This window comes from Pseudorhizobium marinum, assembly GCF_000705355.1.
Classification (GTDB): Bacteria; Pseudomonadota; Alphaproteobacteria; order Rhizobiales; family Rhizobiaceae; genus Neorhizobium; species Neorhizobium pelagicum.
The window spans coordinates 168,484-224,638 of the sequence record NZ_JMQK01000006.1; the positions used below are offsets into that span (position 1 = coordinate 168,484).

Annotated in this window: 55 protein-coding genes and 1 tRNA gene (2 of these 56 running past the window's edge); 27 read left to right on the plus strand and 29 right to left on the minus strand. The window is 61.1% G+C overall.

The annotated features are described in order from the left end of the window. Positions 1-915: the 3' end of a sodium-translocating pyrophosphatase gene (locus EO99_RS0110155; RefSeq protein ID WP_029618532.1), read on the plus strand. 1,224 nt of this gene lie to the left of the window's left edge; the window shows 915 of its 2,139 coding nt (coding positions 1,225-2,139); the start codon falls outside the window, past its left edge; its stop codon occupies positions 913-915. A gap of 74 nt (positions 916-989) precedes the next feature. Here EO99_RS0110155 and EO99_RS0110160 read toward each other — a convergent pair whose 3' ends face one another. Further along, positions 990-1,478, minus strand: coding sequence for an outer membrane protein assembly factor BamE (locus EO99_RS0110160; RefSeq protein WP_029618533.1), 489 nt, complete (start codon positions 1,476-1,478; stop codon positions 990-992). A 226-nt stretch (positions 1,479-1,704) separates the two neighbouring features. Here EO99_RS0110160 and EO99_RS0110165 point away from each other — a divergent pair, with 226 nt between their 5' ends. The 8 genes from EO99_RS0110165 (at position 1,705) to EO99_RS0110200 (ending at position 6,956) form a co-directional block, all read left to right on the plus strand. After that, the gene (locus EO99_RS0110165; RefSeq protein ID WP_029618534.1) at positions 1,705-2,241 is read left to right on the plus strand and encodes a ubiquinol-cytochrome C chaperone family protein; all 537 of its coding nucleotides are present in this window, start codon (positions 1,705-1,707) and stop codon (positions 2,239-2,241) included. Between the two features lie 7 nt (positions 2,242-2,248). Further along, positions 2,249-2,818, plus strand: a complete 570-nt coding sequence (locus EO99_RS0110170) for a YceD family protein (protein ID WP_029618535.1) — start codon at positions 2,249-2,251, stop codon at positions 2,816-2,818. A 93-nt stretch (positions 2,819-2,911) separates the two neighbouring features. Next, complete coding sequence (gene plsX / locus EO99_RS0110175) at positions 2,912-3,958, plus strand: phosphate acyltransferase PlsX (RefSeq protein ID WP_029618536.1); 1,047 nt, start codon at positions 2,912-2,914, stop codon at positions 3,956-3,958. 18 nt (positions 3,959-3,976) lie between these two features. Further along, complete coding sequence (locus tag EO99_RS0110180; protein WP_029618537.1) at positions 3,977-4,948, plus strand: beta-ketoacyl-ACP synthase III; 972 nt, start codon at positions 3,977-3,979, stop codon at positions 4,946-4,948. Positions 4,949-5,082: 134 nt separating this feature from the next. Then, complete coding sequence (locus EO99_RS0110185) at positions 5,083-5,421, plus strand: integration host factor subunit alpha (RefSeq protein WP_029618538.1); 339 nt, start codon at positions 5,083-5,085, stop codon at positions 5,419-5,421. Between the two features lie 140 nt (positions 5,422-5,561). After that, positions 5,562-6,098, plus strand: coding sequence for a MerR family transcriptional regulator (locus EO99_RS0110190; protein ID WP_029618539.1), 537 nt, complete (start codon positions 5,562-5,564; stop codon positions 6,096-6,098). A gap of 93 nt (positions 6,099-6,191) precedes the next feature. Then, positions 6,192-6,596, plus strand: coding sequence for a BA14K family protein (locus tag EO99_RS0110195; RefSeq protein WP_029618540.1), 405 nt, complete (start codon positions 6,192-6,194; stop codon positions 6,594-6,596). Between the two features lie 159 nt (positions 6,597-6,755). After that, the gene (locus EO99_RS0110200; protein WP_156034708.1) at positions 6,756-6,956 is read left to right on the plus strand and encodes a hypothetical protein; all 201 of its coding nucleotides are present in this window, start codon (positions 6,756-6,758) and stop codon (positions 6,954-6,956) included. A gap of 22 nt (positions 6,957-6,978) precedes the next feature. Here the strand turns inward: EO99_RS0110200 and EO99_RS0110205 are convergent, their stop codons facing one another. Then, complete coding sequence (locus EO99_RS0110205) at positions 6,979-7,293, minus strand: hypothetical protein (protein WP_029618542.1); 315 nt, start codon at positions 7,291-7,293, stop codon at positions 6,979-6,981. 183 nt (positions 7,294-7,476) lie between these two features. Continuing rightward, positions 7,477-7,710: a hypothetical protein gene (locus tag EO99_RS0110210; RefSeq protein ID WP_029618543.1), complete on the minus strand. Its 234-nt coding sequence runs from the start codon at positions 7,708-7,710 to the stop codon at positions 7,477-7,479. 241 nt (positions 7,711-7,951) lie between these two features. Between EO99_RS0110210 and EO99_RS27370 the strand changes: the two genes are divergently transcribed. From EO99_RS27370 to EO99_RS0110225, 3 genes are all read left to right on the plus strand, one after another. Next, positions 7,952-8,116, plus strand: a complete 165-nt coding sequence (locus tag EO99_RS27370; RefSeq protein WP_156034709.1) for a hypothetical protein — start codon at positions 7,952-7,954, stop codon at positions 8,114-8,116. A gap of 288 nt (positions 8,117-8,404) precedes the next feature. Further along, a tRNA-Pro gene (locus EO99_RS0110220) sits at positions 8,405-8,478 on the plus strand. A 289-nt stretch (positions 8,479-8,767) separates the two neighbouring features. Further along, positions 8,768-9,367 carry a hypothetical protein gene (locus tag EO99_RS0110225; RefSeq protein ID WP_029618544.1) on the plus strand — a complete coding sequence of 200 codons (600 nt, stop codon included), beginning with the start codon at positions 8,768-8,770 and terminating at the stop codon, positions 9,365-9,367. 684 nt (positions 9,368-10,051) lie between these two features. On the opposite strand, the gene EO99_RS0110230 is transcribed toward EO99_RS0110225, so the two are convergent. Both EO99_RS0110230 and EO99_RS0110235 read right to left on the minus strand, forming a co-directional pair. Next, complete coding sequence (locus EO99_RS0110230; RefSeq protein WP_029618545.1) at positions 10,052-11,356, minus strand: McrC family protein; 1,305 nt, start codon at positions 11,354-11,356, stop codon at positions 10,052-10,054. Beyond that, positions 11,353-13,461 carry an AAA family ATPase gene (locus EO99_RS0110235; RefSeq protein WP_029618546.1) on the minus strand — a complete coding sequence of 703 codons (2,109 nt, stop codon included), beginning with the start codon at positions 13,459-13,461 and terminating at the stop codon, positions 11,353-11,355. Before EO99_RS0110235 ends, EO99_RS0110230 begins: the two co-directional genes overlap by 4 nt. Before the next feature lie 215 nt (positions 13,462-13,676). Between EO99_RS0110235 and EO99_RS0110240 the strand changes: the two genes are divergently transcribed. The 3 genes from EO99_RS0110240 (at position 13,677) to EO99_RS0110255 (ending at position 18,033) form a co-directional block, all read left to right on the plus strand. Beyond that, positions 13,677-14,321, plus strand: coding sequence for a hypothetical protein (locus tag EO99_RS0110240; protein ID WP_029618547.1), 645 nt, complete (start codon positions 13,677-13,679; stop codon positions 14,319-14,321). Further along, the gene (locus EO99_RS0110245) at positions 14,318-15,319 is read left to right on the plus strand and encodes a site-specific integrase (RefSeq protein WP_081852022.1); all 1,002 of its coding nucleotides are present in this window, start codon (positions 14,318-14,320) and stop codon (positions 15,317-15,319) included. The genes EO99_RS0110240 and EO99_RS0110245 overlap by 4 nt, the downstream gene beginning before the upstream one ends. 104 nt (positions 15,320-15,423) lie before the next feature. Beyond that, complete coding sequence (locus tag EO99_RS0110255) at positions 15,424-18,033, plus strand: RNA-binding domain-containing protein (RefSeq protein WP_077067060.1); 2,610 nt, start codon at positions 15,424-15,426, stop codon at positions 18,031-18,033. Positions 18,034-18,330: 297 nt separating this feature from the next. Here the strand turns inward: EO99_RS0110255 and EO99_RS27380 are convergent, their stop codons facing one another. The 5 genes from EO99_RS27380 to EO99_RS28075 form a co-directional block, all read right to left on the minus strand. Beyond that, a complete protein-coding gene (locus tag EO99_RS27380) occupies positions 18,331-18,879 on the minus strand; it encodes a hypothetical protein (protein ID WP_156034711.1) in 549 nt (182 codons plus the stop codon). Positions 18,880-19,004: 125 nt separating this feature from the next. Then, positions 19,005-21,647 (minus strand): DEAD/DEAH box helicase, encoded by a 2,643-nt coding sequence (locus tag EO99_RS0110265; RefSeq protein WP_029618551.1) that lies wholly within the window; start codon positions 21,645-21,647, stop codon positions 19,005-19,007. Further along, entirely contained in the window at positions 21,647-23,215 is a 1,569-nt protein-coding gene (locus tag EO99_RS0110270) for a site-specific DNA-methyltransferase (RefSeq protein ID WP_029618552.1), read from the minus strand. The genes EO99_RS0110265 and EO99_RS0110270 overlap by 1 nt, the downstream gene beginning before the upstream one ends. A 95-nt stretch (positions 23,216-23,310) precedes the next feature. Beyond that, positions 23,311-23,646, minus strand: a complete 336-nt coding sequence (locus EO99_RS28645; RefSeq protein ID WP_029618553.1) for a helix-turn-helix domain-containing protein — start codon at positions 23,644-23,646, stop codon at positions 23,311-23,313. 737 nt (positions 23,647-24,383) lie between these two features. Next, positions 24,384-24,698 (minus strand): hypothetical protein, encoded by a 315-nt coding sequence (locus EO99_RS28075; RefSeq protein WP_210165076.1) that lies wholly within the window; start codon positions 24,696-24,698, stop codon positions 24,384-24,386. Positions 24,699-24,788: 90 nt separating this feature from the next. Here EO99_RS28075 and EO99_RS27390 point away from each other — a divergent pair, with 90 nt between their 5' ends. The 4 genes from EO99_RS27390 to EO99_RS0110300 all read left to right on the plus strand — a co-directional run bounded on the left by EO99_RS27390 (position 24,789) and on the right by EO99_RS0110300 (position 27,550). Then, entirely contained in the window at positions 24,789-24,977 is a 189-nt protein-coding gene (locus EO99_RS27390) for a hypothetical protein (protein WP_156034713.1), read from the plus strand. Positions 24,978-25,183: 206 nt separating this feature from the next. Then, the gene (locus tag EO99_RS0110290; RefSeq protein WP_029618556.1) at positions 25,184-26,305 is read left to right on the plus strand and encodes a tyrosine-type recombinase/integrase; all 1,122 of its coding nucleotides are present in this window, start codon (positions 25,184-25,186) and stop codon (positions 26,303-26,305) included. 289 nt (positions 26,306-26,594) lie between these two features. Further along, a complete protein-coding gene (locus EO99_RS0110295; RefSeq protein WP_202807180.1) occupies positions 26,595-27,044 on the plus strand; it encodes a DUF305 domain-containing protein in 450 nt (149 codons plus the stop codon). After that, the gene (locus EO99_RS0110300) at positions 27,044-27,550 is read left to right on the plus strand and encodes a hypothetical protein (protein WP_139015097.1); all 507 of its coding nucleotides are present in this window, start codon (positions 27,044-27,046) and stop codon (positions 27,548-27,550) included. Before EO99_RS0110295 ends, EO99_RS0110300 begins: the two co-directional genes overlap by 1 nt. 95 nt (positions 27,551-27,645) lie before the next feature. Here the strand turns inward: EO99_RS0110300 and EO99_RS0110305 are convergent, their stop codons facing one another. The 8 genes from EO99_RS0110305 to EO99_RS0110340 all read right to left on the minus strand — a co-directional run bounded on the left by EO99_RS0110305 (position 27,646) and on the right by EO99_RS0110340 (position 35,849). Then, positions 27,646-29,931 (minus strand): FdhF/YdeP family oxidoreductase, encoded by a 2,286-nt coding sequence (locus EO99_RS0110305; RefSeq protein WP_029618559.1) that lies wholly within the window; start codon positions 29,929-29,931, stop codon positions 27,646-27,648. Positions 29,932-30,105: 174 nt separating this feature from the next. After that, a complete protein-coding gene (locus EO99_RS0110310; protein WP_029618560.1) occupies positions 30,106-30,441 on the minus strand; it encodes a hypothetical protein in 336 nt (111 codons plus the stop codon). Positions 30,442-30,631: 190 nt separating this feature from the next. Further along, a complete protein-coding gene (locus EO99_RS0110315) occupies positions 30,632-30,820 on the minus strand; it encodes a hypothetical protein (protein WP_029618561.1) in 189 nt (62 codons plus the stop codon). 98 nt (positions 30,821-30,918) lie between these two features. Continuing rightward, positions 30,919-31,209 (minus strand): helix-turn-helix domain-containing protein, encoded by a 291-nt coding sequence (locus EO99_RS0110320; protein ID WP_029618562.1) that lies wholly within the window; start codon positions 31,207-31,209, stop codon positions 30,919-30,921. 30 nt (positions 31,210-31,239) lie between these two features. After that, positions 31,240-32,493 (minus strand): O-antigen ligase family protein, encoded by a 1,254-nt coding sequence (locus EO99_RS0110325; protein ID WP_029618563.1) that lies wholly within the window; start codon positions 32,491-32,493, stop codon positions 31,240-31,242. Then, complete coding sequence (locus EO99_RS0110330) at positions 32,490-34,034, minus strand: undecaprenyl-phosphate glucose phosphotransferase (RefSeq protein WP_029618564.1); 1,545 nt, start codon at positions 34,032-34,034, stop codon at positions 32,490-32,492. Before EO99_RS0110330 ends, EO99_RS0110325 begins: the two co-directional genes overlap by 4 nt. A gap of 89 nt (positions 34,035-34,123) precedes the next feature. Continuing rightward, on the minus strand, positions 34,124-35,269 hold the full coding sequence (locus EO99_RS0110335) for a glycosyltransferase family 4 protein (RefSeq protein ID WP_029618565.1): 1,146 nt from the start codon (positions 35,267-35,269) through the stop codon (positions 34,124-34,126). A 4-nt stretch (positions 35,270-35,273) separates the two neighbouring features. After that, entirely contained in the window at positions 35,274-35,849 is a 576-nt protein-coding gene (locus EO99_RS0110340; protein ID WP_029618566.1) for a polysaccharide biosynthesis/export family protein, read from the minus strand. A 167-nt stretch (positions 35,850-36,016) separates the two neighbouring features. On the opposite strand from EO99_RS0110340, the gene EO99_RS0110345 reads away from it, so the two are divergent. Further along, the gene (locus tag EO99_RS0110345; protein ID WP_029618567.1) at positions 36,017-38,164 is read left to right on the plus strand and encodes a GumC family protein; all 2,148 of its coding nucleotides are present in this window, start codon (positions 36,017-36,019) and stop codon (positions 38,162-38,164) included. An 8-nt stretch (positions 38,165-38,172) separates the two neighbouring features. Here the strand turns inward: EO99_RS0110345 and EO99_RS0110350 are convergent, their stop codons facing one another. After that, positions 38,173-39,384, minus strand: coding sequence for a GNAT family N-acetyltransferase (locus tag EO99_RS0110350; protein WP_156034715.1), 1,212 nt, complete (start codon positions 39,382-39,384; stop codon positions 38,173-38,175). A 119-nt stretch (positions 39,385-39,503) separates the two neighbouring features. Next, positions 39,504-39,716: a DUF2842 domain-containing protein gene (locus EO99_RS0110355; protein ID WP_029618569.1), complete on the minus strand. Its 213-nt coding sequence runs from the start codon at positions 39,714-39,716 to the stop codon at positions 39,504-39,506. A 172-nt stretch (positions 39,717-39,888) separates the two neighbouring features. Between EO99_RS0110355 and EO99_RS0110360 the strand changes: the two genes are divergently transcribed. After that, the gene (locus EO99_RS0110360) at positions 39,889-40,989 is read left to right on the plus strand and encodes a COX15/CtaA family protein (RefSeq protein ID WP_029618570.1); all 1,101 of its coding nucleotides are present in this window, start codon (positions 39,889-39,891) and stop codon (positions 40,987-40,989) included. A 256-nt stretch (positions 40,990-41,245) separates the two neighbouring features. Here EO99_RS0110360 and argC read toward each other — a convergent pair whose 3' ends face one another. From argC to EO99_RS0110385, 5 genes are all read right to left on the minus strand, one after another. Further along, positions 41,246-42,175: an N-acetyl-gamma-glutamyl-phosphate reductase gene (gene argC / locus EO99_RS0110365; RefSeq protein ID WP_029618571.1), complete on the minus strand. Its 930-nt coding sequence runs from the start codon at positions 42,173-42,175 to the stop codon at positions 41,246-41,248. 70 nt (positions 42,176-42,245) lie between these two features. After that, complete coding sequence (gene speB / locus EO99_RS0110370; RefSeq protein WP_029618572.1) at positions 42,246-43,199, minus strand: agmatinase; 954 nt, start codon at positions 43,197-43,199, stop codon at positions 42,246-42,248. A gap of 117 nt (positions 43,200-43,316) precedes the next feature. Beyond that, the gene (rpsI, locus tag EO99_RS0110375; protein ID WP_029618573.1) at positions 43,317-43,784 is read right to left on the minus strand and encodes a 30S ribosomal protein S9; all 468 of its coding nucleotides are present in this window, start codon (positions 43,782-43,784) and stop codon (positions 43,317-43,319) included. A gap of 2 nt (positions 43,785-43,786) precedes the next feature. Further along, positions 43,787-44,251, minus strand: a complete 465-nt coding sequence (gene rplM, locus EO99_RS0110380) for a 50S ribosomal protein L13 (RefSeq protein WP_029618574.1) — start codon at positions 44,249-44,251, stop codon at positions 43,787-43,789. A 237-nt stretch (positions 44,252-44,488) separates the two neighbouring features. Then, the gene (locus tag EO99_RS0110385) at positions 44,489-44,920 is read right to left on the minus strand and encodes a PaaI family thioesterase (protein ID WP_029618575.1); all 432 of its coding nucleotides are present in this window, start codon (positions 44,918-44,920) and stop codon (positions 44,489-44,491) included. Between the two features lie 140 nt (positions 44,921-45,060). On the opposite strand from EO99_RS0110385, the gene EO99_RS0110390 reads away from it, so the two are divergent. Further along, positions 45,061-45,489 (plus strand): CoA-binding protein, encoded by a 429-nt coding sequence (locus EO99_RS0110390; RefSeq protein WP_029618576.1) that lies wholly within the window; start codon positions 45,061-45,063, stop codon positions 45,487-45,489. Between the two features lie 3 nt (positions 45,490-45,492). Here the strand turns inward: EO99_RS0110390 and EO99_RS0110395 are convergent, their stop codons facing one another. Further along, positions 45,493-45,921 (minus strand): DUF6455 family protein, encoded by a 429-nt coding sequence (locus EO99_RS0110395; RefSeq protein ID WP_037111573.1) that lies wholly within the window; start codon positions 45,919-45,921, stop codon positions 45,493-45,495. Between the two features lie 117 nt (positions 45,922-46,038). On the opposite strand from EO99_RS0110395, the gene EO99_RS0110400 reads away from it, so the two are divergent. Together EO99_RS0110400 and EO99_RS0110405 are read left to right on the plus strand one after the other, a co-directional pair. Next, positions 46,039-47,322 (plus strand): O-acetylhomoserine aminocarboxypropyltransferase, encoded by a 1,284-nt coding sequence (locus EO99_RS0110400; RefSeq protein ID WP_029618578.1) that lies wholly within the window; start codon positions 46,039-46,041, stop codon positions 47,320-47,322. 7 nt (positions 47,323-47,329) lie between these two features. Then, on the plus strand, positions 47,330-47,674 hold the full coding sequence (locus EO99_RS0110405; RefSeq protein WP_029618579.1) for a cupin domain-containing protein: 345 nt from the start codon (positions 47,330-47,332) through the stop codon (positions 47,672-47,674). 33 nt (positions 47,675-47,707) lie between these two features. Here the strand turns inward: EO99_RS0110405 and EO99_RS0110410 are convergent, their stop codons facing one another. From EO99_RS0110410 to EO99_RS0110420, 3 genes are all read right to left on the minus strand, one after another. Continuing rightward, entirely contained in the window at positions 47,708-48,955 is a 1,248-nt protein-coding gene (locus tag EO99_RS0110410) for a cytochrome P450 (protein WP_029618580.1), read from the minus strand. Between the two features lie 55 nt (positions 48,956-49,010). Beyond that, the gene (gene ggt / locus EO99_RS0110415; RefSeq protein WP_235776803.1) at positions 49,011-50,726 is read right to left on the minus strand and encodes a gamma-glutamyltransferase; all 1,716 of its coding nucleotides are present in this window, start codon (positions 50,724-50,726) and stop codon (positions 49,011-49,013) included. A 170-nt stretch (positions 50,727-50,896) separates the two neighbouring features. Then, positions 50,897-52,150, minus strand: a complete 1,254-nt coding sequence (locus EO99_RS0110420) for a GGDEF domain-containing protein (RefSeq protein WP_029618582.1) — start codon at positions 52,148-52,150, stop codon at positions 50,897-50,899. A gap of 343 nt (positions 52,151-52,493) precedes the next feature. Here EO99_RS0110420 and clpP point away from each other — a divergent pair, with 343 nt between their 5' ends. The 3 genes from clpP to lon all read left to right on the plus strand — a co-directional run. Continuing rightward, positions 52,494-53,126 carry an ATP-dependent Clp endopeptidase proteolytic subunit ClpP gene (gene clpP / locus EO99_RS0110425; RefSeq protein WP_029618583.1) on the plus strand — a complete coding sequence of 211 codons (633 nt, stop codon included), beginning with the start codon at positions 52,494-52,496 and terminating at the stop codon, positions 53,124-53,126. Between the two features lie 279 nt (positions 53,127-53,405). Further along, positions 53,406-54,683, plus strand: a complete 1,278-nt coding sequence (clpX, locus tag EO99_RS0110430) for an ATP-dependent Clp protease ATP-binding subunit ClpX (protein WP_029618584.1) — start codon at positions 53,406-53,408, stop codon at positions 54,681-54,683. Positions 54,684-55,047: 364 nt separating this feature from the next. Beyond that, positions 55,048-56,155 carry the beginning of an endopeptidase La gene (gene lon, locus EO99_RS0110435; RefSeq protein ID WP_029618585.1) on the plus strand. The gene runs 1,313 nt beyond the window's last position, so the window shows 1,108 of its 2,421 coding nt (coding positions 1-1,108); the start codon lies at positions 55,048-55,050; its stop codon lies beyond the right edge, outside the window.

Sequence of the window (56,155 nt, forward strand, 5' to 3'; positions counted from 1 at the left end):
CTGTTCGGCACCGGCATCGCCGTCACCGCCATGATCGGCATCGCCGGCATGATCGTCGCGCTCGACGCCTTCGGCCCCGTCACCGACAATGCCGGCGGCATCGCCGAAATGGCAGGCCTTCCCTCGGACGTGCGCAAGTCCACCGATGCGCTCGACGCGGTCGGCAACACCACCAAGGCCGTGACCAAGGGCTATGCCATCGGCTCCGCCGGCCTCGGCGCGCTGGTGCTGTTTGCCGCCTATTCCAACGATCTGGCCTATTTCGCCGCCAATGCGGACCGCTATCCGTATTTCGCAGGGATCGGTGACATCTCCTTCAGCCTCTCCAACCCCTATGTCGTCGCCGGCCTGATCTTCGGCGGTCTCATCCCCTACCTCTTCGGTGGCATCGCCATGACGGCCGTCGGCCGTGCCGCGGGTTCGATCGTCGAGGAGGTGCGCAAGCAGTTCCGGGAAAACCCGGGCATCATGCTGGGCACGGTGAAGCCGGACTACGGCCGAGCCGTCGACATCCTGACCAAGGCTGCGATCCGCGAGATGATCGTGCCCTCGCTCCTGCCGGTGCTCGCCCCGATCGTCGTCTACTTCGGCGTGCTGCTGATCTCCGGCTCCAAGGCCTCGGCCTTTGCGGCCCTCGGTGCCTCGCTGCTCGGCGTCATCGTCAACGGCCTCTTCGTGGCCATCTCCATGACCTCGGGCGGCGGCGCCTGGGACAACGCCAAGAAGAGCTTCGAGGACGGCTTCGTCGACAAGGACGGCACCCGTCACATGAAGGGCTCGGACGCCCACAAGGCCTCCGTCACCGGCGACACCGTCGGCGATCCCTACAAGGACACCGCAGGCCCCGCGGTCAATCCGGCGATCAAGATCACCAACATCGTCGCGCTGCTGCTGCTGGCGGTGCTGGCCGGCTGAACCGGAAGCGCGCAAGAAAAATCCCCGCGAGGCCTGCGCTTCGCGGGGATTTTTTTAGAGAACCGGCAGAGCGATCAGTTGCTGCCCATGTTCTGGAACATGTTTCTCGCCGCATTGGCATTGCCGGCCGAACCGGCGCCCGAGAGCAACTGCTGCAGGAAGGTCAGGTCACGTCCACCGGTCGGCGTTGTGCGCGAGATGCTGTCGAACACCTTGCCGTCCTGGAGCGTGTAGTTCGCCTTGCGGGACACGACACCCTCTTCGTCGAAATAGATGGCGAGCACGGTCTGCTCCACGAGCCTCGGCTTCATGAAGGCGACCGGGCGCTCGCGCTTCTGCGAGATGTAGTAGAGGACTTCGGAATCGAAGGTGGCGGTCGTCGACGGCGTGCCCATGGTGAGCAGGACCTGCTCGCGGCTGGAGCCGACCGGGATCAGCGCCAGCGACTCCTCGTCCAGCACATAGCCGTTGTACATCGTCTGGCCGATGTCCATGGAGGTGCAGCCGGTGAGGGATGCCGTTGCGATGATGGCCGCTACTGCGGTGCTGCTCAAGAACTTCATTTCAGACCTTAACACCTGCCTCGTTGAGGCTTTCCCGAAACTTCCGATTGCGGCCTTCGCCGCCACCCTGCTGCCCATATCATTGTGGCTATTCCGGGGAAGGGCAGATGCCGACGTTCCGGCGGCCCCGGTGTGATATGCGGTAACGACGTTGCAATTCGTGCCTGCTTCGGTAAACCAGCTTGCGCCTCCATGCAACACGTGGCGGCTAACTGTGGGAATTCTTATGATCTTCGGTCTGTTCCGTAAGAAAAATCAAAACCAGCCGATCGTCGATCGTCAATACGCCTCCTTGACATCGGCAGCCCGAGTCCCTTTTTTCTTCAGCGATCTTGGTGTTCCCGACACTGTCATGGGACGCTTTGAAATGTTGTCGATCGTCATGATCCTGTTCTTTCGCCGCACGGCGAAGTCGGGTGTCAGCGGCAAGGAACTCGCCCAGGAGATCATCGATATCTTCTTTCAGGACATCGACCATTCGATCCGTGAGCTCGGGATCGGGGATCAGGGCGTACCGAAGCGGATGAAGAAACTGGCGGGCATGTTCTACGGACGGCTGGAAAGCTATGCGTCGGCTCTCGACGCCAGGGATGCCGACGCTCTCGCGGCGGCCTTGTCGCGCAACATCCATCCGAAGGTGGAGCCGGCCCAGCCGATGCGCGGTCTTGCCGACTGGATGCTGTCGGCGGAGACCCAGCTGTCGACGATCAGCGAAGACGAGATAGCGCGCGGCGCCATTGTGCTGCCGACGCCAGGAAATTGAGGTATCCATGAAACCCACTCACCAAGGCAGTGAAAAGTCTCCCTTGTCCTACCGCGTGCGGGTCGGACATGTTTCGGTCAATCCGATCACCGTCCAGATCGAGGCCGCACCCGCCGAGCTGGAACGGCTGGCGGAGACATGGAAGGTGCTGGCGGTCCGCTCTCTGGCCTCGGAGATCCAGATCACCCGCTGGAAGAAGGACGGCGTGCGGATCAAGGGGCACGTCAAGGCCGAGGTCGAGCAGGCCTGCGTCGTGACGCTGGAGCCGGTCGCGTCGAAGATCGACGAGACCTTCGAGCAGATCTTCGTGCCCGAGGGCTCCAAGCTCGCCCGCGTCATGCTCAGCGACACGGCCGAGATGGTGCTGGATCCGGAAGGCCCGGACGCGCCCGAGGTCTTCGTGGGAGACACGATCGACGCCGGTGAGGTGATCGCGGAGGCCGTCGCGCTCGCGATCGATCCATACCCGCGCAAGAAGGACGTCGAGTTTGAGGGCCATATTGAGGACGATGCCTCGGGGCCAGATGCGCGGCCTTCACCTTTCGCGGCCCTCAAGGACTGGAAAAAGCAAGACTAGCGTAGAAATCGCCGCTATTGCGTTGTAAGCACCGCGGGAGCCACTACTTTGGCCAGGGTTACGCCCCGTGGCGAGCAAAAGGATCAGGGACGCGTGATCAGAATTTCTCTCGATGTCATGGGCGGCGATTTCGGTCCTGAAATCGTCATCCCCGGTGCTGCAAAGGCGCTGGAACGACATCCGGACATTACCTTCTTGCTGTTCGGCCTGCAGGCCGAATGCGAGCCCTATCTCGCCAAGCATCCGAAGCTCCGCGAGCGGTCGGTCTTCCACGACTGTGAGCTTGCCGTCGGGATGGACGAGAAGCCGAGTGCTGCCTTGCGCCGGGGGCGCTACGTCTCCACCATGTGGCGGTCCATCGAGGCCGTGAAGCTCGGCGAAGCCGACGTCGTCGTCTCCGCCGGCAATACCGGCGCTTTGATGGCCATGTCGAAATTCTGCCTTCGCACGCTGGCGCACATCGAACGTCCGGCCATCGCCGGCATCTGGCCGACATTGAAGGGGGAGAGCATCGTGCTCGACATCGGTGCGACGATCGGTGCCGACGCCCATCAGCTGATGGACTTCGCCCTGATGGGCGGCGCCATGGCGCGCGCCCTCTTCGAGGCGCAGCGGCCGACCGTCGGCCTCCTCAACGTCGGCGTCGAGGAAGTGAAGGGGCAGGAAGAGGTCAAGGAAGCGGGCCGGCTGATCCGCGAGGCCAATCTCCCGACGATTTCCTATCACGGCTTCGTGGAAGGCGACGACATCGGCAAGGGGACGGTCGACGTGGTGGTCACCGAAGGCTTCACCGGCAACATCGCGCTGAAGACGGCGGAGGGCACGGCCCGCCAGATCGCCGAATTGCTCCGGGAGGCGATGTCTCGCACCTGGCTTTCCAAACTCGGTTATCTTCTCGCCAAGGGCGCCTTCGACCGCCTGCGCGAGAAGATGGACCCCCGCAAGGTCAATGGCGGTGTCTTCCTCGGATTGAACGGCATCGTCATCAAGAGCCATGGCGGCACCGATGCCGAAGGCTTCGCCGCGGCGATCGATGTCGGCTACGACATGGCCCGCAATGGCCTGACCGAGAAGATCGTTGAAGACCTCGAAACTTACCATGCCCGCCGCCAGCCACCGGCTGGCCCTGAAGCGGCCTGACGACAGGATAGAAATAGCATGATCCGTTCAGTGGTACGCGGTTACGGGGCTGCATTGCCCAAGCGCGTCGTCCCCAACCGCGAGTTGGAGGGCATGGTCGCGACGTCGGACGAATGGATCGTCCAGCGCACGGGCATCCGCCAGCGCTACATCGCGGGCGAGGGCGAGACCACCGCCTCGCTTGGCGAGCAGGCAGCCCGGGCGGCGCTCGATCGCGCCGGCCTGACGCCCGACGACATCGATCTTGTCCTGGTCGCCACCTCGACCCCGGACAACACCTTTCCGGCCACCGCCGTCAACATCCAGCAGCGGCTGGGCATGACCCATGGTTTCGCCTTCGACATCCAGGCCGTCTGTTCCGGCTTCGTCTATGCCATGGCGACGGCGGACCTCTATATCCGCGGCGGCATGGCCAGGCGCGTGCTGGTGATCGGCGCCGAGACCTTCTCGCGCATCCTCGACTGGAACGATCGCACCACCTGCGTGCTCTTCGGCGACGGCGCCGGTGCGCTGGTGCTGGAAGCTGCCGAGGGGGAGGGGACAGTTGCCGACCGCGGTATCCTGACCGCGCACCTGCGCTCCGACGGCAGCCACAAGGACAAGCTCTATGTCGACGGCGGCCCCTCGACCACCGGCACGGTCGGCCACCTGCGCATGGAAGGCCGTGAAGTCTTCAAGCACGCCGTCGGCATGATCACCGACGTCATCGAGGCTGCCTTCGAGGCGACCGGCACCACGGCCGACGATCTCGACTGGCTGGTGCCGCACCAGGCCAACCGCCGGATCATCGACGGCTCGGCCAAGAAGCTCGGTATTCCCACCGACAAGGTGGTGGTCACGGTCGATCTGCACGGCAACACCTCGGCGGCCTCCATCCCGCTGGCGCTGTCGGTTGCGCTCGATGACGGCCGCATCAAGCAGGGCGATCTTGTGATGCTGGAGGCCATGGGCGGCGGATTCACCTGGGGGGCAATTCTCGTTCGCTGGTAGCGGCACCCCCGCCGAGGCTGTATCAAGCTAAGACAGCGGGCGAACCTGCTGATTTTACAGTAGAGCTTGACCCTGGCCTGCAACCAAAATACTCTTGCCCGGCGTACAGAGCGGTAAAGAACTGGGCGGGGATCATGGCCGGAAAAACAGTGACACGGGCGGATCTGGCGGAATCGGTATTCCGCAAGGTGGGTCTCTCCCGAACTGAATCGGCCGAACTGGTCGAAACCATCATCGACGAGATCTGCAATGCGATCGTCCGCGGGGAAATCGTCAAGCTTTCGTCTTTCGCCACGTTTCAGGTGCGCTCCAAGAACGAGCGCATCGGCCGCAATCCGAAGACCGGCGAGGAAGTGCCGATCTCGCCGCGCCGCGTGATGACCTTCAAGGCGTCGAACGTGCTGAAGCAGCGGATCCTGAGGGCGCACAATACCCGAAAGCTGAAGCAGAAGACGGCCGTTCCGGCAGCCTGAGTCATTAGTCTGTTCACTGCCTTTCTTCCCACTTGAATCGCAGCGCTTAGAGCGCTGAAATGACCCACGATTCGTACATGGCACTTCGTGCCGGCGCGACTCGCTTGCAGGCATGTTCAAGCTTGCCGTTGGAGACTGAGTTGGACAAAGGCCCGGACGCTTTCCGCACCATCAGCGAGGTTGCCGAAGATCTCGATCTGCCCCAGCACGTCCTGCGTTTCTGGGAGACGCGGTTTCTGCAGATCAAGCCGATGAAGCGTGGCGGCGGTCGGCGGTACTATCGCCCCGAAGACGTCGATCTCCTGAAGGGCATCCGCCATCTCCTCTACGACCATGGCTACACGATCAAGGGCGTCCAGAAGCTCCTGAAGACCAATGGTAACAAGTTCGTGTCCGCCATCGCCTCCGGCGACCTGGCGACCATGGATGCGATCGTTGCCGCCAGCGGCGACAAGCAGGCCGAGCCGAAGATCGGTGGCGGCGAGGAGGACCAGCTTGTCGGGCGCCCGAAGGCAAAACCGAGCGGCCGGTTCTTCGGCTTCGGCCCGAGCACCGAGGACGAGGCTCTTGAGGTGTCGATCGGCAAGTCCGGCATCGGCAAGGAGGACCGCGCCCTTCTGCAGGAAGCGCTCTTCGACCTCCTGGAATGCAAGCGGCTCCTCGACCAGGTGCGCTGAGCCAGGCCTTCAAAAACGTCACCGTTCACCTCTGGTTCAGGCGCAAGCCCTGACTATCTGCTTCAGAAGACGCAGAAAAAGAGGTGAGGAAACATGAAAAAGCTCGCAGTCATCCTGATTTCGATGGTCACGGCCTTCACGGGCGTTGCCCCGGCACAGGCATTCCCCTCGGTCTCCGTGCCGAAGGTCGAAGCGACCAGGATCCAGGAAGTGGGGCACCGCGGCCATGGTTGGCGCGGCCATCGCGGCTACCGCCAGCGCCACTACGGCCATCGCCGCTACCGCCATCATCGCGGCAATGCGGGTGCCATCATCGGCGGCCTGGCCGCTGGCGCCATCATCGGCGGCGCGATCGCCGCACAGCAGCAGCCGCGCTACTATCGCGGTGGCAATGCGCACGTGAACTGGTGCCACTCGCGCTACCGCTCCTACCGCGCCTACGACAACACCTTCCAGCCCTACCACGGCCCACGGCGCCAGTGCCGTTCGCCCTACTGAGTGAATGTGAAAAGCCGGTCCTTCGAGACCGGCTTTTTCGTTTGACGGTCGTCTCTCGCGGCGGCTGATGCAAACGTCGTTAAAACTTCATGAAAACGATCGGATCCGACCGGAACCCGGGGCGCCGGTGCCGCGTTCTTTGCGCGGACGGAGGGTCACGTGATGATTGTTTGGATGATGCAGAAGACGGCCAATGGATCGGAACCGGAGATGGCCACCGGCACCTATGCCGACGGGCTCTTTCCGTTGACGCTTAAATATCCCGAGAGCCGGGCCGAACGCAGTTTTCGCGATTCCTATGCGCGCGACACGCGCCTGGCGCACAAGGGACCACCCGTGGCCGACATGGCCCCCGGTTGAAAGACCCTGTCGCGGACGTGGCTCACGCGGGCGACATCATTCGGGACGGAAACAGCGACCGAAATGCCCGCCACCAGAATGCACCCTTCTCCGGTGAGCGCAGGGTGGTGATCCGGCTGCAGGTCGAGGGGAACATCTCGTTCTGGTGAAGAACGGTAAAGTTGTCCTCGGCGCCCAGATCCCGGACCAGCTTCCGCGCCGACCGCTCCAGCCCGTGCGGGACGCGGAGGTAACAGTAAACCGACTGATGCTTAGATTTCTCCGCAATGGACTCGGCATACTGCACGATATCCGGCCAGCTGGACTCGGACCCGTCCACCCCCTCGACATCTGACATCAATAATCTCCTCAACCCAGAGATGTCTTTGCACGGCTAAGGATCGAGGTCAACTTGGTCTCTGGTCGGGGGGAGCCCAGATCCGGTGTGGCGGAAGGGGATGCACGGGCACAGGCACGGCCGCGCCGCGGCGACGGGCCAAAGGCCTGCCCGTCGGATCTGCGTCTGAAACATGCTTGGGCGTCAGTCCTGAAGCGGCGGAACGTCCCCGAAGGCGATGATCAGATTGGGGGATGTCATGTCGCCCGTCTCGGTGTCGACGATCACTGAATAGGCCGCGACGCCGGGATGGCGCTCGGACATGGCCGTGGCGATCCGCTCGGCTGAAGCCGCATTGCTCGCCTGCCGGAGCTCGCCCGGCACAAGCCCGCCCCTGCCTTTTTTGTAGGGGATGATGATGAATTTTTCCGAGGACATGGCGCGCTCCTTGCTCGACAGGGCATGCCGCCATCGCCTGGAGATAGCAAGCGGTAAATCGCCCGGCAGCCCCTCGGTGGTCGACCTTGCCCGAACGGCTCTCCTGCTCGTGAAGGGCCGACGACGCGGGCGCCGATGTTCCGGCCACGCTTGGCCTGGGGGCCTGTCCGGAGACTTCATGGCCCGGCGCATCTTTTTCCGCTCTCCGCAGTTAGGCAGTCGGAAGCCAAGGAGAGCGACGATGGCAGAGAAGACTGCAAACGAAGCCGACAAGAACATCAACGAGAAGGACGGGCACAGGCGCTTTACCGAAAGCGTCGACGTCACCAGGACGCCCGAGGAGGAGCTGAAGGACGCTCGGCGGCGTCCCGGCAGCGAAGGCAGGCCAGGCGCGATCATCAAGTAGGCTGCGTCGAGGATCCCACCTCCCTCGTTCGGGGATTCGGGGCTTTGCGCTGACGGGAGAACGCTGGGTCGTTCTGATCGAACCGTCACGGCGAAGCACGCCGGGGTGGAGTGACGCATCTGACACGGCATTTTCTTCCACCAAACGTGACCGGGCGGCGGAGCGAAGCTTTCCGCTCCGAAGCGCGCTTGCTGGCCCCCTTCCGTTCCCTTTTTCGTCCATGGTCCAATTTTCCCCTTGCGCCGGAATGGTCGAAAGACTACGGAAATCCTGCTCGCAAGAGCTTGTCGGAATGTAGCGCAGCCCGGTAGCGCACTTGACTGGGGGTCAAGGGGTCGTCGGTTCAAATCCGGCCATTCCGAGGTATCAAACCCTGCCATTGTTGGGGTTTCCGCTTTCTTCCCCTGTAGCGCTTAATGCCTACAGGGGAACGAAAGGGAGCCAAAGGCTCCTTAGGGGGTTCCAAAGCCCACGACTTTCCCCACGACTTCGATTGTCGAGCGCTCCGTTCTCTTCACCCTATGACTGTTTCGATACTTCTTGAGGTGCTGCGATTAGGCCCTCAGCCCTGATGTGGCTGAGGGTTTAACTCGCTGCCGTGGTCGTGGGACCGCGACATGCGACATTGCAATTGATTGCGCGGAAGCAACCATGAAAATTATTGATCAAACGCCTCTGGGCATCAAGCCGATTAAAGTTAGTGACGCCACCAACAATTCTGTTCACGCCATAATAGCCTCAGCGCCAAAGAAGCCAGCAAAGACCATCAAAGAGTTCCATGTTAGACCAGGATCGCTGGCTGTATGTGAAAGGATTATTGGAGACCCGGTTGCCGCCCGTCTTTGCCACGCCTTTCTAGAGCTCCGCGTTGATACTACCAAGCTCATTAATCGGAAGAGGGACGGGAAAGTTCATGGTTGGCTTTTTCTCTCATCGGAGGAACTAGTCACCCTCTCAGGACTATCACGGAAGCAAATCTACGACCGGGCCATTCCTACACTCAAGAAGACTTCATATTTTATCATCTACACGGGGCGAGTGCGCACCAATGACACCAACAAGTACCAGATCGCGTTCGACCATAATGCGTTCTGGTTTGAGGTAGCAGCAATTCTAGACCCGACTGTCAAAATCAAACACAAGGAGGGAGATAAGGTGTTTGTAGAGGACGTCGTGGATCGGAAGCAATTGCCATACATCTTCAAGCGGCTTTTTGATCTTGCAGCGAATGAACCGAAGTTCCCGAATTAAGGAGCCTCTCTATGTGCGCAAGAACTTCCTCAAATCAGGGAGCCTTCGAGAGCCTCCGTTATCGAGGAAGCTTCCCCGAGAAGTTCTTTGTACCGGGCAGTTCTCTGAAGAATGGTTCATAAGCAAATGTCCCATAAACATCTGATTGGGAATATTGATATTAACATATCAATGCGCGCTTTCGGCGATGCCTCAATTGCGCAACGGTGGAAACACCTTCGGCGAAGTATCCTCGCTTCGCTCAGATGTGCTCTCTCTCCGAGATCGCACGACCCATCCCCCATAGCCCCCTTCCCATGCTGCGCGCTGGTGATGGGGCGGCGCATGGTACGTGTCGGCGTCTGTCTGCGGCTAGGTACTCGGGAGGATAAAGGACAGTTATTTCGACAATGGGAAGTGAGGCTCGATTGCTGCCCCAAAGGACTTCTGGCTGTTGCTGACCGATGGGTAAAAGCATCTCTTCTAAAATACGCATGGTGTGCGGATCGGCGCCTGTGACATTCACGTGGGTCGCCTGACCCCAAACGACTTTCACGAGACAGGGAGGTCCCCGAGAAGTTTCCGCGAAGAACTCCGGAGCAGGTCGGCGACCCTGCTCTTCGAATGCGCAGCGCTGCTGGTCCAGCAAAGATCGTTTGCATAGCTAGCCTCCCAAGCAGCGGCTGCTTTAGGTGATGGTCAGCGTCACGTTCGAGGCTTTGCGAGATGAGTATCAATTACCAGGGCTTTCAAGCGGTCCGTCAACTGGTCGTCAGTGGCGATATCTAGAGTACGAACCTCCAGGAAGTGGTTTCCTCCGCGCACTCGGAACGTGGAATGCACTCCGTCAGGCGGGGAAAGACCCCAATGATGAGGGTATAGGAGCGTCAACCGGGGGCACTTGTAGAGCTGCCCATATGCCATCATTTGGTAAACATCGCCTTGGGATACGCCCTGCTTAGGATCGTCAGCAGCGTTCACGATCCTCTTCCACTTCGTGTCTATAATCTGCACTACATGATCGCCACGCTGGATCAGGATATCGGGCCGGGTGCGGAAGAGCCGTTTGTTATCTTCATCCTCTAGGCAGTGGAGCTGCCCCCCTTGCGAAACCACTCGAAGGTCCGTGTCCCGCAATGCCTGCTTAAGCTTGCGAGCGACGTACTGCTCGAAAAGGGAATTCATTTCGAACAGCAGTGAGTATCCGCCTCCCGTGCCTTGGGAGGTCGTCTGGAAACGCTGACCCAGAAGCATCTTTGCCAGTCTTAAGAGTTCGGCCCAGCGATTATTTGTCCGGTCCAGAACGATCTCGTCCCAGCGCAGGGCGGAGATTGGTACGCCTTTAACTTCCAAGTAGAGAAACCCAAGCTCTCGGAGACGTTGCTGATTTGCCACCGTACGTGCAACACCAGCCAAGCTTTGAACTGCAGCTTTCATTATCTGGTTGAGAGCAATATCCCTTGTGAGCGCGTCGAAGCGGCACGCAAGCAAAGAAGGATTAGCTGCGAGAGTGGTGAATTGTCGTGCTAGGTCCAACCTTCCGCGCACTGAAGGCAAATCCTCCTCGCACTCCACGTAGCGTCGAGGCATTCCTTGTCTGAGCACGTCCGTTAGTTTCTGGGTGAAGACGCCGATTAATATTTCAAGAAGCGAATTTCGCTGCCAATCGAGTTGGGTTAGAGCACCGACTTCAAGCTTCAGGTCGAGCACAGCCGCAAGCATGTGAACGAGCCTTTTTCGTACAGTTCCGACTGGTTCCGTCTCGTTGCCTTTATCGTGATCTATCTTCGGCAGTATCTCCAGAGCGCAGTCGCTTGCGGCGATTATCCCGACGACGCCTTGGGCGCGTAGTGCTCGCCTACCATGTTCAAGAACTCGGATGCCGCTACGCCCAGCGAGCAAAGAGGATTTGGCGACGGCAGCAAGCTTATCCGCCGCATAGGAGGGGATTTCGTTATCGGCATCGCCGTATGAAATAGAGCCCCATTCGTGGATCGTTCTCCGGATCATGCCGCCATGAAGTCCTGGTACGAGAACTCGTCTCGTACGCTCCATCGGTAGCGGTGAGGAAGGTCCTCATCATTGGCGGAAACGCCCTTTGGAACCTTCAGTCGCTGCCTGTCCAAAAAATTACCCTGGCGATCTCCTTCGCGATTGTCGGCGTCGCCAAGGACGATAGCGACCTTCTGCAAGTCGCCGTAGAAATATTCGGACAGAAGCGGAATGATTTTGTGGCGCATGACCTCGTCTAGTTGAGACTTCGACCTGCAGTTTATGAAATAAGCATGGCCAATTTGATGTTCCCGGTCGAAAAGATACTCTATCCGTTCGTTCAGCGTGGTGAGCAGCGCTGAGAGATTAATTCCCTCCACGTTGGCGAGCTTCGAAGGGTCCGGCATGAGCTCACGGAAACGGAAGCGTCTTCTTAACGCGGTGTCGAGCAGCGCAATTGATCTATCTGCAGTGTTCATTGTTCCCAACACGTGGAGGTTTGCTGGAACTCCGAATGGCTCTTTAGAGTAAGGCAGCCTAACTTTTAGTTCGTTCAGTTGGCCGAGGCGCTTGTCGGGCTCTAGCAGAGTGATCAGTTCCCCAAACACCTTTGAGATGTTTGCTCGGTTTATCTCGTCGATTATCAGCACGAAGGGTTCTGGCGCGCCGCGGCCCGCGTCCTGTTGGCTAGCAGCATATCGTTCGAGGGCAGCGATGTTGAGTTCAGATTGGGTGAGGAGATAAATGCATTTTTGCGTAAAGGCGCGTGTATAAAGTTCCGTAACTGGCACACCCGCCCGATCTACCCACAGCCATTTAACTGCACGACGGTGCCCGTAGTCCCCGCCTTCCCGGGGAGCGAACTGGTAGTCACCGGTCACTTCGCCGATAGCTCGGAAAAGGCTGTTCCCCTTAGAGACAATTATCATGTCACCTTTCTTCATATTGTTGCGGAAGATGAAGGGAAACTGGACCCGACCGCTGAAGGCCGTAGGCTTATCAGTAGAGGTCACGCCGGAGACCCTAACTGCTTCAATAATTTTTTCGCGGCTTGAAAAGCGCTCATCCGACCAATCGATATCTTCATAGCCTAAGAGTGTGTAGCCCCCCGCAATAGCCTCTTCGAATAGATGGGCGTCCACGGGATCGTCAGCAGCCCCAATGGACATCTTGAAAATCTGCCGTCCAGCGAGCGAATAGGTAACGTCGCCGGGGCCGGTGCTTGTTTCGGCTCGCCTTGCGATCCGCCGAAAGACACCTGGTTCTGCTTTTAATTCGAAACCCACGGATGCATCCTCAGCCCCTTTAGAAGGGCGGAGCCCCTCAACAAAATCTTCGTAGGACAGTGACTGATGAAACGTGACAAATTCGATCCGTCCCGCATGGAGTAGCTGATGGTAGGTTGTCATCAATTCCTGTCGATCAGATGAAACGTGTTCGCCACAAAGCCGCACGGCCTCGACCGCCGTTTCGAACGTCTTGCCAGTTCCAGGGGGACCGTAAAGGATGAGGTTTGTTGGCTCGCTGGCTAGCAGCGGTGCTGCTCCGTCGAACCCAAACCGAAAGACGGTGGCTGGACTGACTGGAGCACCAATGCGTTCCGGAGGCGAGACGTCAGCGAACTCTTGAAAATTTGGGCCTGCCAAGACCTGACAGATATTCGGCCATCCGTCGTTTAATCCGAGCGCCGAGTTCACATCACGAACCAGTACATCCACGCTCTGGGCGTTTTGTTCTCTAGCGGGTTCGATATAGCGCTCTAGTACATACTGCCTGATCCGATCCGCGTCGCGAGGAGCTCGAACTTCGCCGCTTAAAAACCGCCCGTACTGCCCCAGCCAGGAGCGCCAGCTTGACAACCGACCAAGAGGGTTCTCGGACTGCGGCATCAAGATGCGGAAGTCGCCGCGGGAAATCGCCTCATCGCTGCGCATTTCTTTGAGACGCTGGCGCAACTGGGCGAATTGATCGTCTTGATACGCGCTCTCCAGGTCGTTGTGAGGCGACCCTAGTGCCTTCAAATTCTTCTCGATTGTCCTAACAGCGAATGCGCGAGTATTCCCTGCATTGACCGCGTCTGCGCCACCGTCCTGCAGCCATTGCTTAAATTCATCTTCGCGCATCCGACACTCCCACTCGTCCAATTACCGGAGAAAGTTCTGGTAGTACCATTGAAGCTCTAAATTTTCTCTCGCCCCGGCTGCCGGCCCGCAGCCACAGCTGCTAGCGGATAATCGAGCTGAATAAGATGGAAACTCTTGCTCTGAGGTGAGGGCACTCTATCGTTCGTTGTGGGTCGCCTGAACCTGGATGACCTCCTGAAATCAAGGAGGTCCACATGACACTACCAAACGTAACGCTCCATGGAGGAGGTCCAAAGGTTCTCGATCAGGGGGACCCTCAGGGTCTGATGGAACTGCTAGCGGCTGCTGGTTCGCACGCTGCCTTATGCGATGCGACGTTAGTTGCAGCCAAACTAACCCGGGAACCCATTGTTTTGATGGTCCCGTTGCTCTCTGCGGTTCTATACGAGCGACGCAAGCTACTTGAACTGGTAAAGGAGACCCCTCCAGAGCCAAAGTTCCCCCGCGGCGTCCCTACATACACCTTCGACAAGCACACTCGCGTCGGAAAGGCGGCCATTCGAGAGCTTCTTCGGGTAAATTGGGACGTCAGGCAACGTCTCGCAGAATATGTGCCGGAGTTTCGAGCGCATGATGTGGCCGCGATGGCCAGCTTCTACGTCGATGCAGTGCCTTTGCTTCTTCGAGCCGCATGGAGCCAATCCGACCAGTTGTACGCGCTCGGTCTGCAAACAGATATGGGGAAGGTTGGCACCCCTGATGAAGGCATCATGCCAATCCTGTCAACGATACGTGAACATCGACACCATCTCGATGAAATCCGGTGCCGCCTTTATGATCGGGGAGGTCAGCCACAAAGGCAAGCCGAGCTTCCTCTTTTTAGGGAGAGCCGCCGATGAGCAGCTTTACCTCCGATAACTCTTATTATCAGGATCAAAATTTTCCTTCAAAAGCGAGCGCTCCTTATTTGCAATCAATTGCACAAGGCAGTGCTTTGGTTGGATCGCTACCGGATCATGTGAGGGAGTACCTGGAGCAAAGCATTGGGGCCAACAGCCGTCGGGCCTACGCCAGTGACCTGAAGCGGTTCAGGAAGTGGGGTGGCAAACTCCCTTCTGATGCTACTGTATTAGCTACTTATTTTGCTGATCATGCAGAAACGCACTCAATCTCTACCCTACGACGTTGGGCCGCATCACTGTCACGAGCGCATACAGCCCTGGGATTTGTCGACCCAACAAAGCAAGAGCCGGCCAGATCAACATTGCGAGGGATTAGCAGGCATCGAGGAGCGGCTAAAAGATGCGCGGAGCCGCTGCTTCGGGATGATCTGTTCTTGGCACTGGACAGGTTGGGAAGCTCTGTTCGCGATGTCAGGGATCGCGCTTTGCTATTGGTGGGCTTTGCCGCAGGCTTCAGAAGAAGTGAGCTTGCAGCGCTCGACTTTAACGACGTGGCATTCGTGCGACATGGGGTCATTATCACATTGCGGCGCTCGAAGACTGATCAGGACGGGTTCGGACGCGACATCGCAATCCCCTTCGGCAAGACGCGACATTGTCCGGTCGCCGCGCTCGAAGCTTGGCTAAGCTGCGCGTCCATACTTGCAGGACCGATCTTCCGGTCAGTTAGCAAAGGCGGCATTCCACAAGCCCGGTGTCTTTCGGCGGAGGCTGTCTCGAACATAGTCAAACAGCGAGTGGCGATGATTGGTCTTGACCCCTCAAAGTTCTCTGGTCACAGCCTTCGGGCTGGCTTCGCGACGACCGCCGCACAGGCGGGTGTGCCTAGCTGGAAAATCCGGCAACAGACAGGTCACGCCAGCGACGCCATGCTGTCTCGGTACATCCGCAGCGGTGAGCTGTTTATTGAGAATGCGGCGGCCGCCATCCTGTAGACGTTCGCTGCCTGATGAAGGCATCAGGTTTCTGTTGATTACCGTGCTGCGGCCGTTGCGAGTGAGCGCTCTCGTTCTACAGTTGGAGAAATGGGAGAGAAAACGTGGCGAAGCTTTCTACCGCAGCAGTAACAAGTCGTCTTCGGGTGTTAGTCGACGATCTAGTGCTCACTTCAGAAGTGCTGACGTTGTTGCTGCCCGATGGTAAGCCGCATGACGCTGAGAACCAGCTGTGGGACTACAAAGAAAACCTGCCGGCGCTTCCGACAGACGGTGGAGATAATCCGCGCAAAGTGTTCGACGCCCAGTTGGGCGACATCGTCAAAGATGCTGTCGCATTCCACAATGCCTATGGCGGCTATATTGTCTTTGGCGTTACCGACAAGGGAAAGGCACGGGTAAAAGGCGTCGAAGGCGACTTCGACTGCACTGACTTTAATCGGAGGCTCAACGCATATGTGGGTGATAATCCCATAGAATGCGATTTTCAGAAATTTCAGATCGAAACAGCAGGTCAGACCATCCAAATCGGTGTCCTCATGATCCCACGGCGCGCACCTGGGAAATTGCCGGTCCGCTTCATCAAAGATGGCCCCATCAAACCCAATGGGAATAAGTGCTTCAACAGGGAAACCTATGTACGCATTCGGGATGAGTGTCGCCCCGCTGCTAATGTGAGCTCAGACTGGGCGTTCCTTCATTCGGACCGCGCACCGCCGGAACGCGAGGGAAAAAGGCGCGAAAAACTACCGTCAACACTTCCCGCTCGCGATCCTGACCTTATCGAATTTCTGGGTCGCGCCGAGCCCTTATCCGAGTTACGCGAGTGGATTGGTGATCCGCGTAGTCCCATCCGCCTCATATCGGGGATCGGAGGATTAGGTAAAACTACTCTTGCCTATCGCTTTGCTGAAGAGGTTAGCGATCTGGGAGCAGGGGCAGTAGAGCAAGTGATTTGGTTGGCGGCCAAAGTTCGAACGTTCTCTGCCCTTAGAGGCGAAATGGTTGCCGTTGGGAGGGTCGATTTTGACGATCTCGCGAGCCTCCACAAAGCGATACTTGCGGCGATGTCGTACAGGGTTGACGCCGATGAAGACGACCTAGCGCCTGAGGATTTTGAAGAAAGCATCATTGAAGCTCTCTGCATCGTGCCCGCTTTGATCATTATAGATGATATCGACAGTCTTCAGCCGGAAGAACAGCGGCGGGTGGTGAACTCGATGAATACTATTGCTCTGCGGACAGTGGGACGGGAGCTTCCGAGCAGCAAGATTTTGATGACATCACGCATTGATCAAGGTCTTCCCCAGACCGGGGTCCTTAAGTTGGAGGGTCTGGAGCGCGAGGCCTTCGGTGACTTCATCAAGAACGTCGCTCACGCGTTTGGCATCCCACCTATCTACGGCGATGTTATCGATGATTTGTTTAGAAGCTCATCAGGTTCTCCTCTATTTGCAGCGTCAATACTTCGCCTAGTCAAGCTGGGTGAGAATATCGTTCATGCCCTTGAGACATGGAAGGGGCAAGACGGCGAAGATGTTCGCGCATTCGCGTTCGAACGAGAAATCCGGAGATTAAGTACCGCTGAGGCCCGTCTTCTTCTGGCTGTGATCCTGCTGGGGGAAACCAGCGTACAGGATTTGGCTGCGGTTCTTGATCTGACGACCAAGGTAGTTCGTGAGCGTATAGGTCATCTACAGAGCTACCATCTGCTTGCCACGACGGTTAGGGGTAGCAGCGACACAATAATATTCGTGCCGAGTGATCTTGTCGCAGTGAGGGAAATACTCGTTCGACATCTCGGGAGCCAAGCTCTGAGTGTGGAGGAGGCATGTGCGCGCGCAGAAGAAAGGAGCCGTAGCAACACGAAATCCATTGGTTTGGCAATCAGGACAATTATTGCACTATGGAAGGGAGGACGTACGGGCGAAGCCGTCATCTCCGCCAGAAGACTGCAATCACAGCATCCGACGAATGGCGACGTAGCGTGCATCTACGGCGCGTCGCTCTTGAAGGCTCAGCCGCCGCAACCGAAGGAGGCTGATATAGCCTTTCACAATGCGCGTCGGTACAACTGCTCACGCCCCGAACTCCCTTCTTACATAATACAAACCAAAAAGGAGTTGGAGGATTGGCAGGGGCTGTACATCCTGACCAAATCTCTGTCCTCTAATGAAGCTCATCGCGATATCTGGCTCGATGGTTTTATCAATGCATGCAGCGGGCTCATTGGAACCGCTAAGGTTCGAGGTGACTGGAGACGCGTCGCGGAGTTGTCCTTAGAAGTGGTCGAGAGAATTTCGTTCAAACTGCATCGCCAGGTGGTTACCTCGGGTTATTTCCAAACGCTGATAGGAAGGCGATTTGATTTCGCACGAGAGCTTGTTGATGCGACGGCACGCGAAGCCGTAGCGCCAGCTGGACAGCTAGCCGTGTTCGAAGCTGTTATCCGCCTAGCGGAGCATGATGTGCTTCTAACCGACCTCATAAGGCGGGGCGTTCATGCATTGGAAACGTGGTGGGGCGCTGTCGAAGACCGGCCGGTGGTAGACGAAGCCGCACGAGGTTTATTGTCAAAGCAATTGCGGCGACTGGGCAGTCTAGAAAAGCAGGTTTCCAAGCTAGGCAAGCCGCAACCTGAAATACTGACTTTAGTAAGTGGCGCAAACCATGATTTGGCCTTTCGAGGTGCCAAGTATGGCAGGGCTGCTTGAGGGATACCCGCGCGCATGTCGAGCTGCTGTGCCTGACGCCTCAAAATGATCTAGAAAAATCATAGCATGGTTCGAGAGGGGCGACTTGTTTCTACGAATGACCCCACTTTCCTGGAGTTTGCCAAAGATGTAACTTTTGCAAGCCCAAGCGCTGCTGCGGCGGTGAGAACCGCAAGACAACCGGTCGGACGTCATAGAAGCTGACCATCAACGGTCAGACGCTTAAAGATTGGCAGGATGCAGCTGTCAGCTGTCAACGACGACTTCGGATGATCCCTCTGCAACGTTCGCTGACGATCAGCTAGCTCGTATGAGCGACAAGGAAGCCTGGCGCTCAACGGCAGCTCGTTGGGCCGCTGTGAACTGCAGATCGTCCAGCAACGCGTCCAGCAAAAAGTGCGGCTCCGGTAGCGGATTGAAAGCTCGTTTGCTACCCCACGCGAACATTCCGTCAGGGGCTATGGCCTGTACAGCTGTTTCGAGCTGAGATAGGTTGTGCCAAAGCGACGAGGGAACTTGGACATAGGTGGCACGACAATACCGTCTGACGAAGGCGGTTCGAAGATGCTTTGCCAGTTGTGCATCCGAACTGTTGTCACGCTTCTCTCGCCACATTCGACCCGTATTGTATGCGTGCGAAAACTTGTGGCTTCGTCCTTCAGACCCGCTCACATGTCGGCTGTAAATCCGGCCGTAGAACCCGTACTTGTCACCTTTGGTGATCCCGATATAGCGGATATTCCCCTCATGATCATGAAGGGAATAGATGCCGTGATCACGTGGAAGTGCATCAAGGCACGAGGGCTCCTGGCTGATCAGTTGCTTTAGAACCTCGCTCGCCTTCACTGGTTAGCATCCTCTAGTCGGTCAAAAGTACAGTGTGTTGCTGGAGCCTTTGGACGAATGTTGCTAAGGCTGTGAAGTGGTAGAAAGCGGTGCCGCGGCGTGTACCAAAACGGGCGTGCAGCATGCTAGATCGCGATCTTCTGCCTCATCTGCTCGCGGATATCTTTTCCGTCCACCCGCTTCTCGGCCATGAGGAATAGCCCCTTGCCGCCGCTGGTCTTCTCCCAGAGCGCTCCGATGGAGCGTTTCTCGTCGGTGTCGGCGGCATCGGTCAAATGCGCGCCCTTGTATTCCACCACCAGAATTCGGCCATCGGTTAGTTCGGCCACGAAATCGGGATAGAACTTGCCGGAGGCCGTGGGGAGCCAGAACGCGCAGGGGTGACGAGGCACGTTCCGCACCCAGTGCTTTACCTCGGCTAGACTGTCGAGCATCTTAGCGCAGGCCAGTTCCTCGCCATCGTCGGCACCATCGAAGGCAGCAATCCGGTCCCATCCAGTAAAGTGTTTCGAGAACCGATAGGAGCCGCGATAGGTGCGGGCACCTGCGAACATGTCGTCAGCGAACACGAAGCCGTTGGCGAAGGAGATTTCGGGTTTGGCCTCCGGGGCGAACAGCGAACGTTGATAGATGCTCTCGCGCTCCTTGGTTCGGATGTCGGCGATACGTTCCTTGACCTTGCGAGCGAGTGGATACTTGCACTGCATCAGTGCCGACAACGGGATGTTGCGCGGGCCGGTAAGGTAGTTCGCTAGGTCGGTCAGCCAGCGAACGAGTTCACCCTGTCCGATAAATTTGTCCCGCACTTGCCGGTCAAGAAACAGCACGAGCGTCTGTTCGCTCCACCCTTCGACAGGGATGTCTAGCAGGAGTTGGGCGCTCTGGTCAGCGTGCTTCACGAACAGCCGCTGCTGATCGATATCAATCTCGAATGTGTCCGCCGTTGCCTGTATGGAGAAGTCTTTGGCCTCCAGCTTCGGCGAGTGGTCGGCGAGGGACCAGTCGTGATACTCCATAAGGATGTCGGTATCAGCAAGTTCAAGCTCGTCCTGCACCCAAGTCATCAGAGCCGGGACGGTGAAGGTCTCGCCCCGCTCGGCAGGCGAGGCATGGTGCAGATGCTCGGCCTCGTAGCTGGCGACCTGATCGGAGAAATTGCTGACTTCCGCGTCAGGTAGTGCGGCAACCAGCTTCTCCTTCTCGGCGGGGCTGAGGAAGCCCGTGATCTTAACCACGGCTTTTCCGTCGTCCCCGGTTGTCACCCTAACCTTGCTCGGCGCGACAGCTTCCAGTTCCTTGACGGCAGCAGGGTTGGCATCGAGAGACACCGTGACGCTCGGCTGCCACCGGCGGGCATGGCCGAACAACCCATTGTTCAGATCAAGCTGCTCGGGCAGGATGTTGTCTTCGGCCTCGCCTTCTTCGAAGCCCATGGCAACAAGCCGGTCTCTCAGGGCATAGGCAGCTTCCGAGAAGGATTTCGAAGTTAGGGCGGCATAGGCGCGGTTGAGCGACGGGATCGTGCGCCTCTTGGCGTAGGGCATGCGCAGCACGCGCCCGAGTAGCTGTTCGGCATCGGTGGCGCTGTGGATGTTTGCAACCGAACAGAACACATAGGCGAAGGAGCAGTCCCAGCCCTCTTTTAACGCTTCGACCGTGATGATGAAGTCTATCTCGCAGGCGGGATCGAACAGGTCGATGCCATCAAGGTCACGCTGATCGCCAGTGGCAACCGCGATGCGATTGGGATCAATACCCTCAACGTCGATCAGGTGCTGCCTGAGCACTGCGACGGTTACTTCCTCGTCCTTGTTCTGGGCCTGAAACAGGACGATGGGGCGGATGTAGTCACGCTCCCGACGGGCATCCTCGGCAAGCTCGGCACGTTTGGAAATCGCCCCGGTCACGGCAGACTGCCAGGTCTGATGCTCGGAGAGCATGACCGGCAGCTTGATCATTTGCTCGTCTTTCAGTTCCTGAGCCGAGACCGAGTGCAAGATGTTGGAGTTTGTTCGCGGCGTCGCGGTGAACTCGATGACCGCCGTCGGGTTCACGCGGGTCTGCATATCCCGCGACAGCCCGGTGACGGCCTTATGCGCCTCGTCGACGATCATCAGCGGGCGATGAAGGTGCATCAGGTTGGCAAATGAAAACTTGATTGTGCCAGCACCCTTGCCGTCCTCAATTACCTCCAGTCCTGGCATTCTGTCGGGTACGCTGGTGAAATGGGGCTCAAGCATTTCGTGGTGGGAATAGACCTTCCGACCTTCGGTGTCCTTGACGCGTAGTGTCTGGATCGTAGCGACGACGACGCAGCAGTTTGAACGCAGGTCATGCGGCAGGAGTTGGGTGAAATCGCCAATGTCGAAGACGCGGACGCGACCAGCAAAAGCATCGTCTAGCGCGGCACGATAAGGGTGACGCGGGTTCTTGAGCGCGTCCACAGTCTGTTTGCGGATTGTCGTCGTTGGCACCAGCCATAGTACCAACGGGAAATCGTGCTCGATCCACGTCTCCTTGGCAATGTTGACGGCGTGAGCGGCAAGCACGGTTTTGCCGCCCCCGGTGGGCAGCCGCAGGCAGACATAAGGCGTCTGGCTCAGACCGTTCAGAGCCTTGTATGAGCCGGCGAAGCCTTTCAGCCGCTTTGCCATTTCGGGTTCCGCGACGATGGTCTCATAGGCCGAGCTCGGGCCTTCCACGCGAGCTTTGGTGAGGAATTCGCGCAGAGTTTCGAGCGTCTGGGTCTGATAGGCCTTGAGTTCCATCACGCACGAGCCTTCACGTCATACGGGGTTTGCTTAAAAGCGATCTGCTCGCGTACCAGCGAGCCGTCCGACAAGGCCGAGCGTTCGCCATAGACGGCAATGGGACCGGAGAAGTCGGCAGGGAGAGCGGCGCGGATTACGTCGACCGTCTTCCGGGTCAGCACGTTGCCGCCGTTGGTCGACTTATCGCCGAGAATGCCGTTGTAGAGTAGAGCATAGGCGCGGCCATCGTGAACGCCGAGCACCGGCGACAGCGTGGTGGGCCTCGACCATGGCGACCGGACTTCCGAGAACCACACATGCGCGGCGAGCACCGGGAACTCGATGTCAGGGCGTATCTGCCCGGTCTCGTCGAACACCGACGCGCCGAGCCGGTAGTAACGGAAACCGCCACCACCCTCCCAATCTATCGTCTCGGAGATGCCGCCCTGTTCGCCGTCTACGACCTTGCGCAGGCGAAGCTGACAATGGGTCTGGGCATGATCGCCCATTTCGATGCCGATATAGCGACGCCCCATCTTCTCAGCCACGGCTGCCGTCGTCCCCGAGCCGAGGAAGCTGTCGAGGACAATGTCGCCCGGATTGGTAGCTATGTCGAAAATCCTCTGGATCAGCTCCTCAGGTTTGATGGTTTCGAACTGCTCGATACCGGGAAAGAGTGTGGTAGCATGAGCCTTTGCCTGTCGGCTTGTCTTCACATCGAGGAGGATGGTCTGGTGGGGACGGGTCGGTAGGTCTGGTGCAAATTCTCTGGCGTATGGTACCCAAACCACTTCGCCATTCTTGCTCCTCTGCTTCCAGATGAGCCGGCCCTCCCGGCGTAGCTGCCGGACACCCTTGCAACTAAACGCCCACCGCGCCTCGCGCCCGTCATCATGAATGGGGAATACCTTCGTCATGTCGGGCGCACGAAGGCGGAAATACATCGAAGGCCGATCTCTCCTGAGCGAGTTTTTTCCATTCTTCTTGAGAAGTCGGTCCCGATGTAGGCGAGGCTCCTCCACCGTCTGTTTATAGGATTTTAGAATACTCTCATCGAGTTTCTTCCGGAACTTCGTCCGCTTCTGATCAGCCGCATAACACAACACAAACTCATGATCGGGCGTGATCGGGGGCTTGTTGTCGTTTGGACTATCGACCTTCTGCCAGATGAACGTCGTTACGAAATTTGACCGCCCGAAAACCTCGTCCAGCACCACCTTGAGGTAGTGCCCCTCGCGGTCATCAATGCTGACCCAGATCGAGCCATCCTCGGAAAGAAGTTCTCGTAGCAGTTCGAGGCGCGGCCACATCATGGCCAGCCACTGCGAGTGCTCCAGATTGTCGTCGTAGTGGGCGAAGTTTGCGGACTTAGTGTTGTAGGGCGGGTCAATGTAGATGCACTTCACTTGACCCGCATAGAACGGCAGCAGCGCCTTCAAGGCATCGAGATTATCGCCTTGAATGAGCATGTTGCCGGTGTCGCGGTCGCCATGACCAAGTTCGGGGACTTCCTCCAGAAGACGATAGGGCACGTCCGCGGCAGCCTTAACGTCATCATCCCTTGTCAACCATCGCAGTGTCGGCATCTATTCCAGTCATCCTTGTATCTGGAAACGATCCCTACCTGATTTCTGATCTTGGTCCAACAGTATGAACGGGTAGAAAGCCCTCACGAAGTCCGCTATCGGCGGCGAGGCCTTAGCGCCACATCGAGTAGAGCCTTTACCCAATGCAAGTCATCCTCTGAAAGAGTTGCTAACTCTCGCACAATCTCATGGAGGCTCTTGCTAAACCTCTGGTCTTGGGGATTGACCCCGAAAAGGGCAGACGGTTCGATACTCATGGCCTTAGCCAGAAGTTCGATTGTGGCGAAGCTTGCGCCGCTTGAGCCACCTTCAATTTTAGCGACCATATCCAGGGAGAGCCCTGCCCGTTCGGCTAGAGCTTCTTGAGTGAGGTTGAGGCGTCGCCTGTGCGCTTTAACGCTTTGTCCAAAGATTGTTCGAAGTTCCGCCATGACACCTCCACGGAGAGGTGTAGGCGGCAAAAGGCCACTGTCCCACGGAAGGAGATTACAGGTTTGCAATTAATTGCAATTTGCGTCCTGGCTGCTACGCTATTGAAAATCTTTATCGAGGCCAACAATGTCTACTGATCAGAAGCCAAACCAGCCGTCCATCAAGCCGCCATCATCGGGTCGTTGGACAGACCGCCTGAGAAATGAAGTCTTAGATCGGGCGGAGGATGGCCGTGCGCGTTCAGGTAGGTCGGGTATAAATGGCCGCGACTGGAAGCATGAGCCAATGACGGTGCGGGAAAGTCTGCGCCGGGTAGGCATTGCCAGTATAGGGCTGTTATTCGTCTTAGGCTGTTTTATCTTAGTTCTCGGCCCACCTATCCAAAGTGGTGGTGCATTAGGAACAAAGAATTCATTCGGCGCAAGCCAAGGCAGTAAGCGGGTGGCTGGGGACCAAGCGCGAGGCAAATGCTTAGACTACTATTACGGCGCCCTTCCCGAGCTGCAAAACGCCGTCAGGGACCAGCTCCGCGATCCGGACAGCTACGAACATCTCTCCACCGGTGTCGGAGAGGTTCTGCCGGATGGAACTCAGAAGATCGATATGAAGTACAGAGCCCGCAACGGGTACGGTGGGATGAACGTCGAGCACGTGCGGGGGTGGTTCGACAACGAGAGCTGTAGGCTGCTAAGCTGGAAACAGACCAGCTATCTCCCCTGAGACTTTCCCTGCGAGCTCAGATTTTTGGCGCAAGACCGACCTGGTCTCGTACCTCGTCTATTTCGCCCTGAAGCTTTTTGATTGCTTCTAAAAGCTCCCATTTTTCGGTGCGCAATCGCTTGTCTAGTTCTTCGGAAATCCCGGTAGAGGATACTGATGGGCTGAGTTCTTCTTGCTGCGCTACACTATTCTCCAGCCGGAAAATGATCTCAGCGGTCAATGTGCGCCCATTAAGGGCGGCTTCGCGCTTGAGCACCTCTCGCAACCCAGAGCCTTCGCTGAACCTTAAAAGAAGCTGCGCACCTTCTCGCTTCCGCTTTTCGTTGGCCATGAGTATATCCCATATATCCAAGTGATATTGATATCCTGATATCTATGGGATATATACGCGACTATAGCCTCATCTGAAAGGAGCCCTAACATGGTAGCCCGCAATTATTCGTCTCCCTTACTTCTCAAGCTCCCGCCGGAACTCAAGGCATGGCTGAATGAGTACGCACAGAAGAACTCACGGAACATGACAGGGCAATTGATTGAGATGATCAAAGCCGAACGCCGCCGCCTGCAACACGGACCAGAAGTCCATAACGAAGATCAAGAAAAAGGGTGAGGTGCAATGTCTTCAGAACCCCTCCATACCCCTAAAGAGACAGCCAGCATTCTTGGTATTTCTACGAAGCTACTGCGGGAACATGTGAACCTCGGTCGGATCAGATCGATCCTCATGGGCGCAGGGAAGGTCCGGAAGCACCGCAGGTTCACGGACAAGAACATAGCGTCGTTCATTCAAGCTCAAAAGGTCCGTGAGGTGCCGAGTTGCCAGTCCACAAGCCCAAAGGCCTCCCTTTTTATTACGCCGAATTCCAGCTCCACGGTCATCGCGTTCACAAGTCTACAAAAGCCAAAAGCAAAAAAGAAGCTGAGCTGATTGAACGGCAATGGAAGGCGCAGCTTGAGGAGGATATAAAGCAGGCGAGGGTTACGGGGACCGCTCCTGTTACACTCGACGTCGCAGCCGGTCATTTCTGGAACGACAAGGGCCAGTACCATGTCAACTCAGACAATACCTGGACCGACATCCAGCGGCTGATCAGCTACCTTGGCAAAGATAAGCGCCTTGACCAGCTCGCCGACGCGGACGTGGCGGCACTTGTCACTCGACGCCGGAACGAGACGCGCCACGGCAGGAAGGAGACGAAGGGCGGCAAAACTGTCCCAACCCTCTCCAACGCTACCGTCAACCGATCCTGCACAATCCTCCTCAAGGCTATATTCAACCACTCGGCTATGCGCGGGAACTCCTTCCCGAAGCCCCCGCAGTGGAAGACCCACATGCTGAAAGAGCCGAAGGAACGGGTTCGGGAACTCGACACTCACGAAGCCGTAGCGTTGGATAGCTCCGTTCGGGACGACTATGCCCTTTGGTTTGAATTTGCCCGTCTCACCGGCCTACGGCGGCAGGAAACCCTCATCAAATGGTCAGCGGTGAACATCTTTGCCAAGCGTATCACGGCCATCGGGAAGCAGAGTAGGGAGGTGCATACGCCGATCACCCCAGCTGTGGCAGCGATCTTGAAGAAGTGCGAGGGACACCATCCCGAATACGTCTTCACCTTCGTCTGCAAGCGCCCGCGGGAAGGGCAGGTGAAGGGTGAGCGCTACCCGATCACCCCGGAGGGTGCAAAGACGCAATGGCGACGGCTGCGGAAGCGTTCCGGGGTCGAGAACTTCCGGTTCCATGACATCCGGCACGATGTGGGTACGAAGCTCCTGCGGCAGACGGGGAACCTCAAGATCGTACAGAGGGCGTTGAACCACTCGGACATCAAGACGACGGTGAAATATGCCCACGTCCATGACCATGAGGTGGCGGAAGCTCTAGCCTTGCTCTCAAATCCCACCAAAAAACCCACAACAGATGAGAAGGTGCCCGCTTAGATGATGATACCTAATGCATTTTCGACCGATGCGCACTTAACTGGGGGTCAAGGGGTCGTGGGTTCGAATCCCGCCATTCCGAGATTTAGAGCGGCATCGTTGAATGCCGCGACGGATGAAGGCCAGCTGGTGATCGCCAGCTGGCCTTTCTGTTTTCGGCCGGAGCCTAGCGGTTGCCGCTACTCCCCGACCCCTTGGAACATTTGCCGCCCCCAGCCTTTTTATCCTCAAGACATACGGCGGCCGGGAGTGCCGGTGCCGCCAGAAAAGGGGATTGCAGACGATGGGAATGTCTTACTGGCGGTTCGCCGCGATGATCGCGACATCGACGGTCGTGATGTACGGACTGATGTACCTCAACACCTACGCGCTCGAGCACGTCTTCTGGAGCGAGACGCGAGCCTGGATGGCGCTGGTGATGGGAGCGACGATGGCCGTGATCATGCTCGGCTTCATGCTGGGCATGTACAAGAACAAGATGCTGAACATGGCAATCCTCGGCGGTGCGGTGGCGGTCTTCGCGCTGTCGCTCTGGCTGGTCCGCGGACAGGCCACGGTCGATGATTCCGAATACATGAGCGCCATGATCCCGCATCACTCCATCGCCATCATGACCAGCGAGCGGGCGCAGATTTCCGATCCGCGCGTCCGCAAGCTCGCCGACGAGATCATCGAGGCCCAGGAGCGCGAGATCGCCGAAATGAAGTACCTGATCGAAGACCTGGAGGCGCGCGACTGATGAAAGCTTGTGACCACTCTGTGCGGAAGGGGCTGCCGGCCATCCTTCTGATGGCAGGCCTGCTTGCCGCCTGCGGCAACGAGGCTGCCGACGACGTGACCGATCCCATGAGCGGCGAGGAGACGCCGACCGTGCTTCCGGCGGGTGAAGCCATCGCCGGCGCAAAGGTTGCGACGCTGGATCCGGCGACGATGGTCGACGCGGAGATCCAGACGGTGCTCGGCGGGCCGCCACGGTGCGTCTTTCGCTACACGAGCTTCGGCAAGCCTGTGCTGGCGCTCGGTGGAGGCGCAGACGGCGCTCCGGCCGCCGCAGTCGCCAAGCTCAACGGCCACCTGATTCAGCTGCCGGCCATCGCCTCGGACGCACGCATAGACATGGCCGCCGATCCCGTCCGTCTCACCCTGTCGCCCAGCCTCGAAGCGGGCGAAGAGGAAGCCACCCTCCTCTTCGAGATCGGCCAGGACATGCGGGTCGGCTATCGCGGCTATTCGGACTGCGACTGACGGTCGGCAAAAGGCTTGAGTTTTTCTGAGTTGTGGGAGCTGCATCCGGCAGGACGGAGGATCTTCCTCCGCCCTGCCGGACTTTATCATGCCGATCAGATCAGAATGCGCACAGGGACGGCCTTCGATGCAGGCGTCTTCGACCGCTTTTCGTGCAGCGACAGCGGGATCAGCGGGTTGAGTTCGGGGTAGTAGCCCGCCACGCAGCCGTCGGGGAGGGCGAAGGGCAGGACCTTCAGGCCTCCCACCTTGCGCTCGCGGCCGTCGTCGATGTCGGTCTGCAGGCTGACCATCTGGCCCTCCGTGAGACCGAGCTTTGCCATCTCCTTCGGATTGATCAGCAGGACGTCGCGGGTGCCCTCGATCCCGCGCAGGCGGTCGCTGTAGCCATAGATGGTGGTGTTGAACTGGTCGTTGCTGCGCAGCGTCATCAGCCGGTAGCGACCGTCCCGGTCCTCGAAGCCGGCAGCCGACAGTGCCTCCGGAACGGTGAACTCAGCCTTGCCGCTCTCCGTCTTCCAGATCCGCTCGCGTGCGCTGTTGCCGCGGTAGAAGCCGCCGGCCGTGAACATGCGCTTGTTGAAGTCGTGGAACTTGTCCGGATAGGTCTCCTCGATGAGGTCGCGGACGATGGCGTAATTGCCCTGCCAGTCGTCCCACCGAACCTTGGGGTTGGGCGGGAGCGTCGCCTTGGCGATGCCGGCGACGATGGCGATCTCCGACAGGAGATGCTCGCTCGCCGGCTTGTGCTTGCCGACCGAGCCGTGGATGCAGCTCAGGCTGTCTTCCATGGTCACCGTCTGCGGGCCGCTCGCCTGCATGTCCTCCTCGCTCCGACCGAGGCAGGGGAGGAGATAGGCGACCTCGCCGTTGATAAGGTGGCTGCGGTTGAGCTTGGTGGCGATCTGCACCGTCAGCCGCATCTTCGTCCAGGCTTCCTCCATGGCGCCATGTTCGGGAATGGCGCGCACGAAGTTGCCGCCGAGGCCGACGAAGGCCTTGACGCTGCCCTCCAGCATGCCCTCGCAGGCTTCCACCGTATTCATGCCCGTGTCGCGGGGCGGCTCAAAGCCGAACATGGAGGCGAGCTTGTCGAGCGGCACGAATTCCGGCTTCTCGGAGATGCCGACCGTCCGCTGCCCCTGGACGTTGGAATGGCCACGAACGGGGGAGATTCCTGTGCCATCCCGGCCGATATTGCCCTTCAGGAGCAGCAGGTTGACGAGCATGGCGATGCTGTCGAAGCCGCCGACCTGCTGGGTCAGGCCCATGCCGTAGATGCCGATCACCCGCTCGGCGTCGACGTAGACCTGGCCTGCGGCTTCCAGATCGGCGCGGGTAAGCCCGGACTCGCGCTCGATCTCGTCCCAGCCGGTCGCCCTGACCTTCTGTTCGAAGGCCTCCAGGCCATCGGTGTGCTGGGCGACGAAGTCGCGGTCGATGACGGAGCGGCCGCGCTGCTTGGCCTCGTCATCCCTGGCGAAGATGTGCTTGCACATGCCCATCACGGCCGCGATGTCGCCGCCGGTCTTGACCTGGTGATACTGGCAGGAGATTTGGGTTTCCTTGCCGGTCAGCATTTCGGTCGGGCTCTGCGGATTGATCATCGACTCCAGGCCCTTTTCGCGGACCGGATTGAAGGTGACGATCTTGCAGCCGCGCTTGACCGCCTGCTGCAGCGGATGCAGGAAACGGGGGCTGTTGGAGCCGGTGTTCTGACCGAAGAAGAAGATGGCGTCGCAGGTGGAGAAGTCCTGGAAAACCGAGGTGCCGACGGAGGCGCCGATCACCTTCTTCAGACCCACGGACGTGGTCTCGTGGCACATGTTGGAGCTGTCTGGCAGGTTGTTGTTGCCATAGAGCCGGGCAAAAAGGGCGTAGAGATAGGAGGTCTCGAGGCTGGCACGACCGGAGGCGTAGAAGATGACCGATTTCGGATCGAGCGCCTTCAGTTCACGACCGATGCCGGTGAAGGCCTCTTCCCAGGAGCAGGGGACGTAGCGGTCGCTTGGCCTGTCGTAGCGCATCGGATGCGTCAGTCGGCCTTCATGCTCAAGGTCATGGTCCTTCCAGCCTTGTAGCTCCGTCACGGTATGCTTGGCGAAGAAGTCGAGCGTGGTTCGGCGTGGCGTCAGCTCCCAGAGCGTCGCCTTGGCGCCGTTTTCGCAGAATTCCAGAGGGTTGTGGTCGGCAGGCTTGGTCCAGGCGCAGGAGACGCACATGAAGCCGCCCGGCTTGTTCTGGCGGCGCAGCGTGTCCAGCACGGCCGGCGAATTGCGCTCCTTGGCAAAGATCCGCGCAATCCCCTTGGCCGATCCCCAGCCGCCTGCCGGGCCGTCGTAATGTACGGTCTCATCCTTGGCCATGAAGCCCCCAATCATCCGGATTCGCTGCACCACGGAGGTCGACACCGTGACGTTTCCTGCTGCCGATGGCGCAAGATGATCAAGCAACCCATCAACGCGGGCAAAGTTCCATGGAGGTACCGTCACCAAGGCCGCAAACGAAAGAAGCCCCGCTTTTTGAGCGGGGCCTCCATTTGTGCAGTGTGCTGCTCAGATTTCGGGGCAGCCGCGGACATTGGCGAAGACCATCCGGGTCGGGCCACGGCGGGTCATGCCTTCGACAGTCAGGCTGCGGCGCGTCACGCGGGTGACTTCGGCGCGGCGCAGACCTTCGTCGCGAGCGATGGACAGTGCCTCACGCGGGCTGCATTCGTCACGACGACGATCGCGGCGGTCACGACGGTCGTTATCGCGGATGATCGGACGCACGCCGTCAGGACCGATGCGCAGCTCAAGATCCTGGGCGGACGCGACGGTCGTCGTGGTTCCGACGGCAGTCAGCGCAAGGGTAAGGGTAAGACCGGCCTGGGCCAGGAATTTCAGCATGCTATCCTCCGTCAGGCGACCGCCACGGTCGCGCTAGATTGTGATGCCCGTGAACGCCCGGTTGAAGAAGAGGTTCCTCCCGCCCCCGCCGATTTTCACGAACAACAATCGCGGAGTATCCCGTTGTCCACGCACGTGAAAAAGCCGCCGGAGATGACGGCGGCTTATGCGATTCTCGAAAGCAGTGGGATTAGCGGAAGCGCGGCGCCCGCGAGGCATTCATCAGAAGCTCCTGCTCGGTCGCGAATGAGCCAAGCAGCTTCAGAAGGCGCTGCTCTTCTTCCCTCTGCAGACGGTAACGCTTGGAAAACTCGCTGACGCTCCAGACCTTGCGAAGTCCGGTGTCCTGAAACCGTTCAACGTCGATGCGCTCGCTCATTCCAGATCCCCTCTACGCGATGATGTCCGAAAACGCCGGACGCGCGAAGAAGTTCCAGGGGCAAGGCGAAATTTCGGGACTGCGTCCGAGGGCCTTCTTCAGCCGTCGTTGGCCGAGCTCAGGTTCTGCGGACGGATGCCGTCGTCGGAGCTGCGCGTGCGCAATCTCACGCCCGGTCCGGCGCCGGGATTGTCTTCTCCCGCGGCGAGAAAGACGACCCCCTTCGGCTCAAGCGCCAGGCGCAGACGTTCCGCGACCGCCTGATCGACGGCGGTGGCGCCTTCTGCCTGCTGGATGTCGTGGATGGAGATGCCGGTCATATCGGCAAGTTCTTCGACCGATAGGCCGATCATGGCGCGCCCGGCGCGCAGTTGTGTTCCTGTCAGCATCGAACCAATCTGGCGCAGCCGTGGCCGAAGTCAAGCAGGGCTTGGGAGCGCGGCGGCACGGCGGCTCTGCCGCTGGAAGCGGTGTTCCAGGGCAAAGCACCCCCAGATGATCCCGAGCAGCATGTAGAAGTGTCGCCAGTGATCGGTATCGATGACATTGCCGATCAGGCAGTGACCGAGGATGACGATCCAGGAGATCATCAGGAAGGGCTGCCACGGTCGGTCGCGCAGGAGGTAGCGAAAGCCTGCCGCCAGGGTCCAGCCGATCATGATGATGTAGGTGACGAAGCCGAGCCAGCCGTAGGTGGTCAGCGACTTCAGCCAGATGTTGTGCTCGTCCTCGCCGAACATCCGGCCCAGCTCCATCGGACCGATGCCGAGCGGGCGTTCCATGGAGAGGAGGAAGCCGATCTTGTGGCGCTGGAAGCGGCCCATGTGGGCCCCGTCATAGTCCTGGACCAGCTTGGCGCGGGTGGTGAAAAGGTTGGAGACCTGGTCGAACTGAAGGGCAATGGTCAGTGCCACGGCAAACAGCACGAGGGCTGCGATCGACAGCACCAGGATCTTCATCCGGAAGGCGCCGGTACGTTCCTTCAGGAGCATGATGACGATCAGCATCAGGCTGCTGAACGCCAGCAGGCCCCAGGCGGCGCGCGAAAACGACAGGAAGACGCCGAGAACCAGAACCAGAAGGCCGGCGATCAGAAGCGGCGACTGCAGGAGCTTGCCGGTCAGCAGGCGATGCATGAGGTAGAGGATGGGCGCGATCAGATAGGGGCCGAAGACGTTGGGGTCCTGGAAGGCGCCCATGGCACGGTCGTAGCGCGTGAAGGCGCCGGCACCCGGAAAGGCGTGGAAGTAACCGAGGATGCCGAGGATCGCGGTAATCACGGCCGCCGCGACCCAGGCCTTGAAGATCAGCGTCAGGCGCTGGTGGCGGCTTTCGATGACGGCGGCGTAGAAGACGGAGGTCATGGCGAGGAAGATCGACACGGCCGCATAGAGCGGTGCGCCGCTCATGTCCTTCATCACCGTGATCGCCAGCAGGCCGCCGACGTTGAAGACGAGCAGCATGGCGAGCAGAAGCCCGACGGTGCGGGAAATGGAAAGGCCGAGCAGGAACCAGACGGCGATCTGCCCCGCCATGATCAGCTCATAGGGTGCCGGCTCCGACATCACGAAGCCGGACAGGAAGACGCCGAAGGCGATCATGGTCGAACCGAAGAGCGTCACGGCGGCAAGTCTCGGCTGAAACGCGCGCTGATCCTGGACGAGGGCACTCAATAGGCGTTGTCCACGTTGAGCAGCCGGATCGGCGTCAGGAACAGGATCTTCAGGTCGAAGAGCAGCGACCAGTTCTCGATATATTCGAGGTCATAGGCCGTGCGCATGCGGATCTTCTCGTCGCTGTCGAGCTCGCCGCGCAGGCCGTTGATCTGCGCCCAGCCGGTGACGCCGGGCTTGACGCGGTGGCGGGCAAAATAGCCCTCGACGACGTCGACATAGCGCCGTTCGCCGGTCTGCGCATGGATCGAGTGCGGCCTTGGCCCGACGAGCGAGAGACTGCCGCGCAGGACGTTGAAGAGCTGCGGCAGCTCGTCGATCGAGGACTTGCGCAGGAAGCGACCGACCGGGGTGACGCGCGGGTCATTCTTGGTGACGGCCTTCTTGGCGGTCGGGTCGGACATCTCGGTGTACATCGACCGGAACTTCAGCACGTCGATGACCTCGTTGTTGAAGCCGTGGCGCTTCTGGACGAAGAAGACCGGGCCTTTCGAGGTCGCCTTGACGGCGATGGCGGCGCCGATCATCACCGGCCAGATCAGCGCCAGGGCCAGGAGCGAAAAGACGATGTCGAAGGCGCGCTTGGCCACCGAATCCCAGTCGCGCAGCGGCTTGTCGAAGATGTCGAACATCGGCACGGCGCCGACATGCGAATAGGAGCGCGGCCGGAACCGCAGGTGGTTGGCATGGGCGGCCAGCCGGATGTCGACCGGCAGCACCCACAGTTTGCGCAGAAGCTGCAGGATGCGCGCCTCTGCCGAGGCGGGCAGCGCGATGATCAGCATGTCGACCCGCGCCAGCCGGGCAAACTCGACGAGTTCGGCGAAGGTGCCGAGCTTCGGATAGCCAGCTACCACCGGCGGGGAGCGACCCGAGCCGCGGTCGTCGAAGATGCCGCAGATGCGGATGTCGTTGTCCGGCTGCTGTTCCAGCGCCCGGACCAGCTGCTTGGCGGGTTCGCCGCCACCGACGATGACGGCGCGCCGTTCCATGATGCCGTTGCGCGCCCAGTGGCGGATGCCGAACGCCACCAGCTGCCGCTCGATGAGGAGGAAGACGGCCGTACCGAAGAACCAGATGAAATGGCCGGTGATGCTGATGGAACCGGTTTCGACGAAATGCAGGGTGCCTGCCGAGGCGGCAAAGCCGATCAGCCAGGCGACGACGACCCGTCGGCGGGCTCGCGCGGCGATGCGCAGCAGGGGGATCTGGTAGGTGTCTGCCGCCTGCATGGCGATGACCGACACCAGCGCCCCCAGAAGGGCAATGGCGAAATGGGTGGGAAGTCCGGCATTGTCCGGCGCGGTGAGGGTGACCATGGCCAGAAGGCCGAGTGCCAGCAGCGACAGGAACTCCAGCAGCCGGATCTGGCCGATCAGCAGTGACGGTGAGGTGTTCTCGTCGCGGAACTGACTGGCGATCTGAAGCGCGAACGGGTTCAGCACCGAAGGCGCATCCTCCGTATCGCCCGCGGGCAGGTCGGAGACCTTGCGGCGCAGGGCATCGGCGTCAAACTGGCCTTTCATACCGGCGTCGGGCATCCAACTGGTCCTCTTGCAGCGCATGTCGTGTCGCGCCGCGCTCGGTTCCCTTGTCGCAAGACGACTAGCAGGAAGTTGCTAAGAAACCTTTAGGGCTGGTCCCGAAGCACGCTGCGGTAGAGGTCGAGCATGCTGTCGGCCATGACGGAGCTTGAAAAAACGGACCGGAAGGTGTCCGGCTTCGGCATCACCCGGCGCTGCCAGCCCGGATCGACGGCCGCTGCCGCCATGACCTGCGACAGATCCTGCGCGTCGCCGGGGATGGCAAGCGCCTCGCTGTCGGTGCCGAGGATCTCGGGAATGCCACCCACGCGCGACGCAACCACCGGCTTCTGGGCGGCGAGCGCCTCGATGACGATGTAGGGCATGGCCTCGGCACGCGAGGGGACGACGACGGTGCGGGCCATCGCGAAGGCTTCGCGGGCCGGCATGGCCGGCATCATGCGAATGCGGCGGCCGAGGCCGCGCTCGGTCATCATGGCCTCGTAGCGGTCGCGGTCCGGGCCGTCGCCGACCATCAACCCGGACAGCGGGCGCCCGAGCGCCCGTTCCGTACGCGCAAAGGCGTCGATGAAGACATCCGGGCCTTTCAGGTCGCGCAGCATGCCGATGTAGAGGAAGTCGGCGGCATCGTCCGGCGCGACGACCGGCGTGAACTCCGATGCCTTGACCCCGTTGAGAATGACCTTCCACCGTGTCGTCGGGGTCCCGACCTTGGCCTCGTAGGTGCGTCGCTCGTAGTCGCAAACGAAGACGAGCGCGTCGGTGAAGCGCTCCTGGAGGCGCTCGAGGCGCAGGACGGCCTGGCCGGACATGCTGGACCGGTCGAAATGCAGGCTTCCGCCATGCGGTGAATAGAGACGGGCGACGCGAGACCTGTTTGCCCGCATCCCCGTGCCGATCATCCGTGCCAGCACGCCGCCCTTGGCGCCGTGCCCATGCAGGATGTTCGGCTGCAAGCTCTTTATATGCTTGTAACTCTTCAAGAGTGCAGAAAGATCCGAAGGCGCGATGGCGCGGCGCACGGGGATGCGGGTAAGCCCCAGCGTCAGGTGCGGCCGGATGCCGTCGAAGAGCTTTTCCTCGTGCGCTCCGCCCGTCGAGCTGTCGCAGAGAATGCCGACATCATGCCCTGCGGCGCGGTGCTCCTCGACCAGGTCCCGGACATGCCGGAAGATGCCGCCGACGGGAGAGCGGAAACAGTGAAGGATGCGCAGCTTTTCGGGTTCGGCCATCGGATCAGAACAGCCGTTCGCGGACGTAGATCGTGTCCCCAGCAAGCACGGGGCTGGCAATCGACGTGCGGCCGGTCAGGACCTGGGCATTGACCTTACGGGTGATGTCGACGTCACGCTGGTTGCCGCGCGGCGTGAAGCCGCCGGCGATCGCCACCGCGTTCTGCGCCGTCATCCCCGGCACATAGGCGTATTGCCCCGGCCGTCCGACTTCGCCCATGACGAAGACGGGGCGGTAGCGGTCGACCTCGATCGTCACGTCCGGATCCCGCAGGAAGCCCTGTTTCAGCCGCGCAGCGATGGTGCCCTCGAGCGCCGGCAGGGTCTGGCCACGTGCGGCAACCTGACCGATCAGCGGCAGCGCGACATAGCCGGCCTGGTCCACCGTATAGGTGTTGGAAAGACCCGCCTGCTCGAAGACGGTGACCCTGAGACGGTCGCCGCTGTCCAGCCGGTAGGGCTGGATGGCCACCTGCTGGAAGGATTTCGGTGCCGGCTGGTAGGCTGAGCAGGCCGAGACGGCACACGCCATTGCGGCAAGGGCGAGCGTCATCAGGCGTGGTCGACGGGCGACGGACATTCGCAGGTGGCTCCGGCTGTTCATCAGATGACGCAGTTATCGGTCTTTTACGGTTAATGCGCGGTAAAGGCGCAAGCCTCGCCTAATGCTTTTTGGCGGCGTCATTAACGCTTGGATTACCATAAGGATTTACCCTTGCCACGATTGCGAGAGAATTGGAGCTTCGGATGTCGGGCGTAATGGGCAACAATCAGGACGTGGACATCGATCTGGGGCGGTTGTTTTCGGCGGTATGGGAGCGTCGGAAGCTCGTTGCCGGCATCGTGGTCGTGTCCGCCGGTGTTGCCTTGCTGGCAACCACGATGATGACGCCGCTCTACAAGGGGGAGACGCGGCTGCTGATCGAGTCGCGTTCCGCCAACCTCTCGAACGGGCCGGCGCCCGCAGCGGCGAACGACCCTATTCTCGATGCCTTGAATATCAGCAGCCAGGCGGAGCTGCTGCGCTCCACCGACCTCATCCGGCAGGTGGCGGCGGATCTGCGCCTGGAGGAAACCGACGAGTTCAACCCGCACCGCCAGTCGTTCCTGCCCAGCCCGTTCGTCCTGCTCGGCCTGCAGCAGGATCCCCTCGACATCCCGCCGGAAGACAGGCTGATCAAGGAGTTCCGCGAGAAGCTGCAGGTCTTTGCCGTGGAAAATTCCCGCGTCATCGCGGTCGAATTCTCCTCCGAGGATCCCAGGCTGGCCGCAGCGGTGCCCAACCAGATCGCAAAGGTCTATCTGCAGCTGCAGAGCGGTGCCAAGCTCGACAACAATTCCGACGTCACCCGCTGGCTGGAGCCGGAGATCGCGACGCTGACCGAAAGGGTTCGCGAGGCCGAGGCCAAGGTTGCCGAATACCGCTCGTCCGCCGGCCTCTTCCAGTCGTCCGACACCAGTAGCTTCACGGCGCAGCAGCTGAACAACATTTCCACGGAACTGGCGCGTGTGCGCGCCGAGCGCGCCAATGCCGAGGCGAGGGCGGAGAACGTGCGCGCCGCCGTCGAGGCAGGCCGCAATTCGGACTCCCTGGCCGAAGTCGTCGGTTCCCAGGTCGTCCAGCGGCTGCGCGAAACCGAGGCCAACGTCCAGGCGCAGATCGCCGACCAGTCTACCGTTCTTCTGGAGAACCACCCGCGGCTGAAGGGCCTGCGCGCGCAGCTCGCCGGCATCCGCCAGCAGATCGTCGGGGAAACGCGCAAGATCCTCGCCAGCCTCGACAGCGAAGCGGAGGTCTCGCGCATCCGCGAGCGGCAGCTGATCCAGCAGCTGAACGAGCTGAAGGCCGCATCGTCGAAGGCGGGCGAGGAAGAAGTGGGCCTGCGGGCGCTGGAGCGGGAGGCGACGGCCCAGCGCCAGCTCCTGGAGACCTATCTGGCCCGCTACCGGGAAGCGGCATCCCGCGCCGATCCGAATGCAGCGCCGGCGGATGCCCGCGTCATCTCCAGCGCCTTCGAGCCCTCCGAGGCCTATTTCCCCAAGGTCCTTCCGATCGTCATCATCGTGGCTCTGGCCAGCCTGATCCTGACGGCGATCGCCATCATGGTCGGCGCCCTGTTCTCTGGCCGGGCGCTCAGGCCAACCGGCGAGGCGAACGCCTTGTCTGCCAACGAACCGGTGACGGTTGTCCGTGAACGAGCACCGGCGACCGAAGCCGGCGTCTCCGTGGACCCCGTCGATGCCGCAGCGGCGGCAGCCTTCGTCTCGGCCAATGAGGAACCCGCGACAGTTTCGGCTGCATCGCCCCTCCAGGATGAGGCATTTTCCACCGTCGGCGTCGCCAACACCCTGCTGCGCCACGGCGTTCCCTGCGCCTTTGCCATGTCTCCGGGCGGCGACACGGGCTCGACGGCCACGGTGATGCTGGCGCGCGAAGTGGCCGAGCGCGGCAAGTCGGTCATCCTTCTCGATCTCTCCAGCTCCGGCTGCCCGTCGAAACTGATGGCCGAAAACATGCGGCTGCCGGGGATCACGGACCTGCTTTGCGGCGAGACTGCCTTCGGCGACGCGATCCATTCCGACCGCCTGTCCGACGCCCATATCATTCCGCGCGGCGCGGCCGACGTGGAGAGCGCCATGCGCGCATCCGACCGGCTGCGGATCATCATCGATGCGCTCATCGATGCCTATGACCTGGTGCTGGTGGAATGCGGGACGGCGAAGGTGTCGAGCCTGGAGAAGCTCGGTGGCAGGCCGGAAATGGAAATCGTGCTGTCCATGCCCGAGGGGCAGGATCATCAGGTGGTCGAGCTCGTGCAGCAGCTGACGGATGCCGGTTACCGCAACCTTCTGATCATGGCCGGTGGCGTGCCGAGCCGCAGGCGCGCGGCCTGAGGCTGCGCCTACGAGCGGCGCAGCAAAGCGCGGAATTTCTGAACCAGGGCATAAAGCTTCGGTTGGCGTTTGATCGCCAGCCGAAGACTGCCGAGGCCTTGAATGGCCGGCATGGCCATGCGGCCCTTCGCGGTCAGCGGCAGGACGAGGTCGCGCGTCACCGTCATCTGCGTGCACCAGCTGCGCTTGTAGGGCTGGTCGCCGACGCCGAAGTCGAAGACGGATGCTCCCTCAAGGCAGGCTTCTTCGATCATCAGCCAGAACAGCAGTTCGCCGGGGCTGGCATCGGCGCAGAGCTTGTCGTCGATCGAGCCGAACTGGCAAAGCACATGGCCGCCCTTGCGCGAAAGCCCGCTGATGGCGACGAGGCTTCCCTCGTGTTCTCCGTGCAGGCGAAGGGCGTGCATCGTCAACGCCGTGTCCGGGCCGCATCCGGACCGGTCGATGAGGTCGTGAAGGAAACGCCGGACCTGCGGCGGCTGGAAGACGTCGGGAAGCCCGAAGCCCGAGAACCGCTCCGCCTTCTGCTGGAAGAACAGGTCGAGCAGGGCGTGCTGTTCGTCTCTGCCGGCAGGGCAATAGTGTTCGAACCCGCCGATCGCCTCCAGCCGGCGGCACTGCTGCCGGAAGCGCTTGCGGCGGGTCTTGGCGTTCAGCTGGGCGATCGTCTCGTCCATGGTCGCAAGCAGCGGAAGCTGGAAGGAGGGGTTCGGGTTTTCCGTTGCGGCAAGGCCGGCGAGCGGAGAAGGCGCGCCGCCCCAGGCAGCCGGCATGCAATCCAGCACGAGCGTGTCCGCCAGAGGCGACAGGCACCGGCAGAGTGCCGAGGTGAAGGTGCTCAGCGCATCACCGTCGAGGGCTGGAAAATCCGCGCTGAAAAGGCCGGTGTTGATGTTGTTGAAACGCTCCCCGGGCAGGCGCGCCGTGCGCAGCCCGTACCGGGAGATGATTTCGAGCGGCAGCAGCATGACCGTGCGCTGGCCGAGCCGGGCGCGCAGGATGACCGGCGACAGCGCGTGCGCGTTCCACCAGGCGCAGCACCAGTCGTAGCTTTGGTCGAGAGAGTTTCTGGGCAGGCTTTCGAGCGATCGCCATTCGGCTTCTATGAGAGCGGGCGAGGTGACCACGTCGAAGACGGCCGACGACAAGGCCGGCGCCACCGCTCCCGGCAGTCCAATGTCTTCCGCGTCCATGTCCGTGCGCACGCTCAAACGGGGCATCTCGTCACCCACCTCTCATCGCAGGCGGACCATAGCCGATCTCGCTGGAGAACAAGTTTACAAAGCCTGACTTCGGCATGAACTTTAGCGCGCGTGGTTAATCCCGGCGGGACGCGGGGTCAGTCGCGCGGCCGCGGGCCGGCCATCCACTTGATGATCAGCATGGCGGGCAGGATCCACAGCAGGCCGGACAGCAGGAAGTAGAGGAGGTGCACCCACCACGGGGAGGTGGCGAGCGTCAGCGTCGCGACGGTCGTCGCCAGAAGCGCGTACAGGATCACCAGGCAGATGATCAGGATGGTCCCGATGAAGCTCCGCAACCTTTGCGGCATTCTCTTTTCTCCCGGCGGCAGTGGCGTGCATCAGGCCGCGACGGCATGCCGCAAAGCGCTGGGGCTTGTTTTGCACGGGTCCATGGGGCAAATCAACGCCTGAGTGATGGGGCGTCTTGCCGCCCCTCCAAATCCCCAGGGCAGACCCCCAGGGCAGACCTCAGGAGCGACGATGTCAGTGGCCGATGTAACCGCAGCGCAAATCATGTCCCACACGCGCCGGCGCGAGAGCGACCGCAAGGTGGTGCGCATCTGGCTCGGCGTCGTCATCTTCACGCTCTTCTGTCTGGTGCTCGTCGGGGGCGCGACCCGGTTGACCGATTCCGGCCTGTCCATCACCGAATGGAAGCCGATCCACGGCGTGGTGCCGCCGCTTTCTGCCGAGGAATGGCAGGAGGAGTTCGACCTCTACAAGCGCATTCCGCAGTACCAGCAGATCAACAAGGGCATGACGCTTGGCGAATTCCAGTCGATCTTCTGGTGGGAGTGGGCCCACCGCTTCCTGGCCCGCGCCATCGGCGTCGTCTTTGCCGTGCCGCTCCTGTTCTTCTGGCTGAGCGGCAAGATCGAGCCGCGCATCCGCCGGCCGCTGATCGGTCTCCTGGCGCTCGGCGGCTTCCAGGGTTTCATCGGCTGGTGGATGGTGTCGTCGGGCCTGAGCAAGCTCACCAGCGTCTCGCAGTACCGGCTGGCGGTCCACCTGACGATCGCCTGCCTGATCTTTTCGGCCTGCGTCTGGATCATGCGCGGCCTCTCTCCCCACAGCGGCCATCCGGCCGCGGCCGGGCGAGGGAAGGCGGGCGCGGTCCTGCTGGCGGTCTTCTGTCTGGTGCAGATCTATCTCGGCGCGCTAGTCGCCGGCCTGGATGCGGGGCTGAGCTACAACACCTGGCCGCTGATGGACGGCGCGCTCGTGCCGAGCGGCCTGTTCGTGCAGCAGCCCTGGTGGATCGACCTCTTCGAGAACCCGAAGACGGTGCAGTTCGTGCACCGCATGGGAGCCTACACGCTGCTGCTGCTGGCGCTGTGGCACATGGTGGCGATGCTGCGTGACGCGGCGGGCACGACGCATGCGCGGCGGTCGATCGTTCTGTTTGCGCTGATCTGCATGCAGGCCGGCATCGGCATCCTGACGCTGCTCTCGCAGGTGCATCTGCACACCGCACTTCTGCACCAGGGCATGGCCCTGATCGTCCTCGGCTTCGCCGTCGCCCACTGGCGCGGCTTCGTCGGTGAATATCCGCAGGAAGTGACGGTAGAGGTCAGGAACTGAGAGTCAAAAGGGCTGCGACGATTTCTGCAAGGGGCTGTGCGCTGTCCGCTCGTCTTCTCCCCAGCGGGGAGAAGGTGGCGCGTAGCGCCGGATGAGGGGGGCCGGAGATGAGCACTGGCTTCGCACCCCCTCATCGCCTCGCATCCGCTCGGCACTTCTCCCCGTTGGGGAGAAGAGGGCATTTCCAGGCACCGCAGCTAGCCTGCTAAGCCGTTTTACAGTTAGTGGTTTTTGGACCGGCGATCCTGCGCTCAATTCAGGCCGACAGCATCAGATCCATGTTCTGCACGGCGGCCCCCGAGGCGCCCTTGCCGAGGTTGTCGAGCACCGCCACGAGATTGACGTGCTCGCCGCCGGCGCTGCCGAAGACGAAGAGCTTCATCGTGTCCTTGCCGGCGAGTTCCTCGGCGTCGATGCGGGCAAGCCCGTTGGCTTCCTCGAGTCCGACGACCTCGACGACATCCTGTCCGGCGTAATGCCCGACGAGCGCCTTGTGGATGCTCTCGCGGGTGAACCCGTTCTTCAGGTTCTGCAGGAAGAGCGGGACCTGGACGATCATCCCCTGCGGGAAGCGTCCGACCGACGGCGCAAACAGCGGCGCCTGGTCGAGCAGTCCGTGGATCGTCATCTCCGGCACGTGCTTGTGCTTCAGCGACAGGCCGTAGAGGAAGTTGTTCGCCTGGATGGCGTCGTTGCGGGTCTGATCTTCCATCTGCGCGATCATCTGCTTGCCGCCGCCCGTGTAGCCGGAGACGGCGTTGACGCTGACCGGATAGTCGTCGGGCAGGATGCCGGCCGCCCGCAGGGGCCGGATCAGGCCAATGGCGCCCGTCGGATAGCAGCCGGGGTTGGACACCAGGCGCGCATCGCGAATCTTGGCCGCCTGCGCCTTGTCCATCTCGGCAAAGCCGTAGGCCCAGTTCGGATCGGTGCGATAGGCCGTCGACGTATCGATGATCCGGACACTGTTGTTGCCCGACAGCATGCCGACGGCTTCGCGCGAGGCGTCGTCCGGCAGGCAGAGGATGGCGATGTCGGCGCTGTTGAGCAGATCCTCGCGCATGGCGGCATTGCGGCGCTCGGCCTCGGGGATCGACAGGATCTCCACGTCGCGGCGGGCGGCGAGGCGGGTGCGGATCTGCAGGCCCGTGGTGCCGTGTTCGCCGTCGATGAAGATCTTCGCCATGGTTGATACCCTGTTGTTTCGATCGCTTGTCCGAAGCGGCGGACCCAAGGTCCTGAGCTCCGGGAAGCCGTCATGTGCCGGCGGAAAGGCGCTCCGCACGCAGGCCGAGCATATACATCGCGACGGTAGCGCCTGCAATGGCGGTGATATCGGCGTGATCGTAGGCCGGCGCCACCTCGACGACGTCGGCGCCACGGACATCGACGCCCTTCAGCCGGTGCAGCACCGAGAGGATCTTGGCGCTCGACGGGCCGCCCGCGACCGGGGTGCCGGTCCCTGGGGCAAAAGCGGGGTCGAGGCAGTCGATATCGAAGGTGAGATAGGCCGGCGCGTCACCGACCTGCTGAAGGATCGCCTGCGCGATCTGCTCCGCCGTCATCTCCTCCAGCTCATGCCCGTAGAGCATGCGGATGCCGCAATCCTCCGGCGCATGGGTGCGGATGCCGACCTGAATGGAGCGGTTCGTGTCGATCAGCCCCTCGCGGGCGGCACGCGCCACGAAGGAGCCGTGGTCGATGCGCCGGTTGTCGTCGAACCAGGTGTCCTGGTGTGCGTCGAACTGCACGAGCGCCAGCGGTCCGTGCTTGGCCGCATGCGCCTTCAGCAGCGGCCAGGTGATGAAGTGATCGCCTCCGAGCGTCAGCAGGAAGGCGCCCCCCGCGATGATGCGGGCCGCCTCCCGTTCGATGGTCGCCGGCGTCTTGTGGTGGTTGCCGTAGTCGAGCAGGCAATCACCGTAGTCGATCACCGCCATCTGCTCGAAGAGATTGTGCCCGAAGGGATACTGCGGATCATTGTCGAAGATGGCCGACGCCCGGCGGATCGCCTGTGGCCCGAAGCGGGCGCCGGGGCGGTTGGATGTCGCGGCGTCGAAGGGGATGCCCCAGACCACCGTATCGACGCCCTTGAGATTCTTGGTAAACCTGCGGCGCATGAAGGAGAGGGCGCCGGCAAAGGTCGGGTCGCTGGCAGCGGCGGTGAGACTGCGGGAGGTGAAGGCGTGATCGATGGTTTTCCGGGGCATGTCCGCTGGTATCCTGTTGTCGCGGAAAACTGCTCCGGCCTCGCTCCAAATACAAGCCGCAAAAGAAAAAGGCGGAGCCGAAGCCCCGCCTTTTCGAATGATGCTGTCCGAGCGAAATTAGCGCTTGGAGAACTGGAAGGACCGGCGGGCCTTTGCCTTGCCGTACTTCTTACGCTCGACGACGCGGCTGTCGCGGGTCAGGAAGCCGCCCTTCTTGAGCACGCCGCGCAGGCTGGGCTCGAAGTAGGTCAGCGCCTTGGAGATGCCGTGGCGAACGGCACCGGCCTGGCCGGAGAGACCGCCGCCGGTCACCGTTGCGATGACGTCGAACTGGCCCGTGCGGGCAGCTGCGACGACCGGCTGCTGCAGGATCATCTGCAGTACGGGACGTGCGAAATAGGCGGAGAAGTCCTTGCCGTTGACGATGATCTTGCCGGAGCCGGCCTTGATCCAGACGCGGGCGATGGCGTTCTTGCGCTTACCGGTGGCATAGGAGCGGCCGAGGGTGTCGACCTTGCGGACGTGAACCGGAGCCTGGTTTTCAGCCGCCGGAGCGAGGTCCTTCAGAGAGGAGAGATCGGCCATTATCAGGCGCTCCTTACGTTCTTGCTGTTCAGCGATGCCACGTCGAGAGCGACCGGCTGCTGTGCTTCATGGGGATGGTTCGAACCGGCGTAAACGCGCAGGTTCTTCATCTGGCGACGGCCGAGCGGGCCACGCGGGATCATGCGCTCGATAGCCTTCTCAACGACGCGTTCCGGGAAACGGCCTTCGATGATCTGGCGAGCAGTGCGCTCCTTGATGCCGCCCGGGTAACCGGTGTGCCAGAAGTACTTCTTGTCGGTGTACTTCTTGCCGGTCAGGACGATCTTTTCCGCGTTGATGATGATGACATTGTCGCCATCATCGACGTGGGGGGTGTAGGTGGCCTTGTGCTTGCCGCGCAGGCGGTTTGCAACGAGGGTGGCGAGACGACCGACGACGAGACCTTCCGCGTCGATGATCACCCACTTCTTCTCCACCTCGGCGGGCTTCTGAACGAAGGTTGACATGGTGTGTGCTTTCTACATCTGGACCCGAGCCTTCGAAAGCTTCGAAGCAAGGGCGTTTCTTGTTGCTTGAATTGGCGGCATTGCGCCAAAAGAGAAAGCAGGCCGCAGGGGCCCGCAATCTGTGGCGGTTTATACCGGCAGCCCTTTTCCCGGTCAAGATGCGGGTTTTGCGGCCTCGGAAAAATTGTAAAGCAAAATCATAGGCTTGATGATGGGGTAATCAAATACCTCATACAATCACCGTCCGACCGGAGGAATCGAATAGGTCACGGTCGCCTGCGCCACGGCGTCCTGCAGGCCGTCCTGCCGCAGGATGGCGTCGATGACCGCCAGCCGCTTGCCGAGCTTCAGGATCCTGCAATCGCAGAACATAGGCTGCATCTCCGGCTTGCGCAGGAAGTTGACGTTGAGGCTGGTGGTCACCGCCAGCGCCACCGGACCGAGATGCGCGAGGATGGCGGCATAGGCGGCGACATCCGCGACCATCACCATCGAGGGGCCGGAAATGGTGGCGCCGGGCCGCAGGTGTCGCTCCTGCGGGTCAAAGCGCATGGTGAGGCCACCGGGACGCAATTCGGTGATGGAAAGAACCCGCCCGTCGGCATGGATCTGCGGAAACTCCCGGTCGAGAAAATCCTCGATCTCCCGGACGGTCATGATCGGCTGCATGTGTTCTCCTCCACTCGATGCGACCTCGGTAGGTGCATGACCGATCGGGAGGAGGCTGTCAAAAATGGCTGCCGGGGTGTCCATTCCCGTCAGGCGTCCCTAGATCTTGGAGAGAGTTCGTTTTTCTCCGGAGGCTACCCATGAACCACGACCGCTACGACGACGCCTATATCGCCGACATTCTGAAGACGACGAAGACGATCGCGCTGCTCGGCGCCTCGCCGAACCCCGACCGTCCGAGCAACGGCGTCATGCGCTTCCTGCTGTCGAAGGGTTATACGGTGATCCCGGTCAATCCGGGGCAGGCGGGCAAGGAGATCCTCGGGCAGACGGTCTATGCGAAGCTGTCGGACATTCCGCAGCCTGTCGACATGGTCGATGTCTTCCGGGCACCGGAATTCCTGGACGGGATCGTCGCCGAGGCGAGTGGCTTGCCGCAGCCGCCCCAGGTGATCTGGGGGCAGCTCGGTGTGCGGGACGATGATGCTGCCGCCAAGGCGGAGGCCGCCGGTATCAAGGTGGTGATGAACCGTTGCCCGGCGATCGAATACCCGCGCCTGGTGGCCTGATCCTCAAGCCATCAGCAGCGGCGCCTCCTGCTGCAGCGCCTTCAGATGGTCGGCGTTGCTACAGTAGCGGACATATTCCCGATCGATGACCTGCTCGCCGAGGTCGTGCCGGCAGCGGTCCTTGGATTCGCAGAGCGAGCAGTTGACCTGCATGTCGCGGAACTGCTCCGGATAGAGCCTCGCCACCTCGGCAGGGTCGATGTTGATGGCCAGCATCAGGGCGACCATCTCGTCGGCGGCATGCGGACCGGCGTTCGCCAGCCGCTTCAGCTGATCGGTCGAGACGCCGCAGTCGCGGGAAAGCTCAGCCAAGGTCCGGTCGTCCAACTGGCCGATGACATCCGTCTCGGTTGCCGCCTCACAGGCCTGCGAACACCACTGCAACAGCCGCGATGTCAGTGACTGTGTCTGGCGGTGCGCGTCGGTTTCCATAGCAATCCCCTCTCTGTTTCTCGAAAGGCTAGCCTGCGGCGACGGAATTTCCTTGATCGGGATCAACCGAGGAGGTTTGTTGAAGCGACACCAGTTCTGCATTTCAGGGAGGAAGACATGTCGACACACAATCCGGGCTTTGCGACGCTTGCCGTCCACGCGGGTGCCCAGCCCGATCCCGCCACCGGCGCCCGCACCACTCCGATCTACCAGACCACGTCCTTCGTCTTCGAGAGCGCCGACCATGCCGCCGCCCTCTTCGGCCTGCAGCAGTTCGGCAATATCTACACCCGCATCATGAACCCGACACAGGCGGTGCTCGAGGAGCGCGTCGCGGCGCTGGAGGGCGGCGCGGCAGCACTTGCCGTCGCGTCCGGCCATGCGGCGCAGATGCTGGTCTTCCACACGATCATGCAGCCGGGCGACAATTTCCTCGCCGCCCGCAAGCTCTACGGCGGCTCGATCAACCAGTTCGGCCATGCCTTCAAGAACTTCGGCTGGGAGGTGCGCTGGGCCGATCCGGCCGATCCGGCAAGCTTCGAGAGCCAGATCGACGAGCGCACGAAGGGCATCTTCATAGAGAGCCTGGCCAACCCCGGCGGTACCTTCGTCGATATTGCGGCGATTGCGGAGGTCGCCCAGAAGAACGGCCTGCCGCTGATCGTCGACAACACCATGGCCAGCCCCTACCTCCTGCGGCCGCTGGAGCACGGCGCCGACATCGTCGTCCATTCGCTGACGAAATTCCTCGGCGGCCACGGCAATTCCATGGGCGGCATGATCGTCGACGGCGGCACCTTCGACTGGTCGCAGTCCGGACGCTACCCGATGCTGTCGGAGCCGCGTCCGGAATATGCCGGCGTCGAGCTGCACAAGACCTTCGGCAACATCGCCTTCGCAATCGCCTGCCGGGTGCTCGGCCTGCGCGATCTCGGCCCGGCCATCTCGCCGTTCAACGCCTTCATGATCCTGACCGGCATCGAGACGCTGCCGCTCAGGATGCAGCGCCACTGCGACAATGCGCTCGCCGCCGCCACCTGGCTGAAGGCGCACGAGAAGGTCTCCTGGGTCAGCTACTCCGGGCTGGAAGACGATCCGAACCACGCGCTGCAGCAGCAGTATGCGCCGAAGGGTTCCGGCGCCGTCTTCACCTTCGGCCTGAAGGGCGGCTACGAGGCCGGCAAGACCTTCGTCGAGGGGCTGCAGATGTTCTCGCATCTCGCCAACATCGGCGACACCCGCTCGCTCGTCATCCACCCGGCCTCCACCACCCACCGCCAGCTCTCCGAGGAGCAGCAGGTGGCCGCCGGCGCCGGCCCGGACGTGGTGCGCCTGTCGATCGGCATCGAGGACCCGGCGGACATCATCGCCGACCTCGAACAATCGCTCGCAAAGATCTGAGGCCGCCATGTCCGCCGCACTCGCCTTCGACCTCACCGCCATCGAGCCGGAGGAGGGTGCGCCTGCGCCCGACCGGCTGATCTCCGGCAATCCGCAGTTCCGCACATGGAACCTCGAGGAGGCCGAAGGAGGCCTCTATGCCGGCGTCTGGGAATCGACGCCCGGCAAGTGGCGGATCGTCTATGACGAGTGGGAATATTTCCACATCCTGGAAGGCTATTCTATCGTGGCGGAGGAGGGCGGCGAGACCTTCCACCTCCGCCCCGGCGACCGGCTCGTCCTCAGACCCGGCTTCAGGGGAACCTGGGAAGTGATTGAAACGACTCGCAAGGATTATGTGATCCGGGTGTAGCCCGGCCACGCTGCGATCAAGGCCGGGGCCAACTCACCACGCCAGCTCAAGCCGCTCCAGTCCATGGAAATGGTAGACGTCCTTGACCTTCGGCGTCTTCGCGATCCGCAATCCGGGCAGGCGGCGGAAGAGGATGGGGAGCACGGTGTTGAGTTCCAGCCGGGCAAGCGGCGCACCGATGCAGAAGTGGATGCCAGCGCCGAAGGAGAGGTTGGGAGCCTCCTTCCGGTCCGGTCTGAAGACCAGCGGCTCGGAGAACTTCGTGGGGTCCAGATTGGCGGCGGCGAGGATGAGGCTCACCTTGTCGCCGCGCCGGAAGGGGATGTCGTCCACCTCGACGTCCTCCAGTGCCCAGCGCTGGAAGATGTGGACCGGCGCGCAGATCCGCATGGTTTCCTCGACCGTCCGCTCGGTCGCCGCCTCGTCGCGGAACATCTCTGGCACGGGAAGGCCGCTCTCCAGGATCACCCGGACCGAATTGCCGATCTGGTGCACGGTTGCCTCGTGGCCGGCGTTCAGCAGCACGATGGTGGTCGAGACCAGCTCGTCGTCGCTCAGGTGCTGGCCCCTGTGCTCGGTGTGGATCATGTGGCTGAGGAGGTCCTCCCGCGGCGCCTTGCGGCGCTCGGCGATCAGGCTCTTCACGTAATCGGCGAACTCCCGGGCAGCCTGGTCGGCCGCCAGCTCGTCCTCCGGCGTCCGCTTGAACATGTACATGCCGACATAGGCATGGGACCATTTCAGCAGCTGCGGTCCCATCTCGTCCGGGATGCCGATCATCCGCGCGATCATCGTCACCGGGATGATATCGGCGAAGGAGGAGAGAAGCTCCGTCCTGCCGTCCCGCTCGAAGCCGTCGATGAGCGTCTCCGCCAGACCGGCGATCTCCGGACGCAGCCGCTCGACGTGGCGCGAGACGAAGGCGCGGTTGACGAGGGTCCTGAGGCGCGTGTGCTCCGGTGGCTCGATCTCCAGCAGCGAATGACGCTCGGCGAGGTCGAAGTTGACGAGATGCGGCTGCGGTTCCGGCAGTCCTAGCTCCTCGCGGCTGGCGATGTGGAGGATCTGGCGGCCGAACCGGCGGTCGCGCAGGAGCGCGTTGACGTGGTCGTAGCCGGTGAAGAACCATTGCCGCTGCTCTTCCCAGTAGAAGGTCGGGCAGTGCTGGTGGAGCGCGGCATAGACGCGATTGGGATCGCCGTAGAAGGCCGCATCTCGGCCGTCGAGCGAGACGTTGCGGGTGGCGGGGTCGATGCGGAGACAGGAGGGCATAGCGTTCATGGCTCAACGCCTAGCGCAATCGTCGCCCCGGCGAAAGAGGTCCGACCGGCAGATCCTAGTCGCCCAGCGCCACGCCCTCACGGCGCGGATCGGCGCTCCCCGCCAGGCCTTCTGCTGTAATTTCAATGGCATGCAGGCCGGAGTTCATCTCTCCCGCCTTGACCTCGTAGCCGAGCGACCGCAGCGGCTCGGCCAGATCCTCGGCGTCGGTGCCGGCTTCCAGGTCGTAGGTGCCGAAGCGGTTGTTCAGGTGTGGCATGGCGACGATCTCCTCGACGGGCATCTGCCAGTCGATATAGGCGACGAGCGCCTGCGCCACATAGCCGATGATCTGGCTGCCGCCGGGGGAGCCGATCGCCAGCAGCGGTTTGCCGTCCTTGATCACGATGGTCGGCGCCATCGACGAGCGCGGCCGCTTGCCCGGCTCGACGCGGTTGGCGACGGGGACACCCGCGTCATGCGTCTTGAAGGAGAAATCGGTCAGCTCGTTGTTGAGCAGGAAGCCGTTGGTCATCAGGCGGGAGCCGAAGCCGTTCTCGATCGTCGTGGTCATCGAGACGACGTTGCCGTCCGCATCGACGATGACGAAGTGGCTCGTGGAGGGAAGCTCGGTGGCCTCGCCGTCGCCGAAGAGCAGGGCGTGATCCCATTCCGGTTCGCCGGCCTTCACCTCGTCCTTCGCCAGTGCCGTCTCCCGGTCGAGTAGCGCGGCGCGCTGTTCCAGATAGGTCTTGCCGAGGAGCCCCTTGATCGGCGCGGGGACAAAGTCGGTATCGGCGAGATAGCGCTCGCGGTCGGCGAAGGCGAGCCGCTGCGCGTCCCCGATCAGCCGCCAGCTCTCAGGGCTTTCCGGGCCGAGGCCGCGGATGTCGAAGTTTTCCAGGGTGCCGAGCATCTGGCCGACGGCCACGGCGCCGGAGGAGGGCGGCCCCATGCCGCAGACGTCGAGCGCCCGGTAGGCGATGCAGACGGGATCACGTTCCTTGATCTTGTAGTTGGCGAGGTCGGAGAGGGAGAGGACGCCGGGATTGCCGGCTGCCTCGCGCACCGTCTTGACGATGGCCTCCGCGATGGGACCCTTGTAGAAGGCATCGGCGCCGCCCGCCGCGATCGCCTTGAGCGTCTCCGCATAGGCGGCGTTCTTCAGCATGGCGCCGGCGGCGAGCGGCGCTCCTGCCGCATCGAAGAAATAGCGCGTGGTGCTGTCGAAGGTCTTCAGCTTGTCGCCTTCGGAGGCGACCAGGCTCGCAAGCCTCGGCGATACGGCAAAGCCGTCCGAAGCGAGCGTGATGGCAGGGTCGAAGAGGCTGGCCCATTCGGCCTTGCCGAGGCGGCCGTGGACCTCGTGCAGCAGCCTGACTGTGCCGGGCGTCCCGACCGATCGGCCGCCGACCACGGCCTCCATGAACTTCAGCGGCTGCCCCTGGTCGTCCTGAAACAGTGTCGGCGTCGCCTCCATCGGCGCCGTCTCGCGCCCGTCGAAGGTGGTCAGTCTGCCGGAGGAGGCGTCGTAGTAGACCAGGAAGGCACCGCCGCCGAGGCCGGAGCTCTGCGGCTCGACCAGCCCCAGCACGGACTGCACGGCGACCATCGCGTCGATGGCATTGCCGCCAGTGGCGAGCACCTTGCGCCCGGCCTCAGCCGCCAGCGGATTGGCCGCCGCGACCATGAAGGTCTTCGCTTCGGTCCGCTGCGCGGAGGCCATGCCGGTGGCACGCTCCGGTGCGGTCGTGTCGGAGGCCTGCTGGGCCTGCAGTGGGCCGCCCGGCATCAGGGCCGGGAGCAGGAGGGACAGGGTGATGCCGATCAGTCGCTTCGTCTGCATGTCGCGCTCCCGCCGTGTCGCCTGCGCAAGGAGAGGCAGGCGTGCCTTTTTGCCATCTTCAGCATGTGGGCCAGCGAGGCCGTCCGGCAAGTGAAAAAAAGCGGAACGCGCGAGGATTACGAACTGGCTGCCTGGGCCAGGCGGCGAAGCGCCGTCACCTGTTCGCTCGCCTGGATCTCCAGCGTCATGTCGTGCTGCGTCAGCATGGCCGCAGACGGGACGATGGAGGCAATGCCGTTCTGATCGACGGCCGAGCAGTTGCGCCCGGCCGCCTTGGCGGCGTAGAGCGCCCGGTCCGCGGCCGTCAGAAGCCGGTCAAGATCGGCATCGGCTGCAGGCTGCAGTGAAATGCCGGCGCTGACGGTGACCGTGATCTGGTCCTCGCCTGTACGGATGGTCTGCAGCGCCAGCGTCATGCGCAACCCTTCCGCGATACTGGCCGCCTCGACCATGTCGGTGACGCGCAGGATGCTGGCGAACTCCTCGCCGCCCATCCGCCCGAAGGATCCGCGGCTGTTGAAGGAGACGGCTGCCAGCTGGCAGAAGGCGACGAGAACCGCATCGCCGCCCTGGTGGCCGCAGCGGTCGTTGATCTGCTTGAAGTTATCGAGGTCAAAATGCAGGAGCGCCAGGAACGGCTTTTCCGACTGGACCTTCTGGCGCAGCTGCTGGAATTCATCGATCAACCCGCGCCTGTTGAGGGCACCGGTTAGGGGGTCGGTGGCGGCAAGCACCTTCAGTCGTCGCTCGGACCGCTCCGTCAGCATCTGCGCACCAATCAGCACGGATGCCACGAAACAGAAAGCACCGGGAATGAGAACGAGAGACGGCACGGGGAGGGTCTCAAAGGAGGTTGCGCCATAGACCACTGCGGTCGCTGCATGTGCAAGACTCGTGAGAATGTAGATGCCGAGAACGGCCGCCAGAATGTTGCCGGTCCAGGGCGATCTTCCCGGTCGTCGCAGGAGGATCGCGGCCAGCATGGCGAAGCCAACACCGGATGAAAGTGTGTAGAGAACGACACGGGCAGAAAAGGTCTCGCGGACGACGGGCAGAAGCAGCCCGCCGATCCAGAGAAGCGCCGGCACGATGATGAAAGGCTCGACACGCCTTCCGTCGAACTGCAGCATGCCGCCGATGAATACGCCAATCGACAAGAGGATGAGCGTGTTCGCAATGTCGATCGAGAGAAAACCGGGGATCTCGCCCCGGAGGCCGACCAGGATCAGGCCGACGCCTAGCATCCCGAAACCACCGCTCCAGCTCAGTTGATAGGTTTGGTTCTGGTCGCGGCTCCACCAGGCAAACAGCAGAACGCTCAGCGTCAGTGCCTGCGCGGCCCAGATCACCAGCCCGGTCAAGATGTCCATCCTCAGCGCCTCTTTTCAAGCCACAATGCCATAGCTCTACTCTGGAGTGCTTAAAGGCGCGTTGCCGATCGGCACGAGGCAGCGTGCAAATTTAGCTTCATCGAAATTCATCTTCGGTTTACCACGTTCCAGCACAAAGATGTGAAGCTCGGTCATTTGCGATAGTGGCGGCGTGTTCAGGTGATCCTGATCGGCTACAGCTAGCTTGCAGTTGCGTTGGCGATTAAGGATATCGCCTGCTCCGTCTTGAAGTGCCTGCCCTTGACACTCTATGTAGGGATTGACCTATTCCACTTTGATTCCGGGGCTTCTCCGCCCGGGCAAGCGATGACAAAGGACTGATATGAGAAATCCCGTCGATACAGCCATGGCTCTGGTCCCGATGGTCGTCGAACAGACCAATCGCGGCGAGCGGTCGTACGACATCTATTCGCGGCTGCTGAAGGAACGGATCATCTTCCTGACGGGCCCGGTCGAAGATCACATGGCGTCACTGGTCTGCGCGCAGCTTCTCTTCCTCGAGGCCGAAAACCCGAAGAAAGAGATTGCGATCTACATCAATTCGCCGGGTGGCGTCGTGACCGCCGGCATGGCCATCTACGACACGATGCAGTTCATCCGTCCGGCCGTTTCGACGCTGTGCATCGGCCAGGCTGCCTCGATGGGCTCGCTGCTTCTGGCAGCTGGCGCCAACGGCATGCGGTTCGCGACACCGAACTCGCGCATCATGGTGCACCAGCCTTCGGGCGGGTTCCAGGGGCAGGCCTCCGATATCGAGCGCCACGCTCGCGACATATTGAAAATGAAGCGTCGTCTGAACCAGGTTTACGAGAAACATACCGGTCGGACGTACGAGGAAGTTGAAAAGACGCTCGATCGCGACCATTTCATGGACGCGGACGAGGCCAAGGCATGGGGCGTCATCGACAAGATCCTTACCTCGCGTGAGGAACTTGAGGGCGCTCCGGCGAATTAATCTTCTAGTATCGCTTTCCAATGTCACCCGCATGTGACGGCGCAGGGGTTTCAACCGGCAAGGAAAGCGGTATTAGTACCAGTTAATGTTGTGTAGATTTTTGCCGCATAGCATTTGGTATTCTGAAGGGGATTCGTTGCCGCCGATCCGGACCGGCGTCCAGACCGGTAGAAGTACCCCAGGCAAGGCCGGCGCGTTGTCACGCAAGGTGAACGTGGCGGCAAGCAAGAGTGGACCGCACCCGGAAACGGGAGAGCGGAGTGCTGGAAGGAAAGTGATATGAGCAAAGTCAGCGGCAGCAACGGCGGCGACTCCAAGAATACCCTGTATTGTTCGTTTTGCGGCAAGAGCCAGCACGAAGTCCGGAAGCTGATCGCCGGACCGACGGTGTTCATCTGCGATGAATGCGTCGAACTTTGCATGGACATCATCCGCGAAGAGAACAAGACCTCCATGGTGAAGTCGCGCGAAGGCGTGCCGACCCCACAGGACATCATCAAGGTTCTCGACGAATACGTCATCGGCCAGCAGCAGGCAAAGCGCATCCTCTCGGTCGCCGTGCACAACCACTACAAGCGGTTGGCGCATGCATCCAAGGGCGGCGACGTCGAGCTGGCGAAGTCGAACATCATGCTGGTCGGCCCGACGGGTTGCGGCAAGACCTATCTTGCCCAGACATTGGCCCGCATCATCGACGTGCCGTTCACCATGGCCGACGCCACGACGCTGACGGAAGCCGGCTACGTGGGCGAAGATGTCGAGAACATCATCCTGAAGCTGCTGCAGTCGGCGGACTACAACGTCGAGCGCGCGCAGCGCGGTATCGTCTACATCGACGAAGTCGACAAGATTTCCCGCAAGTCGGACAACCCTTCGATCACCCGCGACGTGTCGGGCGAGGGCGTCCAGCAGGCGCTTCTGAAGATCATGGAAGGCACCGTGGCATCGGTGCCGCCGCAGGGCGGTCGCAAGCATCCGCAGCAGGAGTTCCTGCAGGTGGACACGACCAACATCCTGTTCATCTGCGGCGGTGCATTTGCCGGCCTCGACAAGATCATCTCCGCCCGCGGCGAGAAGACTTCGATCGGCTTTGGTGCGACCGTAAAGGCAGAAGATGATCGCCGCGTCGGCGAGGTTCTGCGCGAGCTGGAGCCGGAAGACTTGGTCAAGTTCGGCCTCATTCCGGAATTCATCGGTCGTCTGCCGGTTCTGGCGACGCTCGAAGATCTCGATGCCGATGCGCTGATCCAGATCCTGTCGGAACCGAAGAATGCACTGGTCAAGCAGTACCAGCGCCTGTTCGAGATGGAAGACGTGGAATTGACGTTCCACGAGGACGCCCTGCGCGAGATTGCCCGTCGGGCGATCACCCGCAAGACCGGTGCCCGCGGACTGCGCTCCATCATGGAGAAGATCCTGCTCGACACCATGTTCGAACTCCCGGCGCTGGAAGGCGTGCGGGAAGTGGTCATCTCCGAGGATGTCGTGCGCGGCAATGCCCGTCCGCTCTACATCTATGCCGATCGGCAGGACGAAAAGACCAACGTCTCGGCCTGATACCCACTTCGACAGGTAACGTGAGAGGCCCGCAAGGGCCTCTTTTCGTTTCCGCCTTTCGGTTCGGCGACGTCATCGAACTGTGATATGGTGGATAGCGCTTCGCTCGCTTCCGATTTGGGGGTATGAGTTGAGATCGGGAATCGCCGGCGCTGATGGCGGCCCAGGCAATGATTGCTTGAAGCGCCATCTCCGGCATACAGAGTACCTGCGTTCCTCGCTCCTGGCGCCGTCGGCTGTCGACGGGGGCAAAGGGTGAACGAGGCTTGAAATCATCAGTCAGACACTCCACTTGCGGCTCAAGTGGAATCCCCGGATGAGTGGTCTGGGGCAATCCCGGTAACGGGATATGAAAGGAAGAAGAATGACAAATTCAACGTCCGAGGCACCAAGCGTCGATACCTTCCCGCTGCTGCCCCTGCGCGACATTGTGGTTTTTCCGCATATGATCGTCCCCCTTTTCGTCGGTCGCGAGAAGTCGATCCGGGCCCTCGAAGAAGTCATGGGCTCCGACAAGCAGATCATGCTGGTCACCCAGATCAATGCCGGTGACGATGATCCCGAGCCTTCGGCAATCTATGAGGTCGGAACGGTCGCCAACGTCCTGCAGCTGCTGAAGCTGCCCGACGGCACCGTCAAGGTGCTGGTCGAGGGCCGCTCGCGCGCCAAGATCTCCAGCTATACCGACCGCGAGGAGTTCTACGAGGCAAAGGCTTCCGTGCTCGACGAGCCGGAAGAAGATCCCGTCGAGGTCGAGGCCCTGTCGCGCTCCGTGGTTTCCGAGTTCGAGAACTACGTCAAGCTGAACAAGAAAATCTCTCCGGAAGTCGTCGGTGCTGCCAGCCAGATCGAGGACTATTCGAAGCTTGCCGATACGGTCGCCTCGCATCTCTCCATCAAGATCACCGAGAAGCAGGAGATGCTCGAGACGGTCAGCGTCAAGGGCCGTCTGGAAAAGGCGCTCGGCTTCATGGAAGGCGAGATCTCGGTTCTCCAGGTCGAGAAGCGCATCCGCTCGCGCGTCAAGCGCCAGATGGAGAAGACCCAGCGCGAATACTACCTGAACGAGCAGATGAAGGCGATCCAGAAGGAGCTCGGCGACGGCGAGGACGGCCGCGACGAGATGGCCGAACTGGAAGAGCGCATCGCCAAGACGAAGCTTTCGAAGGAGGCCCGCGAAAAGGCCGACGCCGAAATGAAGAAGCTGAAGTCGATGAGCCCGATGTCCGCGGAAGCGACCGTCGTGCGCAACTACCTCGACTGGCTCCTGTCGATCCCGTGGAACAAGAAGTCGAAGGTCAGGACCGATCTCAACCACGCCGAGAAGGTCCTCGAGCTGGACCACTTCGGCCTCGATAAGGTCAAGGAACGGATCGTCGAGTATCTGGCAGTGCAGGCCCGCTCTGCGAAGATCAAAGGTCCCATCCTGTGCCTCGTCGGCCCTCCGGGCGTCGGCAAGACATCGCTTGCCC

Coding starts and splice junctions, on each gene's coding strand:
- ggt (WP_235776803.1), bottom strand. CDS start 50,726: ATGCCGGGCGGCCCACTGCAGGCCCAGCAGGCCTCCGACACGACCGCA.
- EO99_RS0110335 (WP_029618565.1), bottom strand. CDS start 35,269: ATGGCCGAACCCGAAAAGCTGCGCATCCTTCACTGTTTCCGCTCTCCC.
- EO99_RS0110235 (WP_029618546.1), bottom strand. CDS start 13,461: ATGCGCGAAGATGAATTTAAGCAATGGCTGCAGGACGGTGGCGCAGAC.
- EO99_RS0110305 (WP_029618559.1), bottom strand. CDS start 29,931: ATGATTGGGGGCTTCATGGCCAAGGATGAGACCGTACATTACGACGGC.
- EO99_RS0110300 (WP_139015097.1), top strand. CDS start 27,044: ATGAAAGCTTGTGACCACTCTGTGCGGAAGGGGCTGCCGGCCATCCTT.
- EO99_RS0110225 (WP_029618544.1), top strand. CDS start 8,768: ATGAAAATTATTGATCAAACGCCTCTGGGCATCAAGCCGATTAAAGTT.
- speB (WP_029618572.1), bottom strand. CDS start 43,199: ATGCCCCGGAAAACCATCGATCACGCCTTCACCTCCCGCAGTCTCACC.
- EO99_RS0110395 (WP_037111573.1), bottom strand. CDS start 45,921: ATGGAAACCGACGCGCACCGCCAGACACAGTCACTGACATCGCGGCTG.
- EO99_RS0110405 (WP_029618579.1), top strand. CDS start 47,330: ATGTCCGCCGCACTCGCCTTCGACCTCACCGCCATCGAGCCGGAGGAG.
- EO99_RS28645 (WP_029618553.1), bottom strand. CDS start 23,646: ATGGCGGAACTTCGAACAATCTTTGGACAAAGCGTTAAAGCGCACAGG.
- EO99_RS0110330 (WP_029618564.1), bottom strand. CDS start 34,034: ATGCCCGACGCCGGTATGAAAGGCCAGTTTGACGCCGATGCCCTGCGC.
- EO99_RS0110320 (WP_029618562.1), bottom strand. CDS start 31,209: ATGCTGACAGGAACACAACTGCGCGCCGGGCGCGCCATGATCGGCCTA.
- EO99_RS0110245 (WP_081852022.1), top strand. CDS start 14,318: ATGAGCAGCTTTACCTCCGATAACTCTTATTATCAGGATCAAAATTTT.
- EO99_RS0110240 (WP_029618547.1), top strand. CDS start 13,677: ATGACACTACCAAACGTAACGCTCCATGGAGGAGGTCCAAAGGTTCTC.
- EO99_RS0110350 (WP_156034715.1), bottom strand. CDS start 39,384: ATGCCCCGTTTGAGCGTGCGCACGGACATGGACGCGGAAGACATTGGA.
- EO99_RS0110345 (WP_029618567.1), top strand. CDS start 36,017: ATGTCGGGCGTAATGGGCAACAATCAGGACGTGGACATCGATCTGGGG.
- clpX (WP_029618584.1), top strand. CDS start 53,406: ATGAGCAAAGTCAGCGGCAGCAACGGCGGCGACTCCAAGAATACCCTG.
- EO99_RS0110400 (WP_029618578.1), top strand. CDS start 46,039: ATGTCGACACACAATCCGGGCTTTGCGACGCTTGCCGTCCACGCGGGT.
- EO99_RS0110420 (WP_029618582.1), bottom strand. CDS start 52,150: ATGGACATCTTGACCGGGCTGGTGATCTGGGCCGCGCAGGCACTGACG.
- EO99_RS0110270 (WP_029618552.1), bottom strand. CDS start 23,215: ATGCCGACACTGCGATGGTTGACAAGGGATGATGACGTTAAGGCTGCC.
- EO99_RS0110160 (WP_029618533.1), bottom strand. CDS start 1,478: ATGAAGTTCTTGAGCAGCACCGCAGTAGCGGCCATCATCGCAACGGCA.
- clpP (WP_029618583.1), top strand. CDS start 52,494: ATGAGAAATCCCGTCGATACAGCCATGGCTCTGGTCCCGATGGTCGTC.
- EO99_RS0110170 (WP_029618535.1), top strand. CDS start 2,249: ATGAAACCCACTCACCAAGGCAGTGAAAAGTCTCCCTTGTCCTACCGC.
- EO99_RS0110165 (WP_029618534.1), top strand. CDS start 1,705: ATGATCTTCGGTCTGTTCCGTAAGAAAAATCAAAACCAGCCGATCGTC.
- EO99_RS0110310 (WP_029618560.1), bottom strand. CDS start 30,441: ATGCTGAAATTCCTGGCCCAGGCCGGTCTTACCCTTACCCTTGCGCTG.
- EO99_RS0110340 (WP_029618566.1), bottom strand. CDS start 35,849: ATGTCCGTCGCCCGTCGACCACGCCTGATGACGCTCGCCCTTGCCGCA.
- EO99_RS0110360 (WP_029618570.1), top strand. CDS start 39,889: ATGTCAGTGGCCGATGTAACCGCAGCGCAAATCATGTCCCACACGCGC.
- EO99_RS0110355 (WP_029618569.1), bottom strand. CDS start 39,716: ATGCCGCAAAGGTTGCGGAGCTTCATCGGGACCATCCTGATCATCTGC.
- EO99_RS27390 (WP_156034713.1), top strand. CDS start 24,789: ATGGTAGCCCGCAATTATTCGTCTCCCTTACTTCTCAAGCTCCCGCCG.
- EO99_RS0110185 (WP_029618538.1), top strand. CDS start 5,083: ATGGCCGGAAAAACAGTGACACGGGCGGATCTGGCGGAATCGGTATTC.
- EO99_RS27370 (WP_156034709.1), top strand. CDS start 7,952: ATGGCAGAGAAGACTGCAAACGAAGCCGACAAGAACATCAACGAGAAG.
- EO99_RS0110230 (WP_029618545.1), bottom strand. CDS start 11,356: ATGATCCGGAGAACGATCCACGAATGGGGCTCTATTTCATACGGCGAT.
- EO99_RS28075 (WP_210165076.1), bottom strand. CDS start 24,698: ATGGCCAACGAAAAGCGGAAGCGAGAAGGTGCGCAGCTTCTTTTAAGG.
- EO99_RS0110180 (WP_029618537.1), top strand. CDS start 3,977: ATGATCCGTTCAGTGGTACGCGGTTACGGGGCTGCATTGCCCAAGCGC.
- EO99_RS0110390 (WP_029618576.1), top strand. CDS start 45,061: ATGAACCACGACCGCTACGACGACGCCTATATCGCCGACATTCTGAAG.
- argC (WP_029618571.1), bottom strand. CDS start 42,175: ATGGCGAAGATCTTCATCGACGGCGAACACGGCACCACGGGCCTGCAG.
- EO99_RS0110410 (WP_029618580.1), bottom strand. CDS start 48,955: ATGAACGCTATGCCCTCCTGTCTCCGCATCGACCCCGCCACCCGCAAC.
- EO99_RS0110385 (WP_029618575.1), bottom strand. CDS start 44,920: ATGCAGCCGATCATGACCGTCCGGGAGATCGAGGATTTTCTCGACCGG.
- EO99_RS0110315 (WP_029618561.1), bottom strand. CDS start 30,820: ATGAGCGAGCGCATCGACGTTGAACGGTTTCAGGACACCGGACTTCGC.
- EO99_RS0110210 (WP_029618543.1), bottom strand. CDS start 7,710: ATGTCCTCGGAAAAATTCATCATCATCCCCTACAAAAAAGGCAGGGGC.
- EO99_RS0110205 (WP_029618542.1), bottom strand. CDS start 7,293: ATGTCAGATGTCGAGGGGGTGGACGGGTCCGAGTCCAGCTGGCCGGAT.
- EO99_RS0110295 (WP_202807180.1), top strand. CDS start 26,595: ATGTCTTACTGGCGGTTCGCCGCGATGATCGCGACATCGACGGTCGTG.
- rplM (WP_029618574.1), bottom strand. CDS start 44,251: ATGTCAACCTTCGTTCAGAAGCCCGCCGAGGTGGAGAAGAAGTGGGTG.
- EO99_RS0110265 (WP_029618551.1), bottom strand. CDS start 21,647: ATGGAACTCAAGGCCTATCAGACCCAGACGCTCGAAACTCTGCGCGAA.
- EO99_RS0110195 (WP_029618540.1), top strand. CDS start 6,192: ATGAAAAAGCTCGCAGTCATCCTGATTTCGATGGTCACGGCCTTCACG.
- rpsI (WP_029618573.1), bottom strand. CDS start 43,784: ATGGCCGATCTCTCCTCTCTGAAGGACCTCGCTCCGGCGGCTGAAAAC.